Source organism: Nitrospirota bacterium, assembly GCA_016178585.1.
Taxonomy (GTDB): domain Bacteria; phylum Nitrospirota; class Nitrospiria; order JACQBW01; family JACQBW01; genus JACOTA01.
In genome coordinates, this window is the sequence record JACOTA010000039.1 from 1 (window position 1) to 41,938 (window position 41,938).

Here is a 41,938-nt window from a genome sequence, read left to right on the forward strand (position 1 = left end):
ACTTTGCCCGCATCAGAAGCTACCTATCCACAGCTCGTAAAAACGGCTGGAACCTCTTGCAATCCATTACCCAGTCCCTGACAGGTCAACCGTACTTGCCTGAAATGCTTTTTCCTCCCTGACACTCCTGAGTAGTTACGATTTTAGAAAGATTAGACAGGTAGAGGGATGGCACCAGGGCCATTAAGCTTCAGCTTCAAGTTTAACAATAATCCCCGAAAGAATTTCACTTAAATCGATTGGAATGGGAATGATGTTGGGAGGAAGCTCTCCCTGCTGAAATTCACAATTTCCTCCCATATCCCATAAAATCACGCTAGAGATGATTTCTCTGATTTGATATTTTAATCCTTCAAAAAGTTCTTTGGGTGTGATGACGCCCATTTCCACGAGAATAGACCCCTGTCGTTTACCGGTTTTTGTAATTAAATCGGCGGAAATCTTATAGTGTTCTTGGGTGATTTTTCCAATCTTTAATAAAATATCCCCCAGGCGGTCTTCGTTTTCCGAGGAGGAAGCATAAATAAGGTTCCCTTCTTTAAAGAAAAGAGATTTAATAGCTTTTTCCTGATGGAGCTTTAAAACGCCTGTTGTTTTTTTGACTCGAAGCGCTTCAAAAATTTTAGGCAAGTCGGTGAAATGATAATTTCTGGTTTTCATTTATAATTTAATTTTCCTTTAATATCTATCAATTATTATAAAGGATGAGTTTTGGTTGTCAATCGCCGCCCTGGCGGTTAAAACCTGATTCCAGAGCCTGATGTTCGAAAGCGTTTAAAAAAAACGGCGGTTCGTTAGTTGAAAAGGCCGAATCTTTTTTTCTTTTTTGAGAATAAAATTGATAGAAAAAATAGAAACGCCGCCAAAAGAACAATGGTTGCTCCGGATGGGAGGTCATACTCATAAGAAATAATGACCCCTCCGATGGAAGCAAAGACGCCGAAACCGATGGAGAGCGCCATCATCGTTTTCATTCGGCAGGCGAATTGATAGGCGGAAGCGGCGGGAATAATGACCATTGCAAAAACCAAAAGGGCGCCCACAGCTTTGAAAGAAATGACGATGGTCAGAGAAATCAGAGTCAGCAAGAGGAAGAAAAACCGCCGGGCCGGGATTCCCGACGCTTCCGCCATATCCTGATCAAAAGTAATAAAATGGAATTCTTTATAAAACAGGAAAATAAGGAATAAAACGACCCCTCCCAAACCCAGCATAATTTCCAAATCGGCGGGGGTTACGGAAAGAATGCTTCCAAATAAATAGCCGTAAACCTCGGCATTATAAACCTTCATCAAACCGATAAATAAAATAGCAAGCGCCATCGTTAAAGTATAAAAAATTCCGGTTGAAACGTCGAGTTCTGATTTTCCTTTTTCGTAAAGGGCGCCTATCGTCCAAACTGTCCCCAGTCCAAAAACGATGGCCAGAACAAACGGATTAAACTGGATTAAATACCCCAGTGTGACTCCGGCGAATGCGGCGTGAGAAGTTCCAGCTCCGATAAAAGAAAGACCTTTCAAAATGACAAATACGCCGATAATGGAACAGAGCGTTCCAATTAAAATCGAAGAGAGGAGCGCTCTCTGCATAAACCCGTAGTGAAGAAATTCAGCCATGATGGTCCTCCATGATCACATACGCCCCCCGCTCTCGCTCAAGAATCATGACCTCTTTGCCGTAAACTTTTGCCAGGGTTTCGTTCACCAGGACCTCTTTTGGTTTTCCGACGGCGATCAAACTCTTGTTTAAAAGGACCAGGCGGTCGATATAAGGACTAATCGTATTAATTTCATGGGTCACAAAAATAATGGTCAAATGAAGTTCTTTATGCAGTTTTCGGATCAGTTCAATGATGGTGTGGGAAGTCGGAGAATCGATCCCGGTGGTCGGTTCATCCAAAAGAAGAATCTGAGGAAGCTGAGCCAGGGCCCTGGCGATAAACACCCTTCTCTGCTGTCCGCCGGAAAGGTTTCCCAAAGGAGTGTTTCTAAATGAGGCCATGGAAACATTTTCAAGGGATTTCATGACAATTTCGTTATCTTTTTCTCCCGGGCGCTTAAAAAGTCCCAAGGAACTATAACGTCCCATTAAGACTGTTTCAAACACCGTGATCGGAAAATGAGGGTCGACGTTGTCTTTTTGGGGGACATAGCCGATCTTGGCCCTGTGACGACACTGAAGTTTCTCGCAATCGCAATCCAGAATGTGAAGACGGCCTGATTGGGGTAATATCAGGCCTAAAATTGCCCGTAAGAAAGTGGTTTTTCCGGAGCCATTGGGTCCGATGACGCCTATAAACTCTCCCTCCCTGATTTCCAGAGAAAGGTCTTTTAACGCGGGTGTTGTCGTGGAGTACCCAAAAGTGGCATTCTCAAAATGAATCAGCGCGGAGTTTGGCTGGGTTCGGGTTGTTTCGATATTCATATTAATGTTGGATCGCCTCTATCATTTGACGAACATTGTATTCAATCAGGGAGAGGTAGGTTTCGGTTCCAGGAATTGCTCCGGTCAACGGGGAAAGGACAATCAGTTTGGCTCCGGTTTCAGCAGCCAGGATCTGGGGAATTTTAGGGCTAAGCTGCGGTTCTGAGATAATCACCCTGATATTATTTTTCCTGATCAGGTTAATGAGGTCTTTAACCTGTTTGGCCGATGGCTCGCTCCCGATCTGGGTCATGATGTTTCCCGCCACTCTGAAGCCAAAACGTCTCGTGAAATAAGGCCAGGCGGAATGCTGTGTGACGATGGTTTTATTTTTTAAAACTTTTAACTCGTTTAATAAAGAAGTTTCCATTCCGTCGAGTTTCATAAGATAGATTCCCTGATTCTTCAGGTAAAAATCTTTTCCGGCAGGGTCTTTCTTGATCAGACCCTCCGTGATTTTTCTGACCATATTCTTGGCATTTTCCGGATCAAGCCAGATGTGCGGGTTTCCCGCTTCGTTATGGCGGGCATCGTCTGATTCGATATGTTTTTCTTCTTCCCGGATCAGTGGAATTCCGTCAGAAGTGGTTAACACCAGCAAGCCGGGATTTTCCGCGTTTGAGATCAATCCCTGAACCCAGACCTCGAGGCCCAATCCGATTTGGACTAGAATCTGGGCTTTTTTAATTGCGAGGATATCACTCGGTTTCGGCGTGTAGGTATGTTCACTCTCCATTCCAGTGAGGAGACTGGAAACCGATACCCGGGTTTGTCCTATCTGTTCGACAAAATCTTTCAGAACCGAAAGAGTCGTAACGACATTTATTTTTGCTTCATCGGCCCGGGCCGCAAAAGGGACTGCCCAGGGAAAAATCAAAACCACAAAAATAACGATGCTTAAAACCGAAAACCTCTTTCTCAGGACAATTTTTCCCGGGCCGGGTCTTTTAGAGATCATCTTATTCCTCACCCTGATGATGTTCGCTTTCCTTAAATTGGGAATCTGTTGATTTTTTTCTTCTGCCTTCAATTAAAAGGGTTATTTCTCCTTTAACGGCCCATTTTTTTTTAACAATGCCGGATAATGTGCCATAAATAAACTCCTCAAATTTTTTTGTCAATTCCCTGGCAATGACCACCCGGCGTTCGCCGAAAACAGAATAAAACTCTTCTAGAATTTTTAAAATCCGGTGCGGGGTTTCAAAAAAGATTAAGGTTTTCTTTTCGTCTTTTAATTCATCGATGACCCGGAGTCTGGCCGTTTTTTTTTTAGGCAGAAACCCGTTGAAGATAAAGGCATCGGTAGGAAGGCCTGATCCGGATAAGGCCGTTAAGAGGGCGGACGGCCCAGGTAAAGGGATGACCCTTATTCCGTGGTCGATGGCCTGATTGATTAACAAATAGCCGGGATCTGAAATCGTCGGGGTGCCGGCATCGCACACCAATCCAACGTTTCGGCCTTCTTTTAAAAATTGAAGCAGAATGGGGGCCTTTTCTTCTTTATTAAAGTCATGATAACTGGTTAAAACTTTTGAAATTTCAAAATGCGAAAGAAGCTTTTGCGTGTGCCTCGTATCTTCAGAGGCGAGGACATCCACTTCTTTTAAGATGCGTAAAGCTCTTAAAGTCATGTCCTCTAAATTCCCGATAGGGGTTGGAATAATATATAAAACGCCCTGGCTCATTTGAGACGGTAGTATACACGATGCCGACTGTAATTTAAATGGCTAACTCATCTTTTGGCCGGAATGGCATCTTCCGCAGTCATACAGAGGGAAAGCGACTTTCCCATGGCATCTTCCGCAGAACTCTCCTTGAAAGATCCTCTGCATGGAAACAGGGTTTGCGCCTGCTTTCGGCATAAAGATGGCCGGGTGGCAGTTAATGCAGTCGAGCCACTGGGTGTGCGGAAAATGGGGAAAGACGACGTCTTTGAGAGGATATCGTTTGTCGATTTTAAAAACAATGTTGAGGTCATACGGTTTTGAAATCGGCTGAGAAGGGTCCAGCGAGTCTTTAGGGTGAATAGGACCCTGTTGAAGCGCCTTCACCCAATCAATGTAACCGGCTGGCGTGTTAGGAAGATATTCCAAGGCAATGGATTGGGCCGGTTGGTCGTTTGGGAAAACCGGGTTGAACGGAGGGATGGCACACCCCCCGATGATCATAAACATTAAAATAAAACGCGTTATTGAACTCATCACGTCATTTCACGGCGAATACTTCTTAATATGAATTTGATAAAGGTCGTCTTGATTGTTTTCTTTCCACGCCAGATAAATTTCCTGATCTCCTGAAAAAAGGAAAGGACTTAAACCGACCCGGTCGGCGTCGGCATTAATGGGCGCCATCACTTTTGTTGTCCCTGCCGGGAAGATGGATTGCGCGACGATCTTCGGATGCCCCTGGGGATCCCGTTCTTCCCAGGCCAGCATTAATCCGCGGCGATTCGAAGCGAGTGTGGGATTAAAAACCTTTGCCCCGCGGTCAATTATTTCTTCCGGGTCATTTTTCCATCCTTCAGGGGCCAGATGTCGAAGTTGAAGTTTAAAATCTCCTTCCCGGTTTTTTTCTTGAAAGATCAGGTAAAGGGCGCCGTTAAATAAGGTCATGGAAGGATTAAAAGCCTGCATTTGGACGTCTTTATTTAAAGATTTTTTCTGAAAAAACCATTTCCCATCCTCTAAAGCCGCATGATAAATCTGAAAAACTCTTGTTCCATCCGCCTCAGGCCAGACCAAATGACCTTTCCGACCTTCGAAAATAAAACCGGGCGCCATGGTTGTATGCTGGTTTTCCAGGCCAAATCCAGGTCCTTCGGAGATCCAGGATTTTCCTTCCCAACGTTTAATATAGAGTCTGGACCATTCTTTTTCCCCCAATTCATTCCAGGCGATATACGGCGTATCATTTGAGAAGGCCAGCACCGGGTTCCGGGCCTCCTTTCCCGAATCGACATTCAGAGAATCGCCGAGCGAAATCCATTCCGAGCCGTTCCATTCCCTTACATAAAGCTGAGACACCTGATTTCCATTTTTTTCCGTCCAGGCGAGAAAGAGGGATTTTTCATTGGAAGCCAGAAAAGGTGTGGAAGCCGGAGAAAATCGGTCTTTATTCTGACCCTTTCCAAACGCCTCCCACGTTTTTTGATTCCGGTTTAGTTTTTTAATATAAATTTGCTGAATGCCATGGGCATCCGGTTGGGTCCATGAGGCATAAAGCCCTCCCCTCCAAAAGGCGAGAGTAGGGGAAAGGGAATGCCGGCTGGAAAGCGTGTCCGGCATCGGAATGGTTTCGGGATTTAAACGATCGGAAAGGGAAACCCACCCCTCGCCATTGGCAGAAAACGAAAGAAAAGGGAGCAAAGTTAGAGTGAATAAAAAATTCCTGAACTTTTTCAACATTTCAAACGATTTCTCCCGGACCGCCGCGAAAAGGGAAAAAGGGGGCAGAACTACGACTTGGGTTTGGAATGACATCGACTACAATCACTCAGGGGAAAAGAGACTTTTCCATGGCATCGCCCGCAAAATTCCCCTTGAACTATTTTTTCCATGGTAACCGGATTTGAACCTGCCTGCATTTTAAAGATGCCGGGGTGGCAATTTCTGCAGTCGAGCCATTCCGTATGGGGAAGATGGGGATAAACCACATCGGGGATGTCCCCTTTTGCCTTAAAGATGATATTAAAATCAAGCGGAGGCATGGTTGGAATATTGGGGTCTCCGGTCAGATTTTCCTTGGGGTGGATGATCCCTTGTCGAAGGGCCTGAACCCAATCGACATAGCCCTGTTTGGCCTTGGGCAAATAATCAAACGCCAGAGGATGAGCTTCCTCAGACAAAGGTTCGGATCCCAGTGCAGATTTTTCAACGGGATTAGAAGAACTTTCCGTTCCGGTGACCTTTGAAATTTCGGAGTGTGCGCAGGAAGCCATCCCTATAAAAAGAGCCAGTGAAAAAACGGTTTTAAAAAAAAATTTATCCAAATTTACTTTTCTTTTCCAAGCACGGTGATAAGCCCGGTCATTTTATTATGAATAAAACAAAAAAACGGATAATCACCCGGTTCTTTAAAGGTATGGGAATAAAGGGTTCCGGGGTGGAAGTTATCCGCGAAGATTTCAAGGTCTTCAGTCGGTCCAGATCCTGGTACCGACGCGAGCACATGCTGGCGTTCATCGTTATTGTGCCAAACGATCGTATCTCCGACTTTTATGGTTAGTTTATCCGGAACAAATTTATAGCTATTTAAAAGAACCTGGATGTCGTATGTCTGAGGCTCTTCACCGTAAACGGTTAAAGGACTAAAGAATAAACCCAAAAGTATGAAAATAGTCAAGATCATGGCAGGCTTTTCTTATTATCCTGAAACTGGGAGAAAATGGCAAGCGTTACACCATTCACGCAGAACGCTATTTCGGAGGAGCGATAGAGGGTGGACAACCGACGCCCTTATTTCCACAAAGCTCCATGCTGACATCGCCGAAACCTGGAATAACGGTGCCTTCAAACTTATCTCCTTCTTTGGGAATCACATGACACCGGAGACAATCGCTTAAAGGAAAAGCTACGCGGTTATGACAGCGCCCGCAGTATTCTCCCGATGCGATTTTCGGCATTGTCATATTCTTGTTGGTTTCCGCATGGTTCATCAGAAAAATAGCAGGATGACAATTGGTGCAGGATAACCACATGGTGTGAATTTTGTGAGGAAAAGCGACATTGGGCATGAAATTACTTTTGGTCGGAATATCAAAAGTTAAATCGAAAGGAGGCATGTCGGCTTCTTCAGGGTTTAACGATGGTTTTGGGGTGATTTTTCCCTGTCTTAAGGTATCTGCCCAATTGACTAAACCATATTGATCTTTGGGGAGGTCAGAAACTTCCAGCGCCAGGGGATGTTTGGCTAATCCTGATTTATAAGCATCTCCGGCAAAACCGGTAGGGTCTCCCTTTCCAGCCATGACCCCCCTTCCGCTTAAATAAATAGCCTCAGAGGGGGGGATTTTCGAAACTTCTTCTTTGGTTAAAGGGCGTTCATCAGGGCCCGGAGGAAGGGTAATGTGAGAAAGATCGACTTCATTTCCCCCTGATAAAGGTTTTTCAGGGGCCGGTTTGACAGGTTCTGGCTTGCTTTCGGCTTTCGTTTCAGCCGGAGCGGTGGGCGCAGGGGCTGGCTCTGGCTCCGCAACAGGGGTAGTCGGCGCCGGAGTAGCCGTCGCAACGGGTGAAAGAGAACCCTCTTGCGGGGAGGCCTTAGTCTCAACCTTGGTTTCATCGGAGATTCGGGCAGGAGAACCTGAATCCGAGACCTGACTCGTATGAAACCACGAGCACGAATAAAGAAAGAAAACCCCTGTACCAATCAATAAAAGCTTCGAAAACTTCAATTTATTCATCATAGGACATCATCCTGACGTTTATCCAAAATGGAATGAAAATGATGATCGTTAGACTATTTGACAAACCCTCTCGCCTTTGGAATGGAAATGTCACTCTTTCCAGAATGGCAGCGGTCGCAATAAATGGGCGGCCAGGCGATTCTTCCGTTATGACATTTGCCACAAAAATTCCCTTTGACGATTTTGACCATGGTAATGTCATTTGCGCCCTGTTTCATTTCAAAAATATTGGGATGACAAACTTTGCATTTAAAACGAATTCTATGAAACCAGTGGGGAAAAACCACCGGAGGCATTCCGGCTTTTTCGGCATAGTGATTCAATGTAATATCACCATATTCGGCTTTGCTGGTTGTGGCCGTGCTTAAAAGACCCGCAATTGAAAAGATTGATGCGGAAACCGCAAGGAAAAGGGTAAGGCTGAAGATTTTTTTCTTATTCATAGGCTCACCAGTTGAATAAAAAATATTAATCGGAGTTGTAAAAGAATTGATGAAGAATGGAGGCTACTTTAGCCGAATTGGAAAAGTGTGTCAATAGGAATTTTCAGTTATTTTTATGATTTTATTCATCAAAGGAAAATTGGGTAAAATAATCAATCGGTACAGGAGGGTTTTCGGGCCTGCCAGGGTTAAGCCCAAGAACAGCGATAGAAAGTTGTCATTGCGAGCGAAGCGAAGCAATCTCGCCATCGTGAACCGAGATCGCCACGCACCCTGCGGGCGCTCGCGATGACAGGCAAAACAAGGAGTTACAAATCCTATCGCTGTTCTTGAGGGAGAAGCTGACCATTCTCTTCTCTCTGATTTCGACGAGAAAGAGGTCAAGCGGTTTTATGAATCGATGGAGCTTGCCCGCTCTTTCGATGAGAAAGCCCTTCATTTACAACGTCAAGGCAGATTGGGGACTTACGCTTCTATCAGGGGTCAAGAGGCTATCCAGGTCGGCGCAGGTCTGGCTCTTCAACCTTCGGATTGGTGGTTTCCCGCCTTTCGGGATATCGGTATTTCGATCATCAGAGGCCTTCCTTTAAAAAACCTTTTTTTTTACTGGTCCGGGGATGAAAGAGGAAATGTCATTCCTCCAAACCAGAACGACTTCCCGATCGCGATTCCTGTGGGAACCCATATTCCCCATGCCGTCGGCGCCGCCTGGGGGGCTAAAATCAAAGGCGATCCGATTGCCGTGCTGGTTACTTTTGGCGATGGAGCGACGTCAAAAGGAGATTTTCACGAAGGGATGAATCTTGCCGGGGTTTTTTCCCTCCCCGTGGTTTTTTTATGTCAAAACAATCAATGGGCCATATCCGTCCCCCGGTCGAGGCAAACGGCCTCCCAAACCCTGGCTCAAAAAGCCATTGCTTATGGAATGACCGGCGTTCAAATTGATGGTAACGATGTTTTCGGGGTGCATCAAACGACCAAAGCGGCGTTGGAAAAGGCCCGTAAGGGAGGCGGACCGACCTTTATCGAAGCTGTGACCTATCGGATGGGAGATCATACAACGGCTGACGATGCCTCACGCTACCGGTCGTCTGAAGAGGTTAAAGAGTGGGAAAAGAAGGACCCGATTCTTCGGCTAAAACAGTATATGAAAAATAAAAACTGGTGGACACAGTCCTATGAAGACCAGGTCAATCAAAACAGCCAGAATCGGATCTTGGAAGCGGTTAAAGAATATGAAGAATCCCCGCCTGTCGACCCCGGGGAAATATTTGACTATGTGTTTGAAAAACCAACGCCCGATCTGGTTGAACAGAAGAAAATTTTTCGGAAGAAAAAGTGAAGATGGAAAAATTGACGCTTGTTCAAGCCATTAATCTGGCCCTGAAAGAGGAGATGGCAAGCAATCCCAATGTTGTTGTGATGGGAGAAGACGTCGGTAAAGATGGCGGTGTCTTCCGCGCAACGGTAGGATTACTTGAAGCGTTCGGTGAAAAACGGGTCATCGACACCCCTCTTTCAGAAACAGGTATTGTTGGCGCGGCGGTCGGAATGGCGGCTTATGGATTAATTCCGGTTGTTGAAATCCAATTTTTGGGGTTTATTTATCCCGCAATGGAACAAATTATCTCTCATGCCGCACGGTTACGAACCCGGACAAAAAGCCGCTATCATTGCCCCATGGTCATTCGGGCTCCCTATGGCGGGGGAATTCATGCTCCCGAGCATCACTCTGAAAGCTCCGAAGCCTTATTTTTTCATGTCCCTGGAATAAAAGTGGTTGTTCCGTCGACGCCATCGGATGCCAGAGCTCTTCTGAAATCGGCGATCCGGGACCCGGACCCGGTGTTGTTTTTAGAGCCTGCCCGGATTTACCGGTCGATCAAGGAGGAAATCAAAGGAGATGGTTTGGTTCCTCTGGGAGAAGCGCGAACGGCCAAAACGGGTAAGGATATCACATTAATCGCCTGGGGAGCGATGCTTCAGGTTGCCTTAAAAGCTGCTGAAGCGGTTCAAAAGGAAGGAATTGAAGCGGAGGTTATAGATTTAAGGACGCTCTATCCCATGGATACGGATAAAATAATAGAGTCGATTAAAAAAACAGGCCGCGGGGTTATCGTCCATGAGGCGCCCTTAAAAGGGGGGCTGGGAGGCGAAATCGCGGCGGTCATTCAGGAAAAAGCGCTCCTCTATCTTGAGGCGCCTGTCTCAAGAGTTGCGGGCTTTAATACCGCGATTCCCCTTCCGAAAATGGAACAGTTTTATCTGCCGAACCCTGAGGGGATTGTCGAGGCTATTCATCGAACGCTTTGTTTCTAACTTTATTTACGGGTGGAGATTTATTCATGCCGAAAGAATTTAAATTTGCGGATTTAGGCGAAGGGATTACCGAAGGGGAAATTGTAAAGTGGTTTGTTCAGGAAGGGTCCGCGGTTACCGTGGACCAGACCCTTCTTGAAGTTGAAACCGATAAGGCAATCGTACCCATTTCTTCTCCTTTTACAGGGATCATTAAAGCGATTCATGGAAAAGAAGGGGAAATCATAAAGGTCGGGGATGTGTTAGTGGAGTTCTCGGACGAAAGGCTTAAAAAAGATTTCGGGTCCGTTGTTGGCATACTGGAAGAAGCCCCGGAAGATTTGGAAGAGGCGCGGCCGGATCCTGGTGTCATTGAAAAGTCCCGTGCCATTCCTTCAGTAAGGGTTTTGGCCAGGTCGATCGGAGTCGATTTAAACCGGGTGAAAGGAACGGGTCCCGAAGGACGGATTCGAAAAGAGGATGTTTTAGCTTATTCTTCAGCTTCAGAGGTGGAAAGCAAAAGGCTTGCGCCTCATGCTGCGCCAGGCGGGAAGCCGGAGTCGGGCGGCATTGAGATCGAAGTTGTCCGCCCTCCAGATTCAGTGGAGCGGATTCCTTTTAAAGGGATCAGAAGAACGGCCGCCAGGCTTGTGGTTGATTCGGTCCAGAAAATACCCCACGTTACCTTTATGGATAAAGCCGATATGACCCGTCTGCAAGAGGTGCGGGAGCAGGAGAAGACGGCGATCGAAAAACAAGGCCTTAAGTTAACCTATCTCCCTTTTATCATCAAATCGGTCATTGCCGGGTTAAAGCTCTATCCTTATTTAAACTCAAGTCTGGATGAAGGTCGTCAGGAAATTATATTAAAAAAATATTATCATATCGGGATCGCTGTCGATACGCCAAACGGCCTAATGGTTTTTGCCCTCAAAAATGCCGACCAAAAAAGCATTCTCGAGATCGCGAGAGAACTCAATGATCTGGGTCAAAAAGCGGTCTCCAGAACCATTGACTTAAAAGATTTAAAGGGAAGCACTTTTACGATCACTAATTATGGGGTCATTGGCGGAACTTACGGGACGCCCATCATCAATTATCCCGAAGCCGCCATTCTGGGTGTTGGAAAGATTGAAGACCAGGCCGTTGTCATCAACGGAAAAATTGTCATCCGAAAGATTGCCCCCCTCTCCCTTGCTTTTGATCATCGCCTTATTGACGGGGCGGATGCCGGCCGATTTTTAAACGCCGTGATCGAGCATATCCAGAACCCCAACCTTCTCCTCATCGAAAGCCGATAAAAGTCTCCCCCAAGAGAGATAGGATTTGTAACTCCTTGTTTTGCCTGTCATCGCGAGCACCCGTAGGGTGCGTGGCGATCTCGGTTCAAGATAGCGAGATTGCTTCACTTCGCTCGCAATGACAACTTTCTATCGCTGGTCTTGGGTCCTCTTTTTCATATTGACGGTTACGGCTGAATTGTGCTAATTTATTGAAAAATCGTCCATTTTTATTTCCTTTTTTGGAAATTTAATTTCTTGATTTAAAGACGACTTTCTTAAAACGAAAAACAGGGTAGGAATTTTTCTATGAAGTTGACAGGCTCCCAAATTTTACTTGAATCTCTTAAGAAAGAAGGGGTCGATACCATTTTTGGTCTTCCCGGAGGGGTGGTGTTGGGTATTTTTGATGCCCTTTATCATGAAAAGGCCCTGAAGGTCATCTTGACCCGCCATGAGCAGGGGGCCATGCATATGGGTGAGGGGTATGCCAAAGTAACCGGTAAAGCGGGGGTCGTTCTGGTGACCTCGGGACCCGGAGCGACCAATACCGTGACAGGGTTAACCAACGCCTATATGGATTCCTGTCCACTGGTGGTGATTACCGGTCAGGTGCCTACTCAAATGATTGGGAACGACGCCTTTCAGGAAGCCGATATTGTCGGAATCAGCCGTCCCTGCACGAAGTATAGTTTTCTCGTCAAAGATGTCAAAGATCTTGCCCAGATTATCAAAGAAGCGTTTTATATTGCGACCACCGGGCGCCCTGGTCCGGTTTTAATTGATCTCCCCAAAGATGTGACCTTTGCCAAAACCGAGTTTAAATATCCCGATAAGGTTTCGATCCGGAGTTATAACCCAACCATTCAGGGAAATAAATGGCAGGTCAAACAGGCGGCTCTTTCCATCGCAAAGGCCAAAAGACCCGTTTTGTACGTGGGTGGCGGTGTGGTGCTCTCTAATGCTTACGACGAAATCAAGGAATTGGCTGAACTAACCCAGATTCCGGTAACGATGACCTTAATGGGATTGGGGGCTTTTCCAGGCACACACCCTCTTTCCCTGGGAATGCTGGGCATGCATGGCTTGGCCTGCGCCAATTGGGCCGTTCATGACTGTGATCTATTAATTGCCGTGGGGGCGCGGTTTGACGACAGGGTTACCGGTAAGGTTTCTGAATTTGCGCCCAATTGCGAGGTGATCCATATTGATATCGACCCCACTTCGATCCGAAAGAATTTTAAGGTAGACGTTCCGATCGTCGGGGATGTGAAGAGTGTTTTAAAAGAATTAAATGAGGTCATTAAAAATTCTTTTATCGGCAACGAAGATTTGAAGGCGTTGAGAAAACCCTGGATGGCTCAAATTGGACAATGGAAAAAGGAACGGCCGCTGCAATATCATCAAGAAGCGGATGTCATTAAGCCCCAGTTTGTCATCGAAAAGCTCTATGAACTCACCAAGGGAAACGCCATTGTAACCACCGATGTCGGACAACATCAGATGTGGGCGGCGCAGTTTTATAAATTTAATCAATCCCGTACCTTTTTAAATTCCGGAGGTTTGGGAACGATGGGTTACGGTTTCCCCGCGGCTCTGGGAGCCCAGGCGGCTTTTCCGGAAAAACTTGTGATTAATATTAGCGGGGATGGAAGCATCCAGATGAATATTCAGGAATTGGCGACTGCAGTGGTGGAAAACCTCCCGGTGAAGGTAGCGATTTTGAATAACCGATATTTAGGAATGGTTCGCCAATGGCAGCAGCTTTTTTACGAAAACCGGTATTCTTCCAGCTATCTCGATCAAAGCCCCGATTTTGTCAAATTGGCCGAAGCCTACGGAGCGGTGGGACTCAGAGCGTCCAGGCCCGATGAAGTCGAGGGCGTCATTCTCAAGGCGTTAAAAGTTAAAGGGCCCGTCGTCATGGATTTTGTGGTGGATTCCAATGAAAACGTTTATCCTATGGTTCCGGCCGGCGGGTCAAACTACGCCATGGTTTTCGAAGATCCGAAGCCTGTTCAGGAAGACAAGCCTGCCCGATTGGCAGATCCCGATTCAATTTTAACCGCGTAATTTAAAGAAATTTAACTCATGCAGCGTATCATTTCAATTCAGGTTGAGAACAAGTTTGGCGTTTTATCGCGAGTCGCCGGTCTTTTCAGCGGACGAGGATTTAATATTGAAAGCCTTTCAGTGGGTCCGACAACAGATCCCACCATGTCTCAAATGACGATTGTCACTGAAGGGGATGAGCGGATTATCGAACAGATCGTCAAGCAGCTCAATAAGCTGATCGATGTCATTAAAGTGGTTGATTTAACTGAAAACGAGTTCGTCGAACGGGAAATGGCTTTAATCAAAGTCCATGCAAAGGGAGAAGATCGGGCGGAGGCCCTTCGGCTCACCGATATCTTTAGAGCAAAAATCATCGATTCCAGTCCAACTTCTTATACCATTGAAATCTCCGGCGAGGTAAAAAAAATAGAAGCAATGATTAACCTCCTTCGACCCTTGGGAATAAAGGAGGTCGTCCGCACCGGTCGTATCGCGATTGCTCGTGAAGAAGCCAAAATGCTGTTGCAAAGAGAAAAGAAGGTCGCGGAAGGCTAATTTTAATAAAATAGATAGGGATGAAAAAAATGAAGATTTATTACGATCAGGACGGAGAGTTAAAAAATCTAAAAAATAAAACCATTGCCATTATTGGCTATGGAAGCCAGGGGCATGCTCACGCCAACAATTTAAAGGAGAGCGGACTCAATGTGGTGGTTGGATTAAGACCGGGGAAATCATGGGAAAAAGCAGAGCGGGCAGGGTTGAAGGTCATGAAGGTGAGTGACGCCGCAAAGGCCTCTGACATCCTCATGATTTTGGCTCCGGATGAACTTCAGGGCGCTCTTTTTTCGGAAGAAATCGCGCCCTTTCTTAAAGAAGGCGCTTATTTAGCCTTTGCGCACGGGTTTAGCATTCATTTCGGCCAGATTATTCCGCGAAAAGACCTGAATGTCTTTATGGTCGCCCCTAAAGGTCCGGGTCATCTGGTGCGGTCAGAATATACCAAAGGAAGCGGTGTTCCAGCTCTTTTGGCCATTCATCAAGACCCTTCCGGTGACACTAAAAACATTGGGCTGGCCTATGCCAAAGGCATCGGCGCCGGGAGAGCCGGGGTTATCGAAACGAATTTCCGGGAAGAAACCGAGACCGATCTTTTTGGAGAACAGTCCGTTCTCTGCGGCGGCTTGACCGCGCTCATTATGGCCGGATACGAAACCCTGACCGAAGCCGGATATTCTCCCGAAATGGCCTATTTTGAATGTCTCCATGAAGTCAAATTGATTGTCGACCTGATTTATGAAGGGGGAATTTCCAACATGAGGTATTCGATCAGCAATACCGCCAAATATGGAGATCTAACCCGCGGTCCGCGAATCGTTACCGAACAGACTAAAGCGGAAATGAAAAAAATATTGTCCGAAATCCAGTCTGGCTCTTTTGCGAAAGAATGGATTCTTGAAAACAAAGCCAATCGGCCTGTTTTCAATGCCTTAAGTAAAAAGGGCGAAAAACACCCGATTGAAGAGGTCGGGGCTCGCCTGCGGGAGATGATGCCATGGTTAAAAAAGGAACGGCTGGTTGACAAAAACAAAAACTAGAACGTTTCCTATCGCGACGGAGGGTTTTCCGTATGTCTTCGCGGGAATCGGAGCAACCCTTCTTTCTCTCCTGTTTGGTTTAACTTCAATAACGGTTTTCTTTGGTTTAGTCACCGTTTTCGTCCTTCAGTTTTTTAGAAATCCCAATCGAAAAGGTTCACAGGAAGAGGGGGTTATCCTTTCGCCGGCGGACGGGGAAATTATCTCGGTTGAACTCATACAGGAAGACCGGTTTTTAAAAGACAAAGCGATCAAAATCAGCATCTTCATGAACGTTTTTAATGTGCATGTGAACCGGGCTCCCTATTCCGGAGTTGTCAAGAAAATTTCTTATACCAGGGGGAAGTTCTTTGCGGCAAATGCGGAAAAAGCCTCTCTGGAAAATGAACAAAATGCGATTTTGCTGGAGACAGATAAAGGAAAGAAAATCCTTTTTATCCAGATTGCCGGACTGATTGCCCGGAGGATCATCTGTTATGCCAAAGAAGGGGATCGATTGGAAAAAGGGGAGCGGTGTGGTATAATAAAGTTCGGTTCAAGAGTCGACCTTTACCTTCCCTCCGATTCGAAAGTGGCCGTTAAAGCGAAAGAAAAGGTCAAAGGGGGAGAAACCGTGATTGGAGTCTTATCATGATTAAAATGACAAAGGTAAAACAAAAAGGAGTTTATTTAATTCCTAACCTGTTTACCACCGGGAATATTTTCAGCGGTTTTTACGCCATTATTTCAATATTTAATGCGGAATATCTGATGGCTGCCTACGCCATTCTTGCCGCGACCATATTTGACACCCTTGACGGAAAAGCGGCCCGATTAGCCAATGCTACCAGCCGGTTCGGGACAGAATATGATTCCCTGGCTGATTTAATTTCTTTCGGTTTGGCCCCGGGATTGTTGATTTATTCCTGGGCGTTGCATTCGTACAATCGCCTGGGATGGATCGCCGCTTTTCTTTTCGTCGTTTGTGGCGCATTGCGTCTTGCAAGGTTTAACGTCCAATCCACGGTGTCAGATCCCCGGTATTTTACCGGGCTTCCTATTCCTGCGGCCGCCAGCACTGTTGCGATGATGGTCATCCTGGACAATCACATTCTAAGGCTTGGGTCTGAAGTAAAACCGGTTTTAATTCTCGTGATGACCTACGCCCTGGCTTTCTTAATGGTCAGTAATATCAAATATCGCAGTTTTAAAGATATTAATTTAAATTCCAAACGTTCTTTTCAATATCTGGTTTGGGCGATTCTTATTTTTGTCGTGATTGTGTTAGAGCCCCATATTATGTTATTCTCAATCGTGGTTCTCTATGCGCTTTCAGGGCCGATTTCCAGGCCTTTTAGAGCGGTGTTTTCAAGGGCCTCGACGAAGAAAGAAGAGATTGATTCGGATGAAGAATTTGATGATTTTGATGAGGAGCAGATTCATCATCCTCATCGATAAAAATAAATAAAGGCATTGAAGAGGAATAGTAAACCATTTTGTCTAACAAAATAAGAGCTTGAACATCAGGCTTTGCCTGTGTGAAAGCGGGGTTCGGGGGCATTGGAGGATTTCGCGAAGCGAAACCGCACAGGCCCTTGAGTCTAATAGAGAGCCGGTGGATGGTGCAAACCGGCAGGCAAATGGTTGAACTCGCCTTGGAGCCGCATCTTTGAACGGGGGACTCATTCCTGCCAGGAGATGCCGGAAGCTTACCGTAACCAAAAGCCAATGAAGGAACTCTTTTTGATTTAAAAAAAGAGGTCAAAGCAGGGTGGTACCACGAAGAAACCTTCGTCCCTGTGAGGTTGTCGTAACGACCTTACAGGCATGAAGGTTTCTTTATTTCTAGCTAGTGTAGTGAGTCCAACGCTTCTTTACATTTGGTTTGTCATTGCGAGGAACATTAGTGACGAAGCAATCCCCTGTTTATGTCCGTTAAAAAGCGAGATTGCTTCACTTCGTTCGCAATGACAATCTTTAACATGATATGCTGGCTGGTTATAATGCAAAGTATGACTCACTACACTAGAGAGAGAATAAAGCGGAATAACCGGCTTTGCCGGTATGAAGCGCGGGGGAACGGGGGGCATTGAGCGGAGTACGCGAAGGCCCCTCGATAGAATAGACAGGAGAGAAAAAATGAGGACCATTAAAATATTTGATACGACCTTAAGAGACGGGGAGCAGTCCCCGGGATGCAGTATGAATGTGGAAGAAAAGGTCATCATCGCCAGGCAATTGGCTCAGCTTGGGGTCGATATTATCGAAGCGGGCTTTGCCATCAGCTCGCCTGGGGATTTTGAGGCGATTCAAAAAATATCACGGGAGGTTGAAGGACCGGTCATTTGCAGTCTTGCCAGGGCGCGAGTGGAGGATATAGAGCGCGCGGCAGCTGCCATCGCCGACGCTCCGCGAAAAAGAATTCATACTTTTCTCTCGACATCCGATATTCATCTTGAACACCAGTTCAGGATGACCCGGGATGAAGCTAAAGACCGGGCGTCTGAAATGGTCCGAAGGGCAAAAGCCCTGGTTGACGATGTGGAGTTTTCTCCGATGGATGCCACCCGGTCTGACCCGTTTTATCTTTATAGCGTTTTGGAAGCGGTGATTGATGCCGGAGCCATTACGATTAACATTCCGGATACGGTTGGATACGCAACGCCGGAGGAATTTGGCGCTCTGATTAAAGGGATTAAAGAAAATGTCCGGAATATTCAGTATGCCGTCATATCGGTTCATTGCCATAATGACCTGGGGCTGGCTGTCGCCAATTCGTTGGCCGCGATAAAAAACGGAGCGGGACAGGTGGAGTGCACCATTAATGGAATCGGGGAACGGGCTGGAAATGCTTCCCTGGAAGAGGTGGTCATGGCGTTAAGGATAAAAAAGAATGTCTACGATGCTGATACAAAAGTGAAAACTGAAGAAATTATCAAAAGCAGCCGCCTGCTCACCCGAATTACCGGCATGCAGGTGCAGGCAAACAAAGCCATTGTCGGAGCGAACGCTTTTGCCCATGAATCGGGGATTCACCAGGATGGACTCCTCAAAGAAAAATCAACGTATGAAATTATTTCACCGGCGTCGGTCGGTTTAAGCCAGAGTAAAATGGTCATGGGAAAACATTCCGGACGACACGCTTTTAGAACCCGTTTAAAAGAAATGGGGTTTGAACTGACGGAAGATGAGATGAATCATGCGTTTGAAAGGTTTAAAAAGCTGGCTGACCAGAAAAAAGAGGTGTATGAAGATGACTTAAATGCCATTGTCAGCGATGAAATTTCCAAACAGCATGAAACTTTTCGGCTGAAAAACCTCTATGTGGAAAGTGGAACGCAGGTTAGTCCAACAGCGACTATTGAATTGGAGAGAGAAGGCCGGGTTATCAAAGAAATTGGTAAAGGAGATGGGCCCGTCGATGCGGTTTACAAAACGCTTGATAAACTCACTCAGAATAAAGGAAAACTTCTTTCTTATATCGTGTCGGCCATTACCGGCGGGACGGACGCGCAGGGCGAAGTTACGGTCAAGCTGGAGGAAAATGGCAAGGTCGTCGCGGGTCATGGTTCTGATACCGATATTTTGATCGCCAGCGCCAAAGCCTACTTAAATGCGCTCAACAAGCTGGCAGGAATGAGAGACCTTCATTCTGGCAAAAAAATCTCCATCCACAACCCGTAATCGATGACGGATCCAAAAACCGCTAAAGAAGCTCCCTATGAAAAAAATAAATTTTATTTAATGAAAAATTTGTGGCAAAATAATGAAGGAAAAAAATAATTTTCAACCGTTTATCGCGAGAATGGAATAAGGTATGAAGCCAAAAACAATGTTTGAGAAAATCTGGGAAAACCATATTGTTCATGAGGAGGCCGGGAAGCCGTCCCTTGTTTATATCGACCGGCATCTGGTGCATGAAGTGACGTCGCCGCAGGCGTTTGAAGGATTGCGGCTGGCGGGCCGTAAGGTCAGGCGGCCGGATTTGACCTTTGCGACGATGGACCATAATGTTCCCACGACCGACAGGTCGCTTCCGATTGAAGACCCGGTTTCCGCTGTTCAAATAGAGACCCTGTCAAAAAACTGTAAGGAGTTCGAGGTGACGCTTTTTGATCTCAATCACCCTGATCAGGGGATCGTCCATGTCATCGGTCCTGAACTTGGTTTGACCCTTCCCGGAATGACGATTGTCTGCGGCGACAGTCATACTTCCACCCATGGCGCCTTTGGCGCGCTTGCTTTCGGGATCGGAACCAGCGAAGTGGAGCATGTTCTGGCGACGCAATGTCTCTGGCAGGACCGGCCTCAAACCTTTTTAATAGAGGTGAATGGAAAGCGTCCTTACGGGGTCGAGGCAAAAGATATGATCCTTTCGATCATCGGTCATATTGGAACGGAAGGGGGTGCCGGCTACGTGATCGAGTATGGAGGAGAGACGATCCGGGACCTCTCGATGGAAGAGCGGATGACCGTTTGCAACATGTCGATTGAAGGGGGCGCCCGCGCGGGGATGATCGCGCCGGATGAAAAAACCTATACCTATCTCAAAGGACGTCCCTATGTTCCCGGAGACTTTGAAAAAGCGGTTGCCGGCTGGAAGAAATTAACCGGTGATCCGGGCGCTCACTATGACCGGACGTTAAAGATCGATGCTGCGGCATTAACGCCGCAGGTGACCTGGGGAACGAACCCGGGCCAGGTGGCGTCTGTCGCCGACCGTGTTCCCAACCCTTCTGCCTTTTCTGATCCAAACGCCCGGAAGTCGGCCGAGCGGGCCCTGGAGTATATGGGGCTCAAGGCCGAAACGCCTATTGCGGATATTCCGGTCAGCCGGGTTTTCATCGGGTCCTGCACCAACGGGAGGATCGAAGACCTTCGCAGGGTGGCCGGTTTTGTGAAAGGCCGCCGGGTCGCTTCTTCGGTTTACGCCATGATTGTCCCGGGATCTCAGCATGTGAAGCAAAAAGCGGAAGAGGAAGGATTGCATAAAACCTTCAAAGAAGCCGGTTTTGACTGGCGGGAATCGGGTTGTTCGATGTGTCTGGGGATGAATCCGGATACCTTAAAACCGGGAGAACGGTGTGCGTCCACATCCAATCGTAATTTTGAAGGGCGTCAGGGTAAAGGGGGCCGTACCCACCTCGTCAGTCCTTTGATGGCGGCCGCCGCCGCGATTGAAGGCCATTTTGTGGATATCAGACAATATCATTTAAATGGGGAATAAGGAGTAAAGATGATGGAACCTTTTACAAAACTAAACGGAATTGTGGCTTCCCTTGATCTGAATAACGTCGATACCGACCAGATTATTCCCAAGCAGTTTCTTAAGCGGATTGAGCGGACCGGGTTCGGTCAGTTCCTTTTTTTTGACTGGCGGTTAGACAAAGACCATCGTTTAAATCCGGATTTTGAACTGAATGCCCCGCGTTATCAGGGCGCCGCGATTTTGGTGACCCGCGCCAATTTTGGGTGCGGCTCTTCCCGGGAGCATGCCCCGTGGGCGCTTCTCGATTACGGTTTTCGATGTATTATTGCCCCTTCGTTTGCCGATATTTTTTACAATAATTGTTTTAAGAACGGGATTCTTCCCGTCCGGTTGAGCGAAGAGAAAACCGAGACGCTTTTTCAGCATGTTCGGAAGACGCCGGGTTATCGGTTGACGGTGGACCTTCAGGAAAAGAAGATCACCTCTGAGGACGGCCTGGTCTTTTCCATCGAGGTGGATGACTATCGCCGCCATTGCCTCCTCAACGGCCTGGATGATATCGGACTGACCCTCCAATACGAGGGAAAGATAAAGGAATACGAAGCCAGACAGGCTTAATCGCCCAAGAACAGCGATAGGATTTGTAACTCCTTGTTTTGCCTGTCATCGCGAGCGCCCGCAGGGTGCGTGGCGATCTCGGTTCACGATGGCGAGATTGCTTCGCTTCGCTCGCAATGACAACTTTCTATCGCTGGTCTTGGGAATCGCTTGAAGCTTGATTGTAAGCAATGGGTTAGGTATACTAACAATTTAGAGTCTAATATTTTCAAATTAAATTCCTAACTTATTGAATTTACTTATTTTATTGGAGATTGTTTTTGAAGAAGGAATTTAAAATAGCCATTTTACCTGGCGATGGGATCGGTCCGGAGGTCATGACAGAGGCATTAAAAGTCATGGATCGAATTGAAGAAAAATTCGACATTAAGTTTAAACGGACCGAAGCCAATGTCGGGGGTGCGGGAATCGATCGGGAAGGAAAAGCGCTCCCCGATCGAACGGTTCAGATCTGCAAAGAATCGGATGCTATCTTATTCGGGTCCGTTGGCGGTCCAAAATGGGAAAATCTTCCCCCGCAGGAACAGCCTGAGCGAGGCGCTCTTCTTCCCCTCCGAAAAATCTTTGGTTTATTTGCCAATTTGCGGCCTGCGATCGTCTTCCCGGCCCTGGCGAAATCATCGGTGCTTCGTTCCGATATTGTTGGGGAAGGTTTTAATATTTTGATTGTGCGGGAATTAACCGGAGGGATTTATTTTGGACAGCCCAAAGGCCGGGAAAAAATAGAACAGGGGGAAAGAGGATTTGATACACTGGTCTATACGACTCCGGAAATTGAACGGATTGCTCATGTGGCCTTCCAGGCAGCGCGAAAGAGGTCAAAAAAAGTCACCTCAATTGATAAAGCTAATGTCTTAACCACCATGGTCCTCTGGAGAGAGGTTGTTACCCGGGTTGGAAAACTCTATCCCGATGTGACTTTAAGCCATATGTACGTCGACAATGCGGCTATGCAGCTCGTAAAGAATCCCAGGCAGTTTGATGTTATTTTAGCCGACAATATGTTTGGAGATATCTTAAGCGATGAGGCGGCAATGTTGACCGGTTCTCTCGGCATGCTTCCCTCTGCTTCTTTAAGTGAAGGGAGTTTTGGGCTCTTTGAGCCTTCCGGAGGTTCAGCTCCTGATATTGCGGGGAAAGGGATTGCGAATCCCATCGCGCAGATCCTTTCTTTTGGGATGCTTCTAAAATATGCCTGTCAATCGGAGAAGGCTTCCTTGACCGTTGAGACGGCCGTGAAAAATGTTTTGGACAGAGGTTTCCGGACATCTGATATCGCCTTGAATGCGGGAGCTGAAAAAATCGTCACCACGGGGGAGATGGGAGACTTAATTTCCATGGAGATTAAAGGAAGCTAAATGCTTAAGAAAAAACCGGCATATCAGGTTGCAGTCGTGGGAGCGACGGGGGTCGTGGGAAACGAGATGATGGAGATTCTGGAAGAAAGGGACTTCCCGGTCGAGACACTCCATCCGTTTGCTTCTCCGAATTCCGCAGGGAGAGTCGTTCAGTTTAGAGGCAAGGCCGTGAAGGTCAAGCTTTTAGAGCCCTCTTCTTTTGATGGGATCGATATTGCCCTTTTTTCCGCGGGCTCCCAAACGAGCCTGAAATATGGTCCCATTGCCGCTAAGGCGGGAACAGTTGTGATTGATAACAGCAGCGCCTTTCGAATGGAAAAAGATGTTCCTCTGGTGGTGCCCGAAGTAAATATAAAAGCAGCGTTTACCCATAAAGGGATCATTGCCAACCCGAACTGCTCGACCATTCAGATGGTGGTGGCGCTTTACCCCCTCCATCAGGCGGCGCGGATTACCCGGATTGTCGTCACGACCTTTCAGTCTGTTTCTGGAAAAGGTAAAAAAGCGGTGGATGAGCTGATGGAACAGACCCGCTCCCTCTTATCTTTTAAAGAGGTGGAGGTTAAAGAATTTCCCCACCAGATTGCCTTTAACTGTCTCCCGCAGATCGACGATTTTCTGGATAACGCCTATACCAAAGAAGAGATGAAAATGGTTAATGAAACCCATAAGATCATGGGGGATAACTCGATCCGGGTGACGGCGACCACCGTCAGGGTCCCGGTCTTCCGGTGCCATTCCGAATCGGTCAATATTGAAACAGAAAAGAAACTAAGCGCCAATGAAGCAAGAGCCGTTCTAGCGGTTTCTCCTGGAGTGATCGTCTTCGATGATCCCAAAAGAAAAATTTATCCTCTTCCCTCTGAACATGCCGGAAAAGATGAGGTCTATGTCGGAAGAATCAGAGAAGATTTTTCGGTTCCCTCAGGCTTAAACCTCTGGATTGTATCGGATAATATTCGCAAAGGCGCGGCGCTCAATGCCGTTCAAATTGCCGAGGAACTCATTAAATTCTGACCGTCTCATCCGGGGTATCCCCTTCGAGGGACAGCCCTTCTCCGTTGTTTCCACGACCCCTTTCCGGCTCCTTTTCCTGATTTTAAAAAGAGAACGGCCGCCCGGGCTTAAAATAGGAAAAAATGAAATGGAAGTTGAAACAGAATTAATTGAAAGAATAAAAAAGTTAAAAAAAGAAAGAAATGCGATTATTCTTTCCCATAATTATCAAATCCCCGAAGTTCAGGATGTGGCCGATTTTATCGGGGATTCTCTCGAACTTTCTTTAAAGGCGTCCAAAACGGCCGCGGAGGTGATTGTTTTTTGCGGGGTCCATTTTATGGCTGAAACCGCGGCCATCCTCTGTCCCGGTAAAAAAGTCTTGATGCCCGATCTTCACGCGGGCTGTCCGATGGCCGATATGATCACGGCGGATCAGTTAAGGGCCCTGAAAGCCGCGCACCCGGGCGCCGTGGTGGTCTGCTATGTCAACACCTCGGCGGAAGTAAAGGCCGAAAGCGATATTTGCTGTACCTCTTCAAATGCCGTTAACGTGGTTAACTCCGTTCCTCCGGAAAAAGAGATCATTTTTATTCCCGATAAGCACCTGGCTGAATTTGTGGAAGAACAGACGGGAAGGAAAATGATTGTTTATGACGGTTATTGTCCCAGCCACGTCAGAATGATGGCCGAAGAGCTTCAGAAAGCGCAAGAAACTTATTGCGATGCTCCTGTTCTTGTCCATCCCGAGTCCCCTGCCGACATTATCCGGGAGGCGGATCAGGTTCTCAGTACCAGCGGGATATGCCGGGTTTCAAAAGAATCGGCGGCATCGACCATTATTGTTGCGACAGAGCCTGGAATTCTTCATCGTTTGAAAAAAGAAAGCCCGGAGAAAACGTTTGTCCCGGCCTGTAAATGGTGCAATTGCGCCAATATGAAGATGAATACCCTTGAGAAAATTTTGTGGGTCCTGGAAGATATGGCAAATGAGGTGGTTATTCCGGCTGAGATTCAAAGAAAGGCAAAAAAAGCCGTTGAGAGAATGCTTCAAATTACGGCATAAAATTCCCTTTCCCTTATTTACGTGCCAGCCCAGGAGATAAGCAATGGCAAGAAGTTTAATTGTTTTAGGATTCGTGTTGGCGGGAGTTGGCGTTATTTTTCTCTTTGCAGAGAAGTTTCCCGATAAAATTGGCTGGCTGGGAAAGCTTCCGGGCGATATTTACGTTGAAAAAAAAGATTTTAAATTTTATTTTCCGCTGACAACCTCCATTTTAATCAGTTTAATCTTAACCCTGGTTTTCTGGTTCTTTGGAAAAAGATGAAACTCTCCGATTTTGATTATCCGATTCAAAATCATACGATTGCTCAATATCCTCCTCCCGTCAGAGACCAGGCGCGTCTTCTTGTGCTAAATCGCGCGACCGGAGAGATGGCTCATCGTCATTTTTCGAATTTGGCCGAGCTTCTTGAACCCGGCCAGGTTCTCGTCCTTAATGATACCAAAGTTTTTCCGGCGCGATTGACCGGTCACAGAGAGACCGGAGCCAGAACAGAGATATTCCTCCTTCATCCGAGGTCTTCTTTTCAATGGGAAGCCTTGTCCAGGGGAAAATTCAGAAAGTTCCATAAGGTTCATTTAAAAGGAGGATTAGAAGGGCGTTTTATCGAAGATTTAGGAGAGGGAAAGGCCCTGATAGAGTTTAAGGAAGAAGAAACCAGTGTTAAAAACCATTTTTTAAAGCATGGGGAGGTTCCGCTTCCTCCTTATATCCGGCGGGAAAACGGTCTGCAGACAGAAGATCGTGAAAATTATCAGACGGTTTACGCGAAAGCTTACGGATCGGTAGCCGCTCCGACGGCCGGACTTCATTTCACCCCATCCTTGTTGGACAAACTCGGGAGGAAAGGGGTTGAAATCGTCACCCTTACCCTTCATGTCGGGCTGGGGACGTTTAAACCGGTCCATTGCGAAGAAATAGAACAACATAAAATGGAGAATGAATTCTATTCGGTATCAGAGGAATCGGCAAAAAAGCTCCGGTCGGCAAAGGCTGAAAACCGGAAAGTCATTGCCGTGGGGACAACCACCACCCGCACTCTCGAGACGATTTCCACTCAAAAGGGTGAAATTGTGAGCGGGAGAGGGTACACGGAATTTTTTATTTTTCCGGGGTATCTCTTTAAGGCCGTTGACGGATTGATTACAAACTTTCACCTTCCCAGAACCACCCTTCTCATGCTAGTGTCTGCCTTTGCCGGGAGAGAGCTCGTTTTACAGGCGTATGAAACGGCATTAAAAGAAAATTACCGGTTTTACAGTTATGGGGATGCGATGTTTATCCTCTAGGAGGACGCAATAATGAGAGACCTGGATAATCTTAAAGAGCCGTCCGAGAAACATGGCTCAAAAATTAATTTTGCTCGAGCTTCCGCCATGATCATCTTATTGTTCGGGCTGCTGGCGGGGGCATTCCTCGCCTGGCGGGCAACAACCTCCGCTCCGAAAGAGCCGAAAAAACCAGACGTTCAAATTCCGGTGACAAAAAAAAATCCAGAGCCTGATTTAACGTTTTATAAAAACCTGAAAGATAAGAATGAAACGGAAAACAAAAAAGAACAAATTGTCGGATTAATCCCTCCCTCTGCCTCCCGCCCGGCGCCTTCCGGAGGCCAGACATCCGGTTTCGCTGAAAATCCAGTTTCACCTCGCTTTACTTTGCAGGTGGGATCGATGAAAGATTATCAGAAGGCTCTTCTTTTGAGTGAAAAGCTTGTAAAAAAAGGATTCCCGTCCTATGTCATTTCCGCTGAAATCCCTCAAAGAGGGATTTATTACCGAATTAGAGTGGGTCATTATGTGACCCGAAAGGCGGCAGAGAAGGTTCTCGAACAATTGAAGCGTCAGGGAGAGGCGGAAGTGATTCTGGCGCGGGAAAACGTCATGACCAGGTCACGTTAAAGAAGTTTTATTTTTTTTTCTTTGGAAAGGTTTTCGAGAACGGAAATCGCGGAATGAACCCGTTGTAGCCGGCTGTTTCTTTTCCGGATTGCATTGACGTCGTGGGAAGGAAAACCTTCCGCCCGGATGAAGTTCATGATTTTTCGAAGCGCGGCATGAAAAGGTTTGTAGTGCTGGGCTTCCAGCAGTTTAACGGTGAGCGGATTTAAGACGAAAAACCCATCCGCGATGTCTTTCGCAATTGCTTCAAGACTTTTGCCATTGACTTCCATAACTATAAAGATACCAAATTTTCTAAACCTGTCAAAGTCGTTCTAGAGCCAGCCATTGCCGTCTAAAACTCAAAATATCATCGATACTTTCTTTTGTAAAGGGGGGCCTCTTTCAAAAAAGTTTCCTTCCTACGAGGAACGTTTTTCCCAAATAGAGATGGCCAGGAGGGTCAAAGAAGCCCTGGAGGGCGGGTACCAGGTCATGATTGAAGCCGGCACGGGCACTGGAAAAACATTTGCTTACTTGATCCCGGCGCTTCTGAGCGGAAAAAAAATTGTCTTATCGACAGGGACAAAGCATTTACAGGATCAGATTTATTTTAAAGACCTTCCGATTTTAAAGGAAATAATGCCGAAGGCATTTTCGGCCGTTTTAATGAAAGGAAAGGAAAACTATTTATGCAAATACCGGTATGCTGATTTTGCGGTCAATCCCCTTTTGTTGAACCAGGATGAGATGCCCTACATTGACAAAATTACAGGGTGGGCAGATCAAACGGAAAGAGGAGACAGGGCGGAAATAGCGGGTCTTCCGGAAGGTTCCGCAATCTGGAAGGAGATTTCCGTCACCGGAAACCAATGTCATGGGAAAAATTGTTCCTATTATGACGCCTGTTTCATGACCCGGATGAAAAGGGAGATGGAAGAAGCGCAACTCATCATTGTCAATCACCATCTATTCTTTGCGGACCTGGCGTTGAAAGAAAACTCCTATGGACAGGTTCTTCCTGAATATGATGCCGTTATTTTTGATGAAGCCCATCTCATTGAAGAAATCGCGTCCGACTATTTTGGGAAAGCCCTCGCCCGGTTTCACTTTCTAGAATTCATTGCGGATGCGAAAAGGGAACTCAAAGCTCTCAAATCAAAAGAAACACAGATCTGGGAGAACCTTGACCAATTGTACAAGCGGTCTGAGGCTTTTTTTACTCTTTTCGTGGAGAGCCGTTCTCATGAAAACCGGTTCCGTCTGAATCCTTTTCAGCCAGGCTCTCCGGCAGGGGAGAGGGCCGCCTCTTTTTTAAACACGCTCCAATGGCTCAACGCCTCATTTTCAACCCTTCCGGAAAAAACAGAGGGGTGTTATAAAATTGCCGACCGGGCGGCCCAGTTAAAAACGGATGGCGAGTTTTTTTTGAAACAGAAGGATCCCTCTTTCATTTATTGGGGTGAGTTTCGAACCGGCGAAGGTGGAATGCACCTGGTTTTACATGCCACCCCTTTACAGGTCTCCGACTACCTTCAACAATCCCTTTTTAACCAGACAGGAGCGATGATCTTTACATCTGCCACCCTGACGGTCGATAACCGGTTTGAGTATGTCAAAAAAAGAACGGGAATGGCGCCGCAGGAAGAATATCAATTTCATTCGCCTTTTGATTATGCGTCAAACGGGCTGATTTATTTGCCGCCCCCGCTTCCGGATCCTTCGACCGATTTCTTTTTAAAAGCGGCGGCTGAAGAGATTGTTCAGATTCTTAAACTGACTTCAGGGAGGGCGTTTATCCTCTGCACGAGCCATAAAAATAAGGACTATTTTTATGGCTATTGCCGGGATAAGGTGAGGTTCTTGCTATTGAAGCAGGGGGAGGGGCCCAAAATGGAGCTTTTACAGACTTTTAAAAAAGAGGTCTCGTCTGTCCTGTTTGCGACCCAGAGCTTCTGGCAGGGGGTCGATGTCCAGGGAGAAGCGCTTTCCTGCGTCATCATCGACAAGCTTCCCTTTGTCTCTCCCTCCGACCCGGTTGCCGAAGCGAAAATGAACGAGTTAAAAAAACAAAACTTGAATTCTTTCCTGGAATATCAGGTCCCTTCCGCCATTATTTTGTTAAAACAGGGACTGGGCCGGTTGATCCGAAGTTCAGAAGACCGGGGTCTCCTTTCGATCCTGGATCCCCGAATCCGGCAGAAATCTTACGGAAAACAGTTTCTCGCCTCTCTTCCCCCCTGCCGGGTTACCTCCAACCGTCAAGACATTAAAGAATTTTTTAGTTCTTAGTAGAAATGGTCCGGAGCTCTGTCAATGAACGACGATTATGTTTGCCTCTTAACCAACAAATAAAGGTGCCCTTTGTGCGCATTAGGCGAGTTTGGTCAGACCTTTCACTTCTTGAAACCAAATTTAGATTTATATTATAAGTGTAGCACGTGATCCCAATTTCGGTTTTATTTATTTACCGGAAAGCGGTTTTTAAAACTGTTTGTAAAGGGCGAAGGGAATGTAATAACAGTTGGGTTTCCTACTTCCGGAAAAAGCATAACTTCCTGAAATTCACAGGCTTGGCCTATCTGGTCCGATACTCTACTATAAATGGAAATCGTTAAATCTTAATGCGTATTTTCAGACTTCCCTTTCTTATTTTTATAGTGTTTTAAAACGCTTGATTCCTCGACCCATAATCGTGGTTGGTTCTAGCCTTTCATATTTTAAACAAATCTTTCTTGACTTGTAGCCATAAGTTAGTAAAATGTATATACAGATAATAAAGGAGGTGTTCATGGAAACAGCGACAAAAAAAATAGCAAAGCATTTCAGACTGAGTCAGACAATGATCAAAAATGCCCAGAAAATCCTTGGCGCCAAGACTGAGACAGAGACCATTGAGTCTGCTCTTGCTGAGGTGATTTACCAGGAAAAAATGAGAAAGCTTATCGAGCGGACATCAGGTAAGTATACATTTGAGGGAATTAAATGAAGCAAAAAGCGGTTCCAGATACTTCATTCCTTATTGACCACTTTAGAAAAGGAACGGTTCAGGATTCGTTTCTTAACTTGACAAGGCATTATCACATTGCTTTCAGCTCTGTGGTACTGATGGAGTTAATTTCTGGTGCATATGACCCAAAAGAGCGCCGGCTGATCGAGCAAATCTACCACAACTTCACTGTTATTACGGTAACAGAGAGGCAATGGTATATTTGCGGAGACGTGATGATAAAACTTCGGAAATCCAAGAAAGTAGATCCACTTCGGATTAAGGGGTTGCTTGCTGATATCCTCATTGCAGTATCAGTCCGTGACATCGGCGCTGTACTTATTACCAGAAATGAAAAAGACTTTAAATTGATTCAAGATGTATTTGACTTCAAGTTTCTTCCAATAGAATGATTATCCCAACCGGTTTTGTTCATTAAACAGAGGGTTCCAAAATAGATCAGAATGGATGCCTGGAATTACAAGAAATAATATTAAGACTGACCACAAAACCTGTTATCGAGCATTGATCTAAAATCAATTAAAGGATTTGGGATCTTAAGAAATACGAAGGCCGATTTTTAATTCTTGACCAGAATGCAGGCGGCCTCATGATCGTCGCCGGCAGGGTAAAGGGGCGGGTCAATGGTTTCACATTCTTTGATTTTTTTCGGACAGCGGGATTGAAAACGGCAGCCGGTCGGAAGGTCGATAGGGCTGGGAATATCCCCTGAAAGAAGAATCTTTTCCTGACGTCGGGTGGGGTCTGGAATCGGAATGGCGGAAAGCAACGCCTCGGTATAAGGGTGTTTAGGATTTTTAAAAAGTTCCTCCGTTTTTGCCAGCTCGACGATCCGCCCGAGGTACATGACCGCGACCCTGTCGCTAAGATGGCGGACCATGTTTAAATCATGGGCGATAAAAAGAAGAGAGAGGTTGAATTCTTTTTGTAAATCTTCCAATAAATTGATAATTTGAGCCTGAATCGACACATCCAGAGAGGAGATCGGTTCATCTGCTATAATGAGTTTTGGAGATAGCGCAATCGCCCGGGCGATTCCAATCCTTTGCCGTTGTCCCCCTGAAAATTCGTGGGGATACCGTTTAATGGCGTCTGGATGCAAACCGATTTTTTCAAGTAAACGAAGGACTTTTTCTTTTCGTTCTTTTTTATCGCCTATTTTGTGAATGATAAAGGGCTCTTCAAGAATTTTCCCTATGGTCATTCTGGGGTTTAAGGAAGAAAAGGGGTCCTGAAAGATGATCTGTATTTCTCTTCGAAGCGCCCGCATCCGTTTCGAATCGATCTTTAAAATATCTTCACCGTTGTAAAAGACGCTTCCGGAGGTGGGTTCAATGAGTCTTAAAATCAATCGGCCGGTTGTTGATTTTCCGCTTCCGCTTTCTCCTACAAGCCCCAGTACTTCCCCCGGGAACAAATCGAAACTAACATCGTCGACGGCATGGACGACTTTTTTTTCTGAAGAAAAAAAACTTCCTTTGACCGGGAAGTATTTTTTTAAATGAGATACCGAAAGAAGCGGCATGATCGTTTCCGTCAAGTTTTTTTCTCCAGCCAGCAGCTTCCCCAATGTCCGTCCTCTTTTTCTTCGAGTTTCGGAGGGTCTGTTTTACAGATCTCCATAGCATAGGGACAACGCGGTTCGAACGCACATCCCGGGGGCAGCTCCGACAGCTTGGGAACGACCCCGGAAATTGCTTTAAGCCTCGTTTTCCCTCTGCCATTTTGATCAAATTTTGGAAGAGATTCAAGGAGACCTTGTGTATAAGGGTGGAGCGGATTGGCAAACAACGTTTGGGTTTTCACATACTCGACAATTTTTCCTGCATACATGACGGCGACTTCGTCGGCCGTCTCCGCGATGATGCCAAGGTCGTGAGAAATCAGGACGAGGGACATGTTGAGTTTTTCTTTCAAATGCTGGAGAAGATTCAGGATCTGGGCCTGAATGGTGACGTCAAGAGCGGTTGTCGGTTCGTCGGCAAAAATGATTTTGGGGTTGCAGGAAATCGCCATGGCGATCATGACTCTTTGACGCATTCCGCCGCTCAATTGATGAGGGTATTCATGGTATCGCTTGTCCTCGGAGGAAATACCGACCCATTTAAACAGCTCGATGGTTTTTTCTTTCGCTTCTTTTCGATTCATTTTTAAATGGAGCCGCACCATTTCGGCAACCTGCTCTCCGACGGTAAAAACAGGATTCAGGGAGGTCATCGGTTCCTGAAAGATCATTGAAATTTCTTTTCCTCTCCGCTTCCTCATTTCTTCGTTGCTCAGGGCCAGCAGGGACTGGTTTTCAAATAAAATTTCGCCGGAAATGATTTTTCCGGGAGGTGGAACCAGTCGTAACACCGAGAGAGACGTCATGCTTTTTCCAGAGCCGGATTCTCCTACGAGACCGAGAACCTTTCCTTTTTCAACATTAAAAGAAATGTCGTCAACGGCTTTTACAATCCCCTGCCGGGTATAGAAGTAGGTTTTTAAGTTTTTAATTTGGAGGATGGGGAAAGAATTCGGAGGCGTGGTCATCTATAGATCAGACTTCATCCTTTTTGGCCAGGGCCAGGTAAACACCCGCTTCTTTTCTGTCCGGATCAATGGATTGGGCCTCCTCCCACTCAACCCGTGCGAGGTTGGAAAACCCTTTGATATAGTAGGTAAGCCCAAGTTGAATAAAAGCAGGAATAAATTTGGGATTAATCTCCTTTGCTCTCATGAGGACCCGGATGGATTCGTCCAGTCGTCCCTTTTCCCGGAGGGTTACTCCGATCTGAGTAATCACATCGATTAAATTTGGCCGATGGAAGAGGGCTTTCTGGAATTCTTCCAGAGCCTGATCAAAAAGCCCGAGTTCCCGATACTGTTCCCCCAGGCGTTTATGTTCGCTGGCCAGTTTTCCCTGGATGAAGGGATCAAGCGTCTGCGGGGAGTTCTGAACAATATGGAGGGCTTTGTTAAAGACCTCCTTTGCTTCGTCAAACTGGCCCATATCGTTATAGGTGATCGCAAGATTAAGGGAACATTCTGTATATTTGGGATTGATCTGAAGCGCTTTTTCAAAAAATTCGGCGGCGTTTTTCAAATTTCCCTGTTGGTGGGCAATCAGGCCAAGTTTGTTATGAATATCGGCGTACCCTTTAACGTCTTCCCTCAACAAAGAAAGAAAGAGCGGCTCGGCTTCTGCGAATTTTTTTTCTTCGTACAGGTGGCTGGCTTCTTTTAAAATATCTTCAAAATCAAATCTCATTTTAAACTCTATTCCACAGAAAGGATGACCCTCTTCTAATACCCTGCGGGCAAGGCGGGCGCGGAGCATCCAAGCTCGCTCTGGAAGCGTTTTCACAGCGGGCATAAGTTTTTAAAAACTTTAGCTTCGCTGTAGAACCGCTTGCGAGCAAGCTTTGTCGGAGGGGGCGACGCAAGCCCATTTCATTACTGGATAGTCAATTTACTATAAAAATGATACACTGTCAAACCAACCAGGGGTTTAAATGAAAATAAAAACAGCTGAATTCGTAAAAAGTTGCGTCGCTCCCAGGTTTTATCCAAAGCCGGAGATTCCTGCCATTGCTTTTGTTGGCAGGTCAAATGTCGGCAAATCGACCCTCATGAACCGCCTGCTCAACCGCCATTCTCTTGTAAAAGTCAGTTCAACGCCGGGCAAAACCCAGACGATTAACTTTTTCCGGATTAACGAGGAATTTTTCTTTGTCGATTTGCCGGGGTATGGTTTCGCAAAGGTTCCTGAATCGGTTAAAGGTCAATGGAAAAAGATGATTGAAACCTATCTTTCTGAAAGTGAAAATTTAAGGGGGGTGGTTTTGCTGGTGGATATTCGAAGGGATCCGGTGCCGGATGATTTACTGATGAAAAAATGGCTGGAATCTTATCAAGTTCCCTGTTTCATGGTAGCCACTAAAGCGGATAAATTGTCTTCTTCTCAAAAAGCAAAATCACTCTCACAGATTAGAGAGGCGTTTCAGGTTGAGGAGTTGATTCCTTTTTCAAGTTTGACGGATGAAGGAAAAGAGCCGATCTGGAAGGAGCTGATAAAATTGCTCAAGGAATAGGCCGTAGGCGTTATTTAGGCGGAAGAGGGGAATAACGGTTATCTAAATCATAGGCCTGGTTAAAGGCATTTCGCGAAGGCTCCATTTTCCCTTCTTTATAGTAGGCGTACCCCAGGAGATAATAGGCCTCTTTGTAGTCAGGATTGATTCCAATGGCCTTTTCAAGTTCTGAAACGGCATCTTTATAGTTTCGTTTTTGATACCACTCGACACCTTTTTTAAAATGAATTAAAGCTTCTTTTTGGTCAAACAGCGGTTCATCGGATGTCTGCATTGGGCCTTCGGGTTCGTTCAAATCCGTTTGAGGATCATCTGTTTGAGCTGGAACAGATTTTTCTGTTTCTGGCGTTAAGGGTTGAGAAGTGGTTTGCTCCTGAGAAAGGGCCTGAAGGGAATATAGAGTAAGAATCATTCCGGTCAGGATCAAAATATATGAAAAATAAAATTTTTTCATCGAAGGTTTCCCGGATTATTAAAAGCCTTATCTTTCAACAGAGGCATATCTATTGTAGCACTTTTTCTTAAAATGGCCATCCATTCACCCATGGCTGTTTCACTTCTTTCCTGAAAAAGTCTTTCTTTAATCTCCTGAGAAACCTCTTCAAAAGGTCTTAAAACGGAAGGATTTTGATCCACCTTTAACAGGTGATATCCCGATTCTGTTTCAATGGGTTTGCTCCATCTTCCTGGTTCCAGGCTGAATGCCACCTGGTCGAGGGCCGCCAAAAGCTCTCCTTTTTTAAAAGAACCCAGCTCGGACAGGGTAAAATTTCGTGAGCTTTCCCGGTTTTCATCGATGAACTGCTCAATACTCTCTCCCTCCAGGAGTTTTTTAAACAAAAAATCAGCCTCTTTCTTTATGACTTCTTTGTCAGCGGGCTCCGCCAGAGGGGGAGATTTAAACAAAATTTGAGTAATTTTCCTTTTTTCAGGAATTTTAAACATCTCGGGATGACCCTGGTAATAACGTTTTATCTCCTCTTCCTTAATGACAATGTCGGGCAATATTTCTCTCTGAAAGAGTTTTTTGAGAAGGATCTGCGTTTTGATTTCTTCAGAAATTTTTTCGATGGTAAGGTTTTCTTTCTCAAGACTCCTCTTAAAGGCTTCCTCGTTTGCCAGGCCGTTTCGGACCCGGGTTTCTTCAATAGCTTGATGGATTTCAAGCTCCGAAACGGTAACCCCTCTTTTGCGGGCCGCCTGGATTTGTAAATTCTGGTCGATGAGTTGATTGAGAATGGCCAGCAGGGCGGCAGGGTCTTTTTTCTGTTCAGGGAGCAGTCTTTCCTGAATTTCGCTTAAAAGGATCGGTTCTGAGTTAACGACTGCCGCAATGCGGTCTGCAAGGATCGCTTCAGCCTGCCGGGGAATGATATTTGCCCAGACCAACCCAAATAAAAAGATGAACAAAATCGGTTTTTTCAAGTCGAGTTTCATAGATTAGAAGCCTTTAGAATGTTAGAAAATATCTTGATTTCGGTTCTGTTTCGCAATTCGATGGCCCATTTTGCAAATTGTTTGTCCCTTTTTTCCTGAAAAAGGAGGGTTTTAATTTTAGGGTTTTCTTCAGTTAAGGGAATGACTCTCTCCTTTCGTCTTTCCTCCACCTTAAAAATATGGTAGCCATAGGAAGTTTTAATGACAGGGCTTATGATTCCTATCGGGAGAGTCAGGGTCACCTCAAACCCTTCAGGCATTTGATCTGCGGTTAAAACCCCGACATCACCTCCAAGGCCTTTATCCGGGCTCACCGATTTTTCAGCGGCCATTTTGGCAAAGTCTTCTCCTTTGAGAAGGGCCTGACGGACTTCGTTGGCTTCCTTTTCATTGGGAAGAAGAATTTGGCGTATCTTGACACCTGCTTTTAATCTGTAGTCCTCGATATGCGCGTCATAATATTCTTTTATTTCCTGCGGCGTCGGTTCTTCGATATGACCGGTGGTTTTCTCCTCCAATTTTTGAATCGTATAATTTTCGGTAAGGCGTTGAATCCATCTTTCGTTAGTCAGCCCTTTGGATTTTAGCATTTCGCTGAATTCCTGTTCGGAATAATCGGCTTTATTTTTTTTGATCAGATCGTCCATGTCGTCTTTTGTAAGGGTGATTTTTTCTTTTTGGGATTCCTGAAGGAAGACTTTGGTCTGGATCAATTGTTCCAAGAGGTCTTTTTTCAAGTTATCCAGCGCTTCTCCCCTGGGGGGCAAGGGGATTTCTTTGCTAAATTCTGTAAGGGCCTGCTCCAGCTCGGATAATAGGATCGGTTCTCCCCCGACAATGGCGACCATCGGAGATAGAGGACCCTCCGGTTTTTTCTTGCATGAGGTTAAGGGGATAAAAAGAAAGATAAAAAGAATCAGGATGAGGGGGAAAAACCATGGGGTCTTCATTTTTAAAAATAATATACTATGGAACGAAAACAAAAGAAAGACAAAAGGAAAGGGGTTGTAGAGGGGGAACCCCCGCCGTTTACAGCTACAAAAGGATTTGCAGGACCTTTTTGGTTTCGGCCAGGGCTTGATGAAGATCGGCATCCCTCAAGAGGAGCTGAAATGAGAACTCCGGGATAAACCGGATTTGAGGGTTTTTGGTTAGTTTTTTTATGGTTTCAACAGAAACCTCATGGGAAGGATGGAGCGTGAAATATATTCCCTTCGAATTTTTATCAATCCGGCTAACTTTAATCACCCTGGCCAGGATACGGATTTCTATGAGTTTAAAGAGAAAAACCACCTCTTCAGGAAGCGGCCCAAACCGGTCTCTTAACTCCTCGCCCAATCCCTTTAGATCTTCCTCTTTCTGAAGAGAAGACAGCTTTTTATAAAAATAAAGCCTTTGGTAGGAATCGGGAATAAAACCTTCTGGAATAAAAGCTGAAATTCCGAGATGAAGGGAGGGATTGAATTCCTCTTCTATTTCCTTTCCTTTTAGTTCAGCCACGCAGTTCTCAAGCATCTTGATGTAGAGTTCAAATCCGATCGATGCAATTTCGCCTGACTGCTGGGTGCCCAAAAAATGGCCGGCGCCTCTAATTTCCAAATCCCGTGCGGCAATTTTAAAACCCGCGCCCAGTTCAGTGAACTCCTGGAGCGCTTTCAGCCGCTTCTGCGCCTGGTCGGTTAACACCGATGGGTTATCGATCAGCAGGAAGGCATACGCCTGCTGACCGGATCGTCCCACCCGCCCCCGGAGCTGATAGAGTTCGGAAAGGCCGAATTGGTCCGCCCGGTTAATGATGATCGTGTTGGCCCTCGGAATATCCAAACCTGACTCAATAATTGTGGTGGAAAGAAGGATCAGATGTTCCCCTTTAATGAATTGGCTCATCACCTCTTCAAGCTGATGTTCATTCATTTGGCCGTGTGCAATTCCAATTTGAACATCGGGAAGAAGTTCGGCGATGAAATTTCCAATCTTTTCAATGCCCGCGACGCGGTTATGGACAAAAAAGACCTGACCCTGGCGGTCGAGCTCCCGTTTAATCGCTTCGCGGATAATCCGTCGGTCCAGACGGGTAATGACGGTTCGAATCGCCAGCCGGTCCGCGGGGGCCGTTTCAATTACTGACATGTTCCTCAAATTCATCAATGACATTTGAAGCGTTCTCGGAATGGGGGTTGCGGTCAGGGTTAGGACGTCGATCGATTTTTTAATCTGTTTGATTTTTTCCTTATGAATGACGCCAAACCGTTGTTCTTCATCGATGACCAGAAGCCCCAGATCCTTAAAGTGTACGTCTTTCTGCAAAAGGCGGTGCGTGCCGATCAGGATATCCACCGTTCCTTCGGTCGTCTGTTTAAGAATATTTTTTTGTTCTTTTGGAGAGCGGAACCGGCTGATCATTTCTACTTTTACCGGAAAAGGGGAAAATCGTTTTGTGAAATTCTGAAAATGTTGTTGGGCCAGCAGCGTCGTTGGCACTAAAATGCAAACCTGTTTGTTGTCTTTAACCGCTTTAAAAGCGGCTCGCATAGCCACCTCTGTTTTCCCGTATCCGACATCTCCGCAGATTAACCGGTCCATAGGTTTTTCATTTTCCATATCCCGGATAACGTCATCAATCGCCCGGAGTTGATCGGGCGTTTCTTCGTATTCAAAGGTTGCGGCGAACTCCTGGCTCATCTCGTTTTCTTCGGAGTAAGAATAGCCTTTGGCAACCTCTCTGGCGGCGTAAAGGTCAAGAATTTCCCTTGTCATCGATTCGAGGGTTTTTTTGACTTTTTGTTTTCGAGTGGCCCAGCTTGACCCGCCTAATTTGTCTAACAGGGGCGTGTGCCCATCCGGTCCGGAATATTTTGAGATCAGGTCCAGGCTGTCGAGGGGGACGAAAATTTTATCATGGTCTTTATATTCGATTGTTAAAAAGTCACTGGTGACCCCGTCGATGGTAAGGTGTTTAAGCCCCAAATACCTTCCGATTCCGTGATTGGCATGAACGGCCAGATCATTGGCTTTTAAATCTTCTAATGACGAAAAGAAGGACTTGCTTTTTCTTCTGATGGGTGTTTTTACCCGGTGAGATTTTCCAAAAAGATCTTCTTCCGTTAAAAAAGCAATGGAAAGGTTTTTAAAAAGGAATCCCGAGGTTAAACTTCCGGTGGCCAGAAAAACCGGAACGTCTGGAATCCCGGCGGTTTTTAGAGGCGGACTAAACCGGGAAACCGGAATTTGATGCTCGGTGCAAATATTGATCAGACGGGAAATCTGGTTTTCCGATCGGCAAACCAGGAAAACGGTAACATTTTTGCGAATGCCTTCCAGAAGTTCGGTCATTTTTTGAAACGACAGACCTGGAAGCCCAAGGCCGAGTTGAGCTGGAGATTGAATTTCAAAATGAAATTTGTGAGTTTTTGGTTTGGCTCCGGCGGTTTCAAACCGGAGCGCGCTGAGATAAAGAGAAGACCATTGACCGGCCTCCTGAAGGAGGCCCCTGGCGCTATGGTACAGGTTCTGCGGGGCTTTTACGGCTGTCCGGTGTTCCAGCGCCTGTGTGTAATATTCAAAAACCTGGGCTTCAAAAGCAAAGAGCTCTTTTTCCATCTGATGGGGCTCATCCACAATGAGGAGGCTTTTGTCTTTAAAATAAGAAAAAAGCGAGCTTAATTCCTTTTTGTGACCGCCTCTTTTTTTGTTTAAAACTGGCCAGACTTCAACCGATTCATGGGAGGCGACCGATTTTTGATCGAAGGGGTTGAAGCTCCTCAACGATTCAATGAGGTCCCCTTCAAACTCCAGGCGAAAGGGAAGGTCTTGATCAACAGGCCAAAAATCTAAAATACCCCCCCTGTGAGAAAATTCTCCGGGGCTCTCCACCATGCCAACGGGTTCAAATCCAATCCCCTCCAGCTGTTCCAAAAGGTGGTCTTTCGGACATTGGTCGAATTGCCGGAGCGCTAACGCCCCTTTTTTAAATTCATCCGTCGCGGGGATATGAGAAATGAGAGCTTGCACCGAGGTCACCACCACTGCTTTCGACTCGGGCGGAAGCTGGCTTAAATGACGAAGGGCGCGGGTTCTTTCAGAAACAATGCCGGGAGGAGGCTCTACCTGCTCATAAGGGATGATTTCAAGGGATGGGAAGTAATACACCTCCTCCGAAAGGCCCGAAAGGGTAAAAAAGAATTGAAGGTTGTTAATGAGTTTTTCCGCCTCTTCAGAGGTCGGTGTCAGGATTAAGACGGAACGGTTGAGTTCTTGAAACAAGCAACTGATTAAAAAGGCTTTAAAAGCATCCGGGATCCCTTCAATGCGAACAGGGTTTTTTAAAGAAATCGAATCGATTTCCTGAATAATTTGCTGGATTTGATTAGAGGCTAAAAGGGAGGACATCGATTGAGGCTACTCTGTTTTTCCGCATCGTGCGACGATTTTCTCAATAAGTTTGGTTGTGGAATAGCCGGGTGTAAAGGGGATCGATACCACTTTGCCTCCTTCTTTTTCAACCAGGTCTTTCCCGATAATTCCCTTGATTTCCCAGTCGCCTCCTTTGACTAAAACATTGGGTTTGAGAAGAGAAATCAACCGGTAAGGATCCGGTTCGTCAAATGTCGTTGCATAATCCACACATTCTAATCCCGCGAGCATTTCCAGGCGGTCGTGTTGCGGCGATAATGGGCGCCTGTCCCCCTTTAATTTTTTTACCGATTCATCGCTGTTAATTCCGATCATTAAAAAATCGCCGAGCTGTTTTGCCCTGATTAAATAATGAAGATGTCCGGGATGAAGAAGGTCAAAACAGCCATTCGTAAAAACAATGGTTTTCCCGCGCTTTTTCAGATCAGCGCAGATTTCTGATAATTCTTTTTCGGATTTTATTTTGCGGTTAAGATTCACTGGAAGCCAGAGATTCGATGATGCCGGCAGCAAGGAGAGGAACCATTATTTCGTGGTGTCCGGTGAGGCGGTACCCTTTTCCTCCCTGCAGGGTGGGCCGCGTGACGACATTCGTAACCGGCCGGTAATGTTGTAAAAAATCCATGTTAACGGTTGTAAAATGGTCGACTTGATGCTTGAGATTCCGGGCAATGGTTAATGCCTTTAAAAAGACCTCGGGCATAATGACGGAAGAGCCGATATTCAGATAGACTCCCCCTTCCAGCTGGCTGACGACCGATGTTAAACGATGAAAATCCCTTAAAGATCCCTCGCCGATAGAGGCGCCGTCGGCCGAAGGATGCATGTGAATAATATCTGTCCCAACGGCCACGTGGATCGTCACGGGGATTCCCAGCCTGGCTCCGGCAGCCAGAAGACTATTGCCGCGGTATGGAAACTTCTCGGATAAAAGCTCATTTCCAATGGCCTCGCCTATTCCGTACCCCTTTTTCACGCCATCCGAAATCATTTCGTTTAATATCCGGCCGGTTTCCTCAGCCATTCCAAAAGTCCCGGAGCCCAGTTCCGCGGCGACATCTTCTGATGTGTGCCCGATGAAGGCTAGTTCAAAATCATGAATGATTCCCGCGCCGTTCATCGAAAGGGAATTAATGACCCCTTTTTCCATCAGGTCTATTAACACGGGGTTTAACCCGACTTTGATGGGGTGAGCTCCCATTCCGACCATGACGATGTTTCCTTCACGGTGGGCCTTAACGATGGCGGAAATAATTTCTTTCAGATCGCCGGCGGCTAAAATCGGCGGAAGCTGATTTAAAAAGCTCCGAAACGAATTTCCGGCGCGGTGAGGAACGGCTTCATCATCGAGCTTAACCTTGCTTTTCCGGTTTTGGATAGAGTAGGTTTTGACCTTTTTAAAGTCAATCGGGGGAAATTTTTTCATTGAGAGGGTTCTGTGATCTCAGGGTTGCTTAAGCGATCCGTATAATAATTCATCAACCAGTTCACAGATGACATGTCCGAGCGTGATATGGGTCTCCTGGATTCTGGCCGTGCTGGCAGACGGGACGATAAACGCCAGGTCCGACAAAGAGGCGAGTTTCCCCCCTGTCCCTCCGGTTAACCCGATCGTTTTAATTCCCTTTTCTTTCGCGGCCAAGACGCCTTTAATCACATTGGGAGAATTTCCGCTTGTGCTGATCGCAAAAGCAATATCACCGGCTTCTCCAAGCGTTCGAATCTGGCGGGAAAAAATCTCGGAATAATCATAATCATTGCTGATACTGGTGATGACGGCCATATCGGTTGCCAGAGCAAGCGCGGGAAGACCGGGGCGCTCGATTTTAAACCGGTTTACGAATTCCGCCGCAAGATGAGAAGCGTCACAGGCGCTTCCACCGTTTCCAAAAAACAGGAGTTTTTGGCCTTTTTTTAAGGCTTCTACAGTTTTCTGAACGGCCTGAACGATTTTATCAGCAGACCCATTGACAAAATCTTTTTTGGTTTCAATACTGTTGTCAAAAAGGTCGCGGACTTTTTGATGAAGAATTTCCATAAGAGAAGGGCTTCTAATCTGACTCGGGCTCTGAATTTCCATGTTTATGAGTGACTTTATCCTCATCAAACATGTCCTGCAATTCCTCTTCTAAAAGTTCCGCTTCGTTCGGCACTTTAATCAGGGGAATAGAAAGCGATATCGGTTTTTTGGGAGGTTGCTCCCCCTTTTTTGGTTCTTCCGGCATGGAGACCCCTTTCTAATTAAGTCTATTTTAAATATGATGGTCTCGTAAAAAGTCAGCATACTGGAATCAGATGAAAATATTGATCAGAAAACTCATATTTCCCTTTATTTTCAAGGGTTTTTGTGGTAAAAAGCTTCTTAATTCCACACTGTTTAAGGAGCCATCGTGATTTAT

Annotated in this window: 44 protein-coding genes and 1 other annotated feature; of the genes, 21 read left to right on the forward strand and 23 right to left on the reverse strand. The window is 46.1% G+C overall.

Annotation, left to right across the window (positions count from 1 at the left end; translation table 11 throughout):
- Nucleotides 1–183 precede the first annotated feature (183 nt).
- The 11 genes from HYR79_06775 to HYR79_06825 all read right to left on the reverse strand — a co-directional run bounded on the left by HYR79_06775 (nucleotide 184) and on the right by HYR79_06825 (nucleotide 8,271).
- The gene (locus HYR79_06775; GenBank protein ID MBI1821397.1) at nucleotides 184–660 is read right to left on the reverse strand and encodes a DUF4388 domain-containing protein; all 477 of its coding nucleotides are present in this window, start codon (nucleotides 658–660) and stop codon (nucleotides 184–186) included.
- 134 nt (nucleotides 661–794) lie between these two features.
- A complete protein-coding gene (locus tag HYR79_06780; GenBank protein ID MBI1821398.1) occupies nucleotides 795–1,616 on the reverse strand; it encodes a metal ABC transporter permease in 822 nt (273 codons plus the stop codon).
- The gene (locus tag HYR79_06785) at nucleotides 1,609–2,424 is read right to left on the reverse strand and encodes a metal ABC transporter ATP-binding protein (protein ID MBI1821399.1); all 816 of its coding nucleotides are present in this window, start codon (nucleotides 2,422–2,424) and stop codon (nucleotides 1,609–1,611) included. The genes HYR79_06780 and HYR79_06785 overlap by 8 nt, the downstream gene beginning before the upstream one ends.
- 1 nt (nucleotide 2,425) lies before the next feature.
- A complete protein-coding gene (locus tag HYR79_06790) occupies nucleotides 2,426–3,382 on the reverse strand; it encodes a zinc ABC transporter substrate-binding protein (protein MBI1821400.1) in 957 nt (318 codons plus the stop codon).
- Nucleotide 3,383: 1 nt separating this feature from the next.
- Nucleotides 3,384–4,109 carry a 16S rRNA (cytidine(1402)-2'-O)-methyltransferase gene (rsmI, locus tag HYR79_06795; GenBank protein ID MBI1821401.1) on the reverse strand — a complete coding sequence of 242 codons (726 nt, stop codon included), beginning with the start codon at nucleotides 4,107–4,109 and terminating at the stop codon, nucleotides 3,384–3,386.
- A 42-nt stretch (nucleotides 4,110–4,151) separates the two neighbouring features.
- On the reverse strand, nucleotides 4,152–4,625 hold the full coding sequence (locus HYR79_06800) for a hypothetical protein (protein ID MBI1821402.1): 474 nt from the start codon (nucleotides 4,623–4,625) through the stop codon (nucleotides 4,152–4,154).
- Between the two features lie 9 nt (nucleotides 4,626–4,634).
- Nucleotides 4,635–5,828: a hypothetical protein gene (locus tag HYR79_06805; GenBank protein ID MBI1821403.1), complete on the reverse strand. Its 1,194-nt coding sequence runs from the start codon at nucleotides 5,826–5,828 to the stop codon at nucleotides 4,635–4,637.
- A 50-nt stretch (nucleotides 5,829–5,878) separates the two neighbouring features.
- Entirely contained in the window at nucleotides 5,879–6,412 is a 534-nt protein-coding gene (locus HYR79_06810) for a hypothetical protein (GenBank protein ID MBI1821404.1), read from the reverse strand.
- Nucleotides 6,413–6,414: 2 nt separating this feature from the next.
- Nucleotides 6,415–6,765, reverse strand: a complete 351-nt coding sequence (locus HYR79_06815) for a cupredoxin domain-containing protein (GenBank protein MBI1821405.1) — start codon at nucleotides 6,763–6,765, stop codon at nucleotides 6,415–6,417.
- A gap of 73 nt (nucleotides 6,766–6,838) precedes the next feature.
- Entirely contained in the window at nucleotides 6,839–7,828 is a 990-nt protein-coding gene (locus HYR79_06820) for a hypothetical protein (protein MBI1821406.1), read from the reverse strand.
- Nucleotides 7,829–7,881: 53 nt separating this feature from the next.
- Entirely contained in the window at nucleotides 7,882–8,271 is a 390-nt protein-coding gene (locus tag HYR79_06825; GenBank protein ID MBI1821407.1) for a hypothetical protein, read from the reverse strand.
- A gap of 319 nt (nucleotides 8,272–8,590) precedes the next feature.
- Here HYR79_06825 and pdhA point away from each other — a divergent pair, with 319 nt between their 5' ends.
- From pdhA to HYR79_06910, 17 genes are all read left to right on the forward strand, one after another.
- Entirely contained in the window at nucleotides 8,591–9,613 is a 1,023-nt protein-coding gene (pdhA, locus tag HYR79_06830) for a pyruvate dehydrogenase (acetyl-transferring) E1 component subunit alpha (GenBank protein MBI1821408.1), read from the forward strand.
- 2 nt (nucleotides 9,614–9,615) lie between these two features.
- Entirely contained in the window at nucleotides 9,616–10,590 is a 975-nt protein-coding gene (locus HYR79_06835; protein ID MBI1821409.1) for an alpha-ketoacid dehydrogenase subunit beta, read from the forward strand.
- 26 nt (nucleotides 10,591–10,616) lie between these two features.
- The gene (locus HYR79_06840; GenBank protein MBI1821410.1) at nucleotides 10,617–11,870 is read left to right on the forward strand and encodes a 2-oxo acid dehydrogenase subunit E2; all 1,254 of its coding nucleotides are present in this window, start codon (nucleotides 10,617–10,619) and stop codon (nucleotides 11,868–11,870) included.
- Between the two features lie 288 nt (nucleotides 11,871–12,158).
- The gene (gene ilvB / locus HYR79_06845; protein MBI1821411.1) at nucleotides 12,159–13,922 is read left to right on the forward strand and encodes a biosynthetic-type acetolactate synthase large subunit; all 1,764 of its coding nucleotides are present in this window, start codon (nucleotides 12,159–12,161) and stop codon (nucleotides 13,920–13,922) included.
- Nucleotides 13,923–13,940: 18 nt separating this feature from the next.
- On the forward strand, nucleotides 13,941–14,459 hold the full coding sequence (gene ilvN / locus HYR79_06850) for an acetolactate synthase small subunit (GenBank protein MBI1821412.1): 519 nt from the start codon (nucleotides 13,941–13,943) through the stop codon (nucleotides 14,457–14,459).
- Between the two features lie 29 nt (nucleotides 14,460–14,488).
- Nucleotides 14,489–15,502: a ketol-acid reductoisomerase gene (ilvC, locus tag HYR79_06855; protein MBI1821413.1), complete on the forward strand. Its 1,014-nt coding sequence runs from the start codon at nucleotides 14,489–14,491 to the stop codon at nucleotides 15,500–15,502.
- Nucleotides 15,483–16,136 carry a phosphatidylserine decarboxylase family protein gene (locus HYR79_06860; protein ID MBI1821414.1) on the forward strand — a complete coding sequence of 218 codons (654 nt, stop codon included), beginning with the start codon at nucleotides 15,483–15,485 and terminating at the stop codon, nucleotides 16,134–16,136. The genes ilvC and HYR79_06860 overlap by 20 nt, the downstream gene beginning before the upstream one ends.
- Nucleotides 16,133–16,939 (forward strand): CDP-diacylglycerol--serine O-phosphatidyltransferase, encoded by an 807-nt coding sequence (pssA, locus tag HYR79_06865; GenBank protein MBI1821415.1) that lies wholly within the window; start codon nucleotides 16,133–16,135, stop codon nucleotides 16,937–16,939. Before HYR79_06860 ends, pssA begins: the two co-directional genes overlap by 4 nt.
- 6 nt (nucleotides 16,940–16,945) lie before the next feature.
- Nucleotides 16,946–17,283: a binding site (T-box leader), on the forward strand.
- Between the two features lie 337 nt (nucleotides 17,284–17,620).
- The gene (locus tag HYR79_06870) at nucleotides 17,621–19,165 is read left to right on the forward strand and encodes a 2-isopropylmalate synthase (protein ID MBI1821416.1); all 1,545 of its coding nucleotides are present in this window, start codon (nucleotides 17,621–17,623) and stop codon (nucleotides 19,163–19,165) included.
- A gap of 133 nt (nucleotides 19,166–19,298) precedes the next feature.
- Nucleotides 19,299–20,708: a 3-isopropylmalate dehydratase large subunit gene (gene leuC, locus HYR79_06875; GenBank protein ID MBI1821417.1), complete on the forward strand. Its 1,410-nt coding sequence runs from the start codon at nucleotides 19,299–19,301 to the stop codon at nucleotides 20,706–20,708.
- Between the two features lie 12 nt (nucleotides 20,709–20,720).
- Nucleotides 20,721–21,308: a 3-isopropylmalate dehydratase small subunit gene (leuD, locus tag HYR79_06880; GenBank protein MBI1821418.1), complete on the forward strand. Its 588-nt coding sequence runs from the start codon at nucleotides 20,721–20,723 to the stop codon at nucleotides 21,306–21,308.
- 260 nt (nucleotides 21,309–21,568) lie between these two features.
- A complete protein-coding gene (leuB, locus tag HYR79_06885) occupies nucleotides 21,569–22,666 on the forward strand; it encodes a 3-isopropylmalate dehydrogenase (GenBank protein ID MBI1821419.1) in 1,098 nt (365 codons plus the stop codon).
- On the forward strand, nucleotides 22,667–23,683 hold the full coding sequence (locus tag HYR79_06890) for an aspartate-semialdehyde dehydrogenase (protein ID MBI1821420.1): 1,017 nt from the start codon (nucleotides 22,667–22,669) through the stop codon (nucleotides 23,681–23,683). It begins immediately after the preceding gene.
- Nucleotides 23,684–23,810: 127 nt separating this feature from the next.
- Nucleotides 23,811–24,728: a quinolinate synthase NadA gene (gene nadA / locus HYR79_06895; GenBank protein MBI1821421.1), complete on the forward strand. Its 918-nt coding sequence runs from the start codon at nucleotides 23,811–23,813 to the stop codon at nucleotides 24,726–24,728.
- 43 nt (nucleotides 24,729–24,771) lie between these two features.
- On the forward strand, nucleotides 24,772–24,990 hold the full coding sequence (locus HYR79_06900; GenBank protein ID MBI1821422.1) for a DUF2905 domain-containing protein: 219 nt from the start codon (nucleotides 24,772–24,774) through the stop codon (nucleotides 24,988–24,990).
- The gene (queA, locus tag HYR79_06905) at nucleotides 24,987–26,015 is read left to right on the forward strand and encodes a tRNA preQ1(34) S-adenosylmethionine ribosyltransferase-isomerase QueA (GenBank protein ID MBI1821423.1); all 1,029 of its coding nucleotides are present in this window, start codon (nucleotides 24,987–24,989) and stop codon (nucleotides 26,013–26,015) included. Before HYR79_06900 ends, queA begins: the two co-directional genes overlap by 4 nt.
- A 12-nt stretch (nucleotides 26,016–26,027) precedes the next feature.
- Entirely contained in the window at nucleotides 26,028–26,627 is a 600-nt protein-coding gene (locus tag HYR79_06910; protein ID MBI1821424.1) for an SPOR domain-containing protein, read from the forward strand.
- Here HYR79_06910 and HYR79_06915 read toward each other — a convergent pair.
- Nucleotides 26,624–26,899 (reverse strand): hypothetical protein, encoded by a 276-nt coding sequence (locus HYR79_06915; protein MBI1821425.1) that lies wholly within the window; start codon nucleotides 26,897–26,899, stop codon nucleotides 26,624–26,626. The two genes, HYR79_06910 and HYR79_06915, sit on opposite strands and share 4 nt — an antisense overlap.
- Nucleotides 26,900–26,954: 55 nt before the next feature.
- Here HYR79_06915 and HYR79_06920 point away from each other — a divergent pair, with 55 nt between their 5' ends.
- The 3 genes from HYR79_06920 (at nucleotide 26,955) to HYR79_06930 (ending at nucleotide 30,008) form a co-directional block, all read left to right on the forward strand.
- Nucleotides 26,955–28,898, forward strand: a complete 1,944-nt coding sequence (locus HYR79_06920; GenBank protein MBI1821426.1) for an ATP-dependent DNA helicase — start codon at nucleotides 26,955–26,957, stop codon at nucleotides 28,896–28,898.
- A gap of 499 nt (nucleotides 28,899–29,397) precedes the next feature.
- Nucleotides 29,398–29,595 (forward strand): hypothetical protein, encoded by a 198-nt coding sequence (locus HYR79_06925; protein ID MBI1821427.1) that lies wholly within the window; start codon nucleotides 29,398–29,400, stop codon nucleotides 29,593–29,595.
- Nucleotides 29,592–30,008 (forward strand): PIN domain-containing protein, encoded by a 417-nt coding sequence (locus tag HYR79_06930; protein MBI1821428.1) that lies wholly within the window; start codon nucleotides 29,592–29,594, stop codon nucleotides 30,006–30,008. Before HYR79_06925 ends, HYR79_06930 begins: the two co-directional genes overlap by 4 nt.
- A gap of 167 nt (nucleotides 30,009–30,175) precedes the next feature.
- Here HYR79_06930 and HYR79_06935 read toward each other — a convergent pair whose 3' ends face one another.
- Genes HYR79_06935 through HYR79_06945 form a run of 3 tightly spaced genes read right to left on the reverse strand, consistent with a single transcriptional unit; the run spans nucleotide 30,176 to nucleotide 32,866 of the window.
- Nucleotides 30,176–31,141, reverse strand: a complete 966-nt coding sequence (locus tag HYR79_06935; protein MBI1821429.1) for a dipeptide ABC transporter ATP-binding protein — start codon at nucleotides 31,139–31,141, stop codon at nucleotides 30,176–30,178.
- Between the two features lie 11 nt (nucleotides 31,142–31,152).
- The gene (locus HYR79_06940) at nucleotides 31,153–32,148 is read right to left on the reverse strand and encodes an ABC transporter ATP-binding protein (GenBank protein ID MBI1821430.1); all 996 of its coding nucleotides are present in this window, start codon (nucleotides 32,146–32,148) and stop codon (nucleotides 31,153–31,155) included.
- A 7-nt stretch (nucleotides 32,149–32,155) separates the two neighbouring features.
- Nucleotides 32,156–32,866: a tetratricopeptide repeat protein gene (locus tag HYR79_06945; GenBank protein ID MBI1821431.1), complete on the reverse strand. Its 711-nt coding sequence runs from the start codon at nucleotides 32,864–32,866 to the stop codon at nucleotides 32,156–32,158.
- Nucleotides 32,867–33,110: 244 nt separating this feature from the next.
- Between HYR79_06945 and HYR79_06950 the strand changes: the two genes are divergently transcribed.
- The gene (locus tag HYR79_06950) at nucleotides 33,111–33,689 is read left to right on the forward strand and encodes a YihA family ribosome biogenesis GTP-binding protein (GenBank protein ID MBI1821432.1); all 579 of its coding nucleotides are present in this window, start codon (nucleotides 33,111–33,113) and stop codon (nucleotides 33,687–33,689) included.
- A 10-nt stretch (nucleotides 33,690–33,699) separates the two neighbouring features.
- Here the strand turns inward: HYR79_06950 and HYR79_06955 are convergent, their stop codons facing one another.
- The 8 genes from HYR79_06955 to HYR79_06990 all read right to left on the reverse strand — a co-directional run bounded on the left by HYR79_06955 (nucleotide 33,700) and on the right by HYR79_06990 (nucleotide 41,764).
- Nucleotides 33,700–34,143, reverse strand: a complete 444-nt coding sequence (locus tag HYR79_06955) for a tetratricopeptide repeat protein (GenBank protein MBI1821433.1) — start codon at nucleotides 34,141–34,143, stop codon at nucleotides 33,700–33,702.
- Nucleotides 34,140–35,114, reverse strand: a complete 975-nt coding sequence (locus HYR79_06960; protein MBI1821434.1) for a peptidyl-prolyl cis-trans isomerase — start codon at nucleotides 35,112–35,114, stop codon at nucleotides 34,140–34,142. Before HYR79_06960 ends, HYR79_06955 begins: the two co-directional genes overlap by 4 nt.
- 8 nt (nucleotides 35,115–35,122) lie before the next feature.
- On the reverse strand, nucleotides 35,123–36,076 hold the full coding sequence (locus HYR79_06965) for a peptidyl-prolyl cis-trans isomerase (GenBank protein ID MBI1821435.1): 954 nt from the start codon (nucleotides 36,074–36,076) through the stop codon (nucleotides 35,123–35,125).
- Between the two features lie 85 nt (nucleotides 36,077–36,161).
- Nucleotides 36,162–39,515, reverse strand: a complete 3,354-nt coding sequence (gene mfd, locus HYR79_06970; protein ID MBI1821436.1) for a transcription-repair coupling factor — start codon at nucleotides 39,513–39,515, stop codon at nucleotides 36,162–36,164.
- Between the two features lie 9 nt (nucleotides 39,516–39,524).
- On the reverse strand, nucleotides 39,525–40,019 hold the full coding sequence (rfaE2, locus tag HYR79_06975) for a D-glycero-beta-D-manno-heptose 1-phosphate adenylyltransferase (protein ID MBI1821437.1): 495 nt from the start codon (nucleotides 40,017–40,019) through the stop codon (nucleotides 39,525–39,527).
- Nucleotides 40,009–40,965 carry a hypothetical protein gene (locus tag HYR79_06980; GenBank protein ID MBI1821438.1) on the reverse strand — a complete coding sequence of 319 codons (957 nt, stop codon included), beginning with the start codon at nucleotides 40,963–40,965 and terminating at the stop codon, nucleotides 40,009–40,011. The genes rfaE2 and HYR79_06980 overlap by 11 nt, the downstream gene beginning before the upstream one ends.
- A gap of 18 nt (nucleotides 40,966–40,983) precedes the next feature.
- Complete coding sequence (locus tag HYR79_06985) at nucleotides 40,984–41,577, reverse strand: SIS domain-containing protein (protein MBI1821439.1); 594 nt, start codon at nucleotides 41,575–41,577, stop codon at nucleotides 40,984–40,986.
- A gap of 13 nt (nucleotides 41,578–41,590) precedes the next feature.
- The gene (locus HYR79_06990) at nucleotides 41,591–41,764 is read right to left on the reverse strand and encodes a hypothetical protein (GenBank protein MBI1821440.1); all 174 of its coding nucleotides are present in this window, start codon (nucleotides 41,762–41,764) and stop codon (nucleotides 41,591–41,593) included.
- Between the last annotated feature and the right edge of the window lie 174 nt (nucleotides 41,765–41,938).

Coding starts and splice junctions, on each gene's coding strand:
- ilvB (MBI1821411.1), top strand. CDS start 12,159: ATGAAGTTGACAGGCTCCCAAATTTTACTTGAATCTCTTAAGAAAGAA.
- HYR79_06840 (MBI1821410.1), top strand. CDS start 10,617: ATGCCGAAAGAATTTAAATTTGCGGATTTAGGCGAAGGGATTACCGAA.
- nadA (MBI1821421.1), top strand. CDS start 23,811: ATGGAAGTTGAAACAGAATTAATTGAAAGAATAAAAAAGTTAAAAAAA.
- HYR79_06780 (MBI1821398.1), bottom strand. CDS start 1,616: ATGGCTGAATTTCTTCACTACGGGTTTATGCAGAGAGCGCTCCTCTCT.
- ilvC (MBI1821413.1), top strand. CDS start 14,489: ATGAAGATTTATTACGATCAGGACGGAGAGTTAAAAAATCTAAAAAAT.
- HYR79_06910 (MBI1821424.1), top strand. CDS start 26,028: ATGAGAGACCTGGATAATCTTAAAGAGCCGTCCGAGAAACATGGCTCA.
- HYR79_06870 (MBI1821416.1), top strand. CDS start 17,621: ATGAGGACCATTAAAATATTTGATACGACCTTAAGAGACGGGGAGCAG.
- HYR79_06785 (MBI1821399.1), bottom strand. CDS start 2,424: ATGAATATCGAAACAACCCGAACCCAGCCAAACTCCGCGCTGATTCAT.
- leuD (MBI1821418.1), top strand. CDS start 20,721: ATGGAACCTTTTACAAAACTAAACGGAATTGTGGCTTCCCTTGATCTG.
- mfd (MBI1821436.1), bottom strand. CDS start 39,515: ATGTCCTCCCTTTTAGCCTCTAATCAAATCCAGCAAATTATTCAGGAA.
- queA (MBI1821423.1), top strand. CDS start 24,987: ATGAAACTCTCCGATTTTGATTATCCGATTCAAAATCATACGATTGCT.
- pssA (MBI1821415.1), top strand. CDS start 16,133: ATGATTAAAATGACAAAGGTAAAACAAAAAGGAGTTTATTTAATTCCT.
- HYR79_06800 (MBI1821402.1), bottom strand. CDS start 4,625: ATGAGTTCAATAACGCGTTTTATTTTAATGTTTATGATCATCGGGGGG.
- HYR79_06835 (MBI1821409.1), top strand. CDS start 9,616: ATGGAAAAATTGACGCTTGTTCAAGCCATTAATCTGGCCCTGAAAGAG.
- HYR79_06980 (MBI1821438.1), bottom strand. CDS start 40,965: ATGAAAAAATTTCCCCCGATTGACTTTAAAAAGGTCAAAACCTACTCT.
- HYR79_06985 (MBI1821439.1), bottom strand. CDS start 41,577: ATGGAAATTCTTCATCAAAAAGTCCGCGACCTTTTTGACAACAGTATT.
- HYR79_06775 (MBI1821397.1), bottom strand. CDS start 660: ATGAAAACCAGAAATTATCATTTCACCGACTTGCCTAAAATTTTTGAA.
- HYR79_06915 (MBI1821425.1), bottom strand. CDS start 26,899: ATGGAAGTCAATGGCAAAAGTCTTGAAGCAATTGCGAAAGACATCGCG.
- HYR79_06965 (MBI1821435.1), bottom strand. CDS start 36,076: ATGAAGACCCCATGGTTTTTCCCCCTCATCCTGATTCTTTTTATCTTT.
- HYR79_06945 (MBI1821431.1), bottom strand. CDS start 32,866: ATGAGATTTGATTTTGAAGATATTTTAAAAGAAGCCAGCCACCTGTAC.
- HYR79_06955 (MBI1821433.1), bottom strand. CDS start 34,143: ATGAAAAAATTTTATTTTTCATATATTTTGATCCTGACCGGAATGATT.
- rsmI (MBI1821401.1), bottom strand. CDS start 4,109: ATGAGCCAGGGCGTTTTATATATTATTCCAACCCCTATCGGGAATTTA.
- HYR79_06820 (MBI1821406.1), bottom strand. CDS start 7,828: ATGATGAATAAATTGAAGTTTTCGAAGCTTTTATTGATTGGTACAGGG.
- HYR79_06790 (MBI1821400.1), bottom strand. CDS start 3,382: ATGATCTCTAAAAGACCCGGCCCGGGAAAAATTGTCCTGAGAAAGAGG.
- leuC (MBI1821417.1), top strand. CDS start 19,299: ATGAAGCCAAAAACAATGTTTGAGAAAATCTGGGAAAACCATATTGTT.
- HYR79_06825 (MBI1821407.1), bottom strand. CDS start 8,271: ATGAATAAGAAAAAAATCTTCAGCCTTACCCTTTTCCTTGCGGTTTCC.
- HYR79_06900 (MBI1821422.1), top strand. CDS start 24,772: ATGGCAAGAAGTTTAATTGTTTTAGGATTCGTGTTGGCGGGAGTTGGC.
- HYR79_06890 (MBI1821420.1), top strand. CDS start 22,667: ATGCTTAAGAAAAAACCGGCATATCAGGTTGCAGTCGTGGGAGCGACG.
- HYR79_06930 (MBI1821428.1), top strand. CDS start 29,592: ATGAAGCAAAAAGCGGTTCCAGATACTTCATTCCTTATTGACCACTTT.
- HYR79_06935 (MBI1821429.1), bottom strand. CDS start 31,141: ATGCCGCTTCTTTCGGTATCTCATTTAAAAAAATACTTCCCGGTCAAA.
- ilvN (MBI1821412.1), top strand. CDS start 13,941: ATGCAGCGTATCATTTCAATTCAGGTTGAGAACAAGTTTGGCGTTTTA.
- HYR79_06990 (MBI1821440.1), bottom strand. CDS start 41,764: ATGCCGGAAGAACCAAAAAAGGGGGAGCAACCTCCCAAAAAACCGATA.
- HYR79_06940 (MBI1821430.1), bottom strand. CDS start 32,148: ATGACCACGCCTCCGAATTCTTTCCCCATCCTCCAAATTAAAAACTTA.
- HYR79_06950 (MBI1821432.1), top strand. CDS start 33,111: ATGAAAATAAAAACAGCTGAATTCGTAAAAAGTTGCGTCGCTCCCAGG.
- HYR79_06805 (MBI1821403.1), bottom strand. CDS start 5,828: ATGTTGAAAAAGTTCAGGAATTTTTTATTCACTCTAACTTTGCTCCCT.
- HYR79_06925 (MBI1821427.1), top strand. CDS start 29,398: ATGGAAACAGCGACAAAAAAAATAGCAAAGCATTTCAGACTGAGTCAG.